The 57,509-nt window shown below is 63.8% G+C and carries 54 protein-coding genes and 1 tRNA gene (2 of these 55 cut by a window edge); 27 read left to right on the top strand and 28 right to left on the bottom strand.

The features are described from left to right. The 6 genes from CP556_RS16215 to CP556_RS16190 form a co-directional block, all read right to left on the bottom strand. Positions 1-861: the start of a pyrroloquinoline quinone-dependent dehydrogenase gene (locus CP556_RS16215; protein ID WP_098726562.1), read on the bottom strand. It extends 1,020 nt beyond the left edge of the window; the window shows 861 of its 1,881 coding nt (coding positions 1-861); the start codon lies at positions 859-861; its stop codon lies off the left edge, out of view. Next, positions 858-1,796, bottom strand: coding sequence for a twin-arginine translocation signal domain-containing protein (locus CP556_RS16210; protein WP_098726561.1), 939 nt, complete (start codon positions 1,794-1,796; stop codon positions 858-860). Before CP556_RS16210 ends, CP556_RS16215 begins: the two co-directional genes overlap by 4 nt. Before the next feature lie 305 nt (positions 1,797-2,101). Continuing rightward, the gene (lrp, locus tag CP556_RS16205; RefSeq protein ID WP_098726560.1) at positions 2,102-2,557 is read right to left on the bottom strand and encodes an HTH-type transcriptional regulator Lrp; all 456 of its coding nucleotides are present in this window, start codon (positions 2,555-2,557) and stop codon (positions 2,102-2,104) included. A gap of 497 nt (positions 2,558-3,054) precedes the next feature. Then, a tRNA-Glu gene (locus tag CP556_RS16200) sits at positions 3,055-3,129 on the bottom strand. A 165-nt stretch (positions 3,130-3,294) separates the two neighbouring features. Beyond that, on the bottom strand, positions 3,295-4,683 hold the full coding sequence (locus CP556_RS16195) for an alkaline phosphatase family protein (RefSeq protein WP_098726559.1): 1,389 nt from the start codon (positions 4,681-4,683) through the stop codon (positions 3,295-3,297). 53 nt (positions 4,684-4,736) lie between these two features. Beyond that, positions 4,737-5,957, bottom strand: a complete 1,221-nt coding sequence (locus CP556_RS16190) for an inositol-3-phosphate synthase (RefSeq protein ID WP_098726558.1) — start codon at positions 5,955-5,957, stop codon at positions 4,737-4,739. A gap of 302 nt (positions 5,958-6,259) precedes the next feature. On the opposite strand from CP556_RS16190, the gene CP556_RS16185 reads away from it, so the two are divergent. From CP556_RS16185 to CP556_RS16155, 6 genes are all read left to right on the top strand, one after another. Beyond that, entirely contained in the window at positions 6,260-7,060 is an 801-nt protein-coding gene (locus CP556_RS16185; RefSeq protein ID WP_098726557.1) for a TatD family hydrolase, read from the top strand. Between the two features lie 3 nt (positions 7,061-7,063). Then, the gene (locus CP556_RS16180; protein ID WP_098726556.1) at positions 7,064-7,894 is read left to right on the top strand and encodes a sugar phosphate isomerase/epimerase family protein; all 831 of its coding nucleotides are present in this window, start codon (positions 7,064-7,066) and stop codon (positions 7,892-7,894) included. Positions 7,895-8,072: 178 nt separating this feature from the next. Further along, positions 8,073-8,957, top strand: a complete 885-nt coding sequence (locus CP556_RS16175; RefSeq protein ID WP_098727436.1) for a UbiA family prenyltransferase — start codon at positions 8,073-8,075, stop codon at positions 8,955-8,957. Positions 8,958-9,791: 834 nt separating this feature from the next. Further along, positions 9,792-10,640: a sugar phosphate isomerase/epimerase family protein gene (locus tag CP556_RS16165; protein ID WP_098726554.1), complete on the top strand. Its 849-nt coding sequence runs from the start codon at positions 9,792-9,794 to the stop codon at positions 10,638-10,640. A gap of 91 nt (positions 10,641-10,731) precedes the next feature. Continuing rightward, positions 10,732-11,469, top strand: coding sequence for a fumarylacetoacetate hydrolase family protein (locus tag CP556_RS16160; protein ID WP_098726553.1), 738 nt, complete (start codon positions 10,732-10,734; stop codon positions 11,467-11,469). Positions 11,470-11,580: 111 nt separating this feature from the next. Further along, positions 11,581-12,285, top strand: coding sequence for an MBL fold metallo-hydrolase (locus CP556_RS16155; protein ID WP_098726552.1), 705 nt, complete (start codon positions 11,581-11,583; stop codon positions 12,283-12,285). A gap of 23 nt (positions 12,286-12,308) precedes the next feature. Here CP556_RS16155 and CP556_RS16150 read toward each other — a convergent pair whose 3' ends face one another. From CP556_RS16150 to CP556_RS16100, 11 genes are all read right to left on the bottom strand, one after another. Further along, complete coding sequence (locus CP556_RS16150; RefSeq protein WP_098726551.1) at positions 12,309-12,614, bottom strand: hypothetical protein; 306 nt, start codon at positions 12,612-12,614, stop codon at positions 12,309-12,311. A 155-nt stretch (positions 12,615-12,769) separates the two neighbouring features. Continuing rightward, positions 12,770-13,861, bottom strand: coding sequence for a DNA topoisomerase IV subunit A (locus tag CP556_RS16145; RefSeq protein ID WP_098726550.1), 1,092 nt, complete (start codon positions 13,859-13,861; stop codon positions 12,770-12,772). 49 nt (positions 13,862-13,910) lie between these two features. Further along, positions 13,911-16,388 (bottom strand): DNA topoisomerase VI subunit B, encoded by a 2,478-nt coding sequence (locus CP556_RS16140; protein WP_098726549.1) that lies wholly within the window; start codon positions 16,386-16,388, stop codon positions 13,911-13,913. Between the two features lie 184 nt (positions 16,389-16,572). Then, complete coding sequence (locus tag CP556_RS16135; protein WP_098726548.1) at positions 16,573-18,075, bottom strand: dihydrolipoyl dehydrogenase; 1,503 nt, start codon at positions 18,073-18,075, stop codon at positions 16,573-16,575. A gap of 125 nt (positions 18,076-18,200) precedes the next feature. Further along, positions 18,201-19,205: a hypothetical protein gene (locus CP556_RS16130; RefSeq protein WP_098726547.1), complete on the bottom strand. Its 1,005-nt coding sequence runs from the start codon at positions 19,203-19,205 to the stop codon at positions 18,201-18,203. Beyond that, positions 19,202-20,461, bottom strand: a complete 1,260-nt coding sequence (locus CP556_RS16125) for a hypothetical protein (RefSeq protein ID WP_098726546.1) — start codon at positions 20,459-20,461, stop codon at positions 19,202-19,204. The genes CP556_RS16130 and CP556_RS16125 overlap by 4 nt, the downstream gene beginning before the upstream one ends. Before the next feature lie 101 nt (positions 20,462-20,562). Continuing rightward, positions 20,563-21,084, bottom strand: a complete 522-nt coding sequence (locus CP556_RS16120) for an SPW repeat domain-containing protein (protein ID WP_098726545.1) — start codon at positions 21,082-21,084, stop codon at positions 20,563-20,565. Between the two features lie 108 nt (positions 21,085-21,192). Continuing rightward, positions 21,193-21,621 carry a universal stress protein gene (locus CP556_RS16115; RefSeq protein WP_098726544.1) on the bottom strand — a complete coding sequence of 143 codons (429 nt, stop codon included), beginning with the start codon at positions 21,619-21,621 and terminating at the stop codon, positions 21,193-21,195. A gap of 66 nt (positions 21,622-21,687) precedes the next feature. Beyond that, on the bottom strand, positions 21,688-22,467 hold the full coding sequence (locus CP556_RS16110) for a sulfite exporter TauE/SafE family protein (RefSeq protein WP_098726543.1): 780 nt from the start codon (positions 22,465-22,467) through the stop codon (positions 21,688-21,690). 265 nt (positions 22,468-22,732) lie between these two features. Beyond that, complete coding sequence (locus CP556_RS16105) at positions 22,733-23,989, bottom strand: divalent metal cation transporter (protein ID WP_098726542.1); 1,257 nt, start codon at positions 23,987-23,989, stop codon at positions 22,733-22,735. Beyond that, positions 23,986-24,252, bottom strand: coding sequence for a hypothetical protein (locus CP556_RS16100; RefSeq protein WP_098726541.1), 267 nt, complete (start codon positions 24,250-24,252; stop codon positions 23,986-23,988). The genes CP556_RS16105 and CP556_RS16100 overlap by 4 nt, the downstream gene beginning before the upstream one ends. A 495-nt stretch (positions 24,253-24,747) precedes the next feature. On the opposite strand from CP556_RS16100, the gene psmA reads away from it, so the two are divergent. The 4 genes from psmA (at position 24,748) to gyrA (ending at position 30,774) form a co-directional block, all read left to right on the top strand. After that, entirely contained in the window at positions 24,748-25,497 is a 750-nt protein-coding gene (gene psmA / locus CP556_RS16095; protein WP_098726540.1) for an archaeal proteasome endopeptidase complex subunit alpha, read from the top strand. Next, entirely contained in the window at positions 25,490-26,206 is a 717-nt protein-coding gene (psmB, locus tag CP556_RS16090) for an archaeal proteasome endopeptidase complex subunit beta (protein ID WP_098726539.1), read from the top strand. The genes psmA and psmB overlap by 8 nt, the downstream gene beginning before the upstream one ends. 110 nt (positions 26,207-26,316) lie before the next feature. Then, positions 26,317-28,248, top strand: coding sequence for a DNA topoisomerase (ATP-hydrolyzing) subunit B (gyrB, locus tag CP556_RS16085; RefSeq protein WP_098726538.1), 1,932 nt, complete (start codon positions 26,317-26,319; stop codon positions 28,246-28,248). Positions 28,249-28,266: 18 nt separating this feature from the next. After that, entirely contained in the window at positions 28,267-30,774 is a 2,508-nt protein-coding gene (gene gyrA / locus CP556_RS16080; protein ID WP_098726537.1) for a DNA gyrase subunit A, read from the top strand. 116 nt (positions 30,775-30,890) lie between these two features. On the opposite strand, the gene CP556_RS16075 is transcribed toward gyrA, so the two are convergent. Both CP556_RS16075 and CP556_RS16070 read right to left on the bottom strand, forming a co-directional pair. Beyond that, entirely contained in the window at positions 30,891-31,424 is a 534-nt protein-coding gene (locus tag CP556_RS16075) for an Rrf2 family transcriptional regulator (RefSeq protein WP_098726536.1), read from the bottom strand. Positions 31,425-31,603: 179 nt separating this feature from the next. Further along, positions 31,604-32,290, bottom strand: a complete 687-nt coding sequence (locus CP556_RS16070) for a metal-dependent transcriptional regulator (protein WP_098726535.1) — start codon at positions 32,288-32,290, stop codon at positions 31,604-31,606. A 157-nt stretch (positions 32,291-32,447) separates the two neighbouring features. Here CP556_RS16070 and rocF point away from each other — a divergent pair, with 157 nt between their 5' ends. Continuing rightward, positions 32,448-33,368: an arginase gene (gene rocF, locus CP556_RS16065; RefSeq protein ID WP_098726534.1), complete on the top strand. Its 921-nt coding sequence runs from the start codon at positions 32,448-32,450 to the stop codon at positions 33,366-33,368. Between the two features lie 117 nt (positions 33,369-33,485). Continuing rightward, positions 33,486-34,655, top strand: coding sequence for an NAD(P)/FAD-dependent oxidoreductase (locus CP556_RS16060; RefSeq protein ID WP_098726533.1), 1,170 nt, complete (start codon positions 33,486-33,488; stop codon positions 34,653-34,655). A gap of 150 nt (positions 34,656-34,805) precedes the next feature. On the opposite strand, the gene CP556_RS16055 is transcribed toward CP556_RS16060, so the two are convergent. Continuing rightward, positions 34,806-35,336 (bottom strand): acyltransferase, encoded by a 531-nt coding sequence (locus tag CP556_RS16055; RefSeq protein WP_098726532.1) that lies wholly within the window; start codon positions 35,334-35,336, stop codon positions 34,806-34,808. Between the two features lie 114 nt (positions 35,337-35,450). On the opposite strand from CP556_RS16055, the gene CP556_RS16050 reads away from it, so the two are divergent. After that, entirely contained in the window at positions 35,451-35,777 is a 327-nt protein-coding gene (locus CP556_RS16050) for a DUF7344 domain-containing protein (protein ID WP_176548217.1), read from the top strand. A gap of 75 nt (positions 35,778-35,852) precedes the next feature. Here the strand turns inward: CP556_RS16050 and CP556_RS16045 are convergent, their stop codons facing one another. Further along, complete coding sequence (locus CP556_RS16045) at positions 35,853-36,680, bottom strand: Nmad3 family putative nucleotide modification protein (RefSeq protein WP_098726530.1); 828 nt, start codon at positions 36,678-36,680, stop codon at positions 35,853-35,855. A gap of 107 nt (positions 36,681-36,787) precedes the next feature. Next, a complete protein-coding gene (locus CP556_RS16040) occupies positions 36,788-37,048 on the bottom strand; it encodes a hypothetical protein (RefSeq protein WP_098726529.1) in 261 nt (86 codons plus the stop codon). Positions 37,049-37,591: 543 nt separating this feature from the next. Here CP556_RS16040 and CP556_RS16035 point away from each other — a divergent pair. From CP556_RS16035 to CP556_RS16005, 8 genes are all read left to right on the top strand, one after another. Then, positions 37,592-39,028, top strand: a complete 1,437-nt coding sequence (locus CP556_RS16035) for an SLC13 family permease (RefSeq protein ID WP_098726528.1) — start codon at positions 37,592-37,594, stop codon at positions 39,026-39,028. A 100-nt stretch (positions 39,029-39,128) separates the two neighbouring features. Continuing rightward, on the top strand, positions 39,129-39,779 hold the full coding sequence (locus tag CP556_RS16030) for a helix-turn-helix domain-containing protein (RefSeq protein WP_098726527.1): 651 nt from the start codon (positions 39,129-39,131) through the stop codon (positions 39,777-39,779). Between the two features lie 123 nt (positions 39,780-39,902). Beyond that, on the top strand, positions 39,903-41,813 hold the full coding sequence (locus CP556_RS16025) for an ABC transporter substrate-binding protein (protein ID WP_098726526.1): 1,911 nt from the start codon (positions 39,903-39,905) through the stop codon (positions 41,811-41,813). Between the two features lie 14 nt (positions 41,814-41,827). Continuing rightward, on the top strand, positions 41,828-42,001 hold the full coding sequence (locus CP556_RS26050; RefSeq protein ID WP_176548216.1) for a hypothetical protein: 174 nt from the start codon (positions 41,828-41,830) through the stop codon (positions 41,999-42,001). Next, positions 42,001-42,996 (top strand): ABC transporter permease, encoded by a 996-nt coding sequence (locus CP556_RS16020; RefSeq protein WP_098726525.1) that lies wholly within the window; start codon positions 42,001-42,003, stop codon positions 42,994-42,996. The genes CP556_RS26050 and CP556_RS16020 overlap by 1 nt, the downstream gene beginning before the upstream one ends. Then, positions 42,993-43,913 (top strand): ABC transporter permease, encoded by a 921-nt coding sequence (locus CP556_RS16015; protein ID WP_098726524.1) that lies wholly within the window; start codon positions 42,993-42,995, stop codon positions 43,911-43,913. The genes CP556_RS16020 and CP556_RS16015 overlap by 4 nt, the downstream gene beginning before the upstream one ends. Further along, the gene (locus CP556_RS16010; RefSeq protein WP_098726523.1) at positions 43,910-46,012 is read left to right on the top strand and encodes a dipeptide ABC transporter ATP-binding protein; all 2,103 of its coding nucleotides are present in this window, start codon (positions 43,910-43,912) and stop codon (positions 46,010-46,012) included. The genes CP556_RS16015 and CP556_RS16010 overlap by 4 nt, the downstream gene beginning before the upstream one ends. Before the next feature lie 5 nt (positions 46,013-46,017). Continuing rightward, entirely contained in the window at positions 46,018-47,367 is a 1,350-nt protein-coding gene (locus CP556_RS16005) for a hemolysin family protein (RefSeq protein ID WP_098726522.1), read from the top strand. A gap of 10 nt (positions 47,368-47,377) precedes the next feature. Here the strand turns inward: CP556_RS16005 and CP556_RS16000 are convergent, their stop codons facing one another. Then, positions 47,378-47,830, bottom strand: a complete 453-nt coding sequence (locus tag CP556_RS16000; protein WP_098726521.1) for a universal stress protein — start codon at positions 47,828-47,830, stop codon at positions 47,378-47,380. Between the two features lie 146 nt (positions 47,831-47,976). Then, positions 47,977-48,171 (bottom strand): hypothetical protein, encoded by a 195-nt coding sequence (locus CP556_RS15995; protein ID WP_098726520.1) that lies wholly within the window; start codon positions 48,169-48,171, stop codon positions 47,977-47,979. Between the two features lie 106 nt (positions 48,172-48,277). Here CP556_RS15995 and CP556_RS15990 point away from each other — a divergent pair, with 106 nt between their 5' ends. The 3 genes from CP556_RS15990 (at position 48,278) to CP556_RS15980 (ending at position 52,969) form a co-directional block, all read left to right on the top strand. Next, positions 48,278-49,012, top strand: coding sequence for an MBL fold metallo-hydrolase (locus tag CP556_RS15990; protein WP_098726519.1), 735 nt, complete (start codon positions 48,278-48,280; stop codon positions 49,010-49,012). Between the two features lie 211 nt (positions 49,013-49,223). After that, the gene (locus CP556_RS15985) at positions 49,224-52,220 is read left to right on the top strand and encodes an MMPL family transporter (protein WP_098726518.1); all 2,997 of its coding nucleotides are present in this window, start codon (positions 49,224-49,226) and stop codon (positions 52,218-52,220) included. Further along, complete coding sequence (locus CP556_RS15980) at positions 52,217-52,969, top strand: TrmB family transcriptional regulator (protein ID WP_098726517.1); 753 nt, start codon at positions 52,217-52,219, stop codon at positions 52,967-52,969. The genes CP556_RS15985 and CP556_RS15980 overlap by 4 nt, the downstream gene beginning before the upstream one ends. A 23-nt stretch (positions 52,970-52,992) precedes the next feature. Here CP556_RS15980 and CP556_RS15975 read toward each other — a convergent pair whose 3' ends face one another. Continuing rightward, entirely contained in the window at positions 52,993-54,060 is a 1,068-nt protein-coding gene (locus tag CP556_RS15975) for an mRNA surveillance protein pelota (protein WP_098726516.1), read from the bottom strand. Positions 54,061-54,270: 210 nt separating this feature from the next. Between CP556_RS15975 and CP556_RS15970 the strand changes: the two genes are divergently transcribed. The 3 genes from CP556_RS15970 (at position 54,271) to CP556_RS15960 (ending at position 56,436) form a co-directional block, all read left to right on the top strand. After that, positions 54,271-54,690 (top strand): DUF4870 domain-containing protein, encoded by a 420-nt coding sequence (locus CP556_RS15970; protein ID WP_098726515.1) that lies wholly within the window; start codon positions 54,271-54,273, stop codon positions 54,688-54,690. Between the two features lie 186 nt (positions 54,691-54,876). Continuing rightward, complete coding sequence (locus CP556_RS15965) at positions 54,877-55,737, top strand: IS5 family transposase (protein WP_098726514.1); 861 nt, start codon at positions 54,877-54,879, stop codon at positions 55,735-55,737. Between the two features lie 81 nt (positions 55,738-55,818). Then, entirely contained in the window at positions 55,819-56,436 is a 618-nt protein-coding gene (locus tag CP556_RS15960; protein ID WP_098726513.1) for a hypothetical protein, read from the top strand. 36 nt (positions 56,437-56,472) lie between these two features. Here the strand turns inward: CP556_RS15960 and CP556_RS15955 are convergent, their stop codons facing one another. From CP556_RS15955 to rqcH, 3 genes are all read right to left on the bottom strand, one after another. Next, positions 56,473-56,766: a hypothetical protein gene (locus tag CP556_RS15955; RefSeq protein ID WP_098726512.1), complete on the bottom strand. Its 294-nt coding sequence runs from the start codon at positions 56,764-56,766 to the stop codon at positions 56,473-56,475. 105 nt (positions 56,767-56,871) lie between these two features. Then, a complete protein-coding gene (locus CP556_RS15950) occupies positions 56,872-57,120 on the bottom strand; it encodes a hypothetical protein (protein WP_098726511.1) in 249 nt (82 codons plus the stop codon). Positions 57,121-57,251: 131 nt separating this feature from the next. Next, on the bottom strand, positions 57,252-57,509 hold the end of the coding sequence (gene rqcH / locus CP556_RS15945; RefSeq protein WP_098726510.1) for a ribosome rescue protein RqcH. 1,941 nt of this gene lie beyond the right edge of the window; 258 of the gene's 2,199 nt are visible here — the last part of the coding sequence; the start codon falls outside the window, past its right edge; it ends in the stop codon at positions 57,252-57,254.

The following is a 57,509-nucleotide window of genomic DNA, read 5'->3' as shown; positions in this document are numbered from 1 at the left end:
GTTCGCGGACGGAATGACGACCGTCCCGCTGTCGGGTTCGATACACGACGCGGCCCACGCGGTCCCGCCGCCGTGTTGCCACGAATCGCCGACCCACTCGTGTTCGGGCGTCATATTCACTCGCCACTGCGGGTTCCCTTCGAGGTCGATCGCGTCGTAGAATCCGCTGACGCCGAATTCGCCGCCGAAACTGCCCTTCATCAGCATCCCGTCGTAGATCATCGGCGGGTGCGACGATGTCGTCCCGCGCGACCGCTCCCACTGCAATTCTTCGTGTCGCACGTCGTCCGCAACCTCCCCCCGATAGGCGGCAGCGCCGTTGTAGTACCACTGTTCCTCGCCGGTGTACCGATCGATCGCGAGCACGCCCAGATCGAGCGTGCTCTTGTAGACTGTGTCCCCGAGAACCGCAGGACCGCGCTCGGCAGGCGGCGTCTCGTCGGATGCACCGTCGGCGTTTTCGTAGAAGTGCGTCCACAGGATGTCACCGGTACGCCCGTGTATCGCGTACAGCATATCCGGCCCGATCGTCTGGTAAATGATCGGCGGATCGCCGCCCACGACGATCGGTGACCCCTGGAAGTCGTTTGGGGGTTCGCCGAGTTCGAGAACGTACTCGACCTCGAGGTCACCGACGTTCTCCGGCGCGATCACGTCCGCAGTGGTGTGTCGGTGCCCCTGATAGTTGTTCCCGAAGATGAGCCAGTTCGTCTCGTCTTCGCCCGACGCCGCGATGTCTTCCTCCGTGACGTCTACCTCCGGAATCGCGTCGGTATCGTGCTGTTCGATGACCGATTCACCCGGTTTTTCGTCCCACGGTGCATCCTCTGGTAGGTCTGCAAGATGTGATTCGTACGTCATTGGTCGATCACCCCCTTCGGTGCGCGCTTCTCATCTGTAATTCGGACGGTGTCGGTGAGCAGGAACTCCTGACCGATGATCTCGATCGCGGATCCCGCCGTGATCAGTGTCGAAAGCTCCTCGTCGGCGATTTGCCCGTTCGCAAGGTCACGTACAGCCGAACTCATCAGGTAGTACCCGCCGAGCATCGACTTGATGTCCCAGAGGCCGCGATCGATCATCTCCCCGGTAATGAGCGGCTCTCGCTGCCAGAGGAAGTGATCGAGCCCGTCGATCCACAGTAGCGAGCCTTCTGCGGCCCGCTGATGAAGCGGTGCGACGTACTCGTGGACGACACCGTCTTCGACGGCGTCCGCCGGCGGATAGTCAGGTGTCGCCAGCCACCACGATAGCTGCTCGCGCGTGTTCACGATATTGGTCACCAGCGCCGTCTGTTCCTGCTCCGAGAACCCGATCTCGGAAAGCGTGGCCGGCAGCGTGTCCATATGCAGCAACTGCCGTGTCGTTGCCTCGATGTGATCGGGCTCGAACGCCGGCAGGTTCTCCTCCGCGCTCGCGAAGAAGCCGACCTCCGCGAGGTGATCGTTGATCGCCCACGCCGCCGTCGTCAGCTCCTGGTACGCCGACGCACCCTGCTCGGGAACCCCCATCGACTCCAGTTCGGGCAACAGTTCGAAGCTCGCCTCGAGCCCCGCCAGTTGCTCGTTCAACAGCGCCGGGTCAAGCGTTCCCGTCAGTCCACCGCGAACGGCCTCGCCCATCTCTGCGAGCCCCTCCGCGGCACCGCTCGAGACCTCCGCGCGGAGATCGCGCAGCGTCGCACCGGCGATACCGCCGCCGGCGATGACGCCGAGGGCTTTGAGAAAGTCGCGACGATCCTCGTCGCTCACCTCCCCGTAGCTGTACCTCTTTTCAGGATTGGTACCATATGCCATGACTCTTCTCGAGAGACGCCGTCCGACTCAATAGAAGCTTCCACAGTTTCTGGTATAGAATATATTTCTTCAGGAGCGCCGATTCACTGTATTTGTCTCGTGAGAGAGCGGTAGTTAGCATCACAAAACAACCGGATGTTAGTATTCCAGTCCGACGGACAATCAGCTGTTTCCATCCTCGAAAACAGAGTAATTCGGGGTCCCGATCGGATAATCACACCCAAGCCGCCGCTACCGAACGCGCGGAGACGGGGCGTCCGCAGTTGCTGTCGAGATCGCTCACCAGCTCGAGGACCGAAACGCGGTTACTCCGTGTCGAGTTCGAACTGTTCGTTTTCGGAGACAGCGTTGAGCACGATACTCGTATTCGACTGGTTGATGTCGGGATCGGTGATCAGGGACTTGATCTCGTCGTTCATGTCGTCCGTATCTTTGAACTTCCCGATGGCGATTACGTCGTAGTCCCCCGTGACCTCGTAGACGGAGATCATCTGGCGGTGGTCCTTCAGTGTCTGCGTGATTTCCGGAAGCGCGCTCCCTTCGGCTTTCAGTTGCATGATGGCAGTGACATCGTACCCCACCGCATCGTAGTCGACTTTCGGCGTGTAGCCCTCGATGACGCCTTCCTCCTCGAGGTCGGAGAGGTGGTTCGAGACCGTCGTGACGGAGACATCGAGTTCTTCGGCGAGGCTGCGGAGGCTCGCTCGGCCATCGTCAAGCAGTTTGTTTACCAGATCTGAGTCCAAGTGTTCGTAGGTCATTAGCTGGTATGAAGTGCTCCATCTACTAGGAGTTTACGAATATCCAGTTCTATCCGTGGCTACTGAGCCGATGTTGTGAGATAAACGGACGAGCCTCGTATGGGCGTGGATTGGTGCAAATAGACGAATCGTCATCGCCGCTTCGGTGTCATGTGTATCCGCCAACCGAACGAACGTCACTACCCGACGGACCGATTGAAACCGACGCTATCGCTCGTCCTTTCTCGAGTCGGATTCTCGTGTGTAACGTTGACGACTCGAGAATTCGCTCGTCGCAAATCTGTCGTTTGGGATCCGTTCGGGGAGAGATGCACTCGTGACTCGAGAGAGGACTGCGCTCCGAGAGATGGAAACCAACCACGTCTCTCAAACTATCGCTCCGTCTGGGGTTTGAACCACGCCGAGGCGATCACCTCGCTACGCTCGGTGCTGCGACTCGTCTGATTCAAATCCCAGAACGTGCGCTTCCTTCTTCGTCACTTCGTTCCTCAGAAGAGTGCTCCGTCTGGGATTTGAACCCAGGTCATCGGCTCGAAAGGCCGAAATGATTGGCCGGACTACACCAACGGAGCATATCGCTTCGCTCTCTACTCCGAGCATCGACGGACTTCGTCCGTCTCAGCAACGGAGCCATCTACCACACGCGCTGTGTGCAACTGGTCGTTGCCGGGGGCTAGTAAAAAGGGTTCCGTTCCGGGCTGGGGGTGACACGCTATCACGCACGAGACCAGTTCCGGTCAGGGCCGTCGAAGCGACGACCCCTCGAGCGGCATCGAGAGCTCCCCCTCGAGCCCGAGTAAGTCCACGATAGTCGGCGTCACGTCCGTCGCGTCGACCGGCCCGTCACCCTCGAGTTCGGGCGCGGCCGGACCGCCGAGGCCGAAACAGCCGAACGCGGATTCGTCGACGCGACCGTGGGAGCCGCTCACTTGCGAGGCGTCCAGCGAGACGAGTCCCTCGTCGCCGAAGAACAACTCACAGGGGTCGAAGCCGGGTTTGGCGTGGATGTCCATCTCGGTCGCGTAGGGCGGCGCGTTCGCGCGGTCGTTCCACCAGTAGTACTGGAACCAGGTGTCCGGTTCGGCCACGAGGACGAGGTCGCCCGCGTTCGGGTGGTCGATCCCGCGCTCGGCCTTCCCCGAGTCAGCGAGGACCGCGTCGATTCCCTCGAGCCCCGCGAGCGCGTCTCGAGCGGCGTCGACCGCTCCCTCGTCGGCGTAGACGTGTGCGATCTGGTGGTCGACCATCGCGAACGCGTCCGAACCGGGGATGTCGGCGTCGCCCTCCGCGTCCGTCTCGAGCAACCCGGCCTCCCGGAGCGCGCGATTGGGGAACAGCGGTCGATCCACCTCGTGAAACCCGTACTCGCTGACGAGGGTGAGGACCGTCTCGTCCCAGCGGTCCGTTTCGGAGAGGTCCGCGAGGAACGTCTCGAGGAGGTCGTCGACGGTCTCGAGTGCCGTCGTGAAGGCGTCGCTGTCGGGACCGTCGCTCTGCCCGGCGTAATCCAGGTGGGGAACGTAGATCCACAGCAGGTCGGGATCGAACCGGTCGATCGCCTCGCTCGCGGCCGCGAGGATCCAGCGGCTCCCCTCCTCGTTCGCGCCGGGTCCCCAGTAGTTGTGCAGGGGGAAGTGCCCAAGTTCCTCCCGAAGGTCGTCGTAGAAGCCGTCGGGGTTCGTCCAGCAGTTCATCTCGAGGATGTCGTTGTTCTCGTCCTCGATCGGCGACGGTGTGACCGCCACGTCGGCGCTCGTCCCGATCAAGTGCTGGAAGTTCAGGACGCCGGTGGTCAGCCCGGCCTCGTCGCTCGCGGTCTCCCAGATCCGGTCGCGACCGTCGCGGTCGCGCTCCCAGAACTCGGCGGTTTTTCGCTCGCGGTCGTACTCGCCGCTCGAGACGTCGCCGTGCTCGCCGGGACCGCATCCGGTCGCGAGGGTGGTCTGAGCCGGAACCGTGACGGCTGGAAACGGTGGCCTGAGGTCGGTCACGCGTTCGCTCGGGAAGTACGACTCGAGCGTCGGCGTTCGGTCGGCGTCGATGTGCTGGGGCTGGAGGCCGACGACATCGAGGACGATCGTTCGGCCGGCCGTCTCGGTCGTTTCGGGAATCGTGAGTTCGGGCATGGGTCTCGGGAACGTGTCGGGCTGGAACGGCGGTCAGCGGGGAGTATTGCGTATCAGCGATGCTCCTCGGCGTAGTCGTACAGTCGATCCAACTGCCGGGAGAAGTCGTGCTCGTCGACGCCGAGCGGGGCCTTGAAGAACGACGCGAGCTGGGGCTGAAGCCCGCCGTCGCCGTGGTCGTCGGCGTGAGAGATCAACCGCACCAGATCGAGCACGAGCGGCGCGGCCAGCGCGGAGTCCGACCCCTCCCAGGTGAACTGCATTTTCATCTCCGTCTCGAGGAAGCCCTCGAAGTGAATGTAATCCCAGGCGGTCTTCCAGTCGGCCAGGGAGGGCGTGTAGTCGATCCGGACTCGGTTGTGACCGATATCGGGGAGGATCGAGTCGAGCACGTCGCCCTTGCTCGCGAGCTTACCGGCGGCGTTCGCCTCGTCCTCGAGGACGAGGCCGTCCGTGTTGCCGAGGATGTTGTGGCCCTCCCAGCTCATGACTCGCAGATTGCGGCCGGCGAACATGGGCGCGAGCGCGGACTTGACGAGCGTCTCGCCGGTCTTCGCGTCGCGTCCCACGTGCGGAACCTCGTTTTCGGCCGCGAGTTCGCGGACTCCCCCGAGCGCGTTGGCCGCACTCGGCGTGAAGTTGACGAACGGGTGTCCGTCGGATATCGCGGCGTAGGCGTAGAGGACGCTGGCAGGGAGGTCGCGGTCGTCCTCGTCGATCGCTTGCTCGAGCGCGTCGCGCGTGTCGTATCGCTCCGGCTCCGCCAGTTCGGGTTCCGTCGAGGCGACGTTGACGACGACGAGTCGCTCGAGGGCGTGGCTATCGCGGAACGTCTCGTAGTCGTCTCGGATCTGGTCGACGACATCGCGGATCGGCAGGGTCTCGTCTAGCTGTTCGCTGTCCTCGGAAACGGCGGCACCGCAGTTGACCGCCGTGCCGACCTCGATCCGCTCGTCGATCGCGGCCAGATCATCTCGAACCGTCTCGAGCGTGTCAGCGTCCGGGACGCCGTTTCGATCGCGCTGGCGCTCGGCCTGTCCGACGAGTGACTCCGGTTCGATGTCGTGGCCTCCGAAGACGAACCCCTCGACGGGCGGGAGCCCGAGGCTCGAGACCGGATCGCGCTCGGTTACCATCCCGGTGGTGTCGGTCGCTCCCCTGGCGATGGCGCGAGCGCCGACGATCGACATCGTTGCGACGTTCCCGCGTGCCCCGACGAGCCAGACGCCCGTTCGGTCCCCGTCGTCGACCGCTGGATCCTCCCCGTGACTCATCGGGTCTCATTCCCTCCCGGCGGCCGCTCGATCCGGATTTTCGACGCGCGATCACCCATCCTGTTCCCGGGATCGATCTGCAGCGGGTTCATCACTGCCGTCGATCGCTCGATCAGCGTCATTCCCACGAACGTGGGGGCCGAACGGGTTTCGTTATGACTCGCGTAGCGGGAGTAATACAGCTTTGCCAGCTCATAACACCGTATTCCGCCGGCCAGAGCTATCGATTCGCCGTCATCAACCTCGGGTTTGGCGATCGAACGACCAGTAGCACCAAACCGTTTCGTCGTTGGACTGCCCGTATGCGGATTATCGATCCTCACATGCACATGGTTTCGCGCTCGGCCGACGACTATCGACGAGCGCGGCGGGCGGGTATCGAGTGCTGTATCGAGCCCGCGTTCTGGAGCGGCCAGGACAAACACCACGCGGGTGCCTTTTTCGACTACTTCGAACAGATCATCGAGCACGAAACCGACCGCGCCGAGCGGGCCGCCGGGATGGACCACTACGTGACGATCGGCCTCGAGCCGAAGGAAGCGAACTACCGCGAGATGGCCGAGGAGGTCGTCGACCGGATTCCGGAGTACCTCGAGCGCGACCCCGTCGTCGGCGTCGGCGAGATCGGTTTCGATCAGGTGACCGACGATGAGGAGTGGGCGTTCCGTCGCCAGCTCGAGATCGCAGAAGAGCGCGAACTCCCCGTCATCGTCCACACGCCCCACACGGACAAGCCGTCGGGCACCGAGCGGATCGTCGAAATCATCGAGGAGATGGGCGTCACGCAAGAACGGATCATCATCGATCACAACACGGAGAATACGATCGATATCTCGACGCAGACGGACTGCTGGATCGGCTTCACGCTCTATCCGGGCAAGATCGAGACCGGGTCGGCGATCGATCTGCTCGAGGAGTACGGCACCGACAACATGATCTTCAATAGCGCCGCGGACTGGGACCCCTCGGATCCGCTCGCGGTGCCGAAGGCTCGCGACCGGATGCTCGACCGGGGCTGGGACCGCGAGGACGTTCGGACGGTCGTCTTCGAGAACCCCTACGAGTTCTTCGACCAGTCGCCGAACTTCGACTACGAGGCCTGACTCATGCAGTTTGGCTTCTCCACCAACGCCTTCCGCGAGTACCAACTCGAGGACGCGATCGAGGCCATCGCCGACGCGGGCTACGACGGCGTCGAACTGCTGCTCGACGAGCCCCATCTGTATCCGCCAAACGCCACCGACGAGGAGCGCGAGCGCGTCGAGGACGCCCTCGAGACGCACGGAATCGCCGTCAGCAACGCCAACGCGTTCATGCTGACCGCGATCGAGGGCTTTCACCACCCTTCCTACATCGAACCGGACGAAGAATATCGCCAGCAGCGGATCGACTACACCCTGGCAGCGCTCGAGACCGCGTCCGACCTCGGACTTCCCTGCATCTCGATCGAACCGGGCGGGCCGATTCCCGACGGCAAATCGCGCGAGTGGGCGATGGACACCTTCGTCGAGAGCCTCGAGGAAGTCATCCCGAAAGCCGAGGCAGTCGGCGTCGACCTCCTCGTCGAGCCCGAACCGGACCTCCTGATCGAGACCGGCGACGAGTTCCTCGCGCTCCTCGAGCGGGTCGACTCCGAGCGCGTGAAGTGCAACTTCGACGCGGGCCACTTCTACTGCGTCGGGGAGGATCCGGCCGAACTCGTCGAACCGCTCTGGGAGCACACGAGCCACTACCACCTCGAGGACATCCCGGCCGATCGGACCCACGAGCACACCCAGCTCGGCGACGGCGCGATGGACATCGACGCCTTCCTCGGCGAACTCGAGGACCGGGGCTACGACGGTTTCGTCACCGTCGAACTCTACCCCTACGAGGAGACGCCGATCGAGACCGCTCAGGGGGCGATGGCCTCCCTCGAGGAACGCGGGTGGGCGTAGGGTGGCCGGCGGTGTGTCGTCGGATCGAAACGAGAACACGGGGTCGGACGCGGAGGCGGAGTCGAACGCAGACGCGGGGTCGGACGCAGGCACGGAGTCGGACGCAGACACGGAGTCGGACACAATCGCCGGCGAGAGAGAAACCGAACCCGAACGCAGCCTCCGGACGACCCTCGGTATGGTCGGCGAACTGGTCCGCGCGCCGAACCTCTTCACCGCGCCGCCGGACGTTATCCTCGGGGCCGCGCTCGTGGTCGCTGCCGGCCACGATTTCGTCCCAGCTATCGTCGCCGGACTCGCGATCGGTTCCGTCTGCCTCTACGCCGGGGGAACGACCCTCAACGACGCGTTCGACGCGCCCGTCGACGCTCGAGACCGACCCGAACGCCCGATTCCTTCGGGTCGCATCTCTCGACGCACCGCGTTCGGACTTGGACTCGCGCTACTGCTCGTCGCCGTCGGGATCGCGTTCATCGTCGCCGGCGGTCCCGCTGCCGCGGCCGCCGGACTGGTCGCCACCGCCATCATCGCCTACGACGGCCTCATGAAGGGATCCGCCGCCGGTTTCCTCGCGATGGGTGCGACGCGCGGGCTGAACGTCGTATTGGGCACGACTGCGGCCGGGAGCGCAGTGCTCGAGTTCCCGCTCCGACTGCTCGCCGTTCCTGCGGTCGTCACCGGCTACATCGCCGCCGTCACGTTCATGGCGGCTCGAGAAACCGAGGGAGCCAATCGGGGTGCCGTCGCAATCGCCGCTACGGGTGCGGCTGCAGCGGTGCTCGCCGTCGGCTGGTTCCTCGTGAGTGGAAGTCCGACCGCGCTCGAGGCGATAGTCGCGACCGCGTTCGCCGTCGCCTTCTGCTGGTGGGTCGGGCGTCCCCTGCGAGCCGCGTCCGTCGACCCGGTACCGAGTACCGTCGGCCCGGCGGTCGGGGCGTGCGTCCTCGGACTCGTGTTGCTCGACGCGGCCTTCGCCACCGCAACCGGGGTTCGCTGGGGACTCGCTGCCGGCGTCTTTCTCGTTCCGGCGGTGGGTCTCTCGTACGTCTTCGACGTGACGTGACTACCACATGTGATGCGCTGTGACGTTGCGGTGGCGCGCGCTGTGACGCGGCGAACTGCGAGGTCTGAACGAAGTGACGGCCTCGGTATTGTGAACGGTGACCATAGGGAACCGCGACCCAACGGTGAGCCGCGGACCGAACGTGCGCGAGGTCTTCGCGAACATCGTGAGCGAACGGCTCGGAAGACGCGTACGCGTCTTCCGGTGGATGAGCGAGCGACCGTAGAGAGCGAGTGAATCGGCTGGGGAAAGCGTAGCCTTTCCGTGTTGCCAGCATGACCAGTCCTCCCAAGTAGATAGTAACACGGTTTCCTTATTCAGAATACTTCATATAACTCGCGGTAAGTGCAGCTGAAGGACTTACCGCTGTCAGCGTCCGCGAGCGAAGCGAGCGGTTCACCGCCGAAGCGGACGAAGTCCGCAGAGGCGGCCTTTTTAGCGTAGATTTTTGCAAGCGGTTCGAGCGACCGAAGGGAGCGAGGACCCGCAGCAAAAAGGTACGTATGCATCTGTAAATGCCGAATCGACTCTTCCAATTTTTCGCCGATATGGAGTGAAGATATCATACTATCAGTGATTTTTTCGTTACAGTTCTACTGCGAACACAGGTTTCCTGCTCACATGGCCACGAGGGATTGCCACGTCCTCCCCAACCGACTCGGTCGGTCGCGATGCTCCCTCCCTCGTCCCTCGCACGGCTTTGTGCCGCGGCTCACCATCGGTTCGCCGCGGCACAGCGTGCGCCACCGCACACGGTCCGGCCGGTCGCCGATCGCGCTTCGAGTGTGACGGGCCAACGAATTAGTGTACCTCCGGTGTACGAGCCCCAGATCGATGGTCGAACTCGCTTTCTCGACGAACGCGTACACGCGTCACTCGCTCCCCGAAGCCGTCCGCCGGATCGACGACCACGGCTACGCCGGCGTCGAACTGCTCGGCGACGATCCCCACGCCTACTTTCCAGCGTTTGACGACGCCGATCGGGACGCGCTGCTCGAGGCCCTCGCGAACACCGACCTTGCCGTCTCGAATATCAACGCGAACACGGCGATGGGCTACTACGACGACGCGCCGCCGTCGGCCTTTTTCGAGCCGAGCGTGATCCGCGCGGACGACGAGGCCCGCGAGTGGCGCGTCGAGTACACGAAGCGAGCGATCGATCTCGCCGAAACGGTCGACTCGCCGGCGGTCTGTCTGGCGACTGGTCGCCCGCTGCCGGGAACGACACCCGAAACGGCACGGGAGGACCTGATCGAGTCACTCCACGAGATCCTCGACTACGCCGAGGCCCGCGATATCGAGGTCGGCATCGAGTTCGAGCCCGAACTGCTGATCGAGAACACCGACGAGGTGCTCGAGGTGATGGACGAGGTGGGCCGGGACTCGCTGGGCGTCAACCTCGATGTCGGCCACGCGGCCGTCTACGGCGAGGACGTTGCCGAAAGCATCCGCGCCAGCGCCGGCTCCATCACGGGCGTCCACCTCGAGGACATCGTCGGCGGCCGTCGCGGAAAGCACTATCATCGAATCCCCGGCGAGGGAAACCTCGACTTCCGGGCGATATTCGACGCCCTCGAGGACATCGGCTACGACGGGTTCGCCACGCTCGAGCTTTACACCTATCCCGACGAACCCGACCGCGCAGCGCGGGAGGCGTTCGAGGCGCTCGAGGGGTACGTGTAGCGTCTCCACCGACTGGGCCACCCACCGCTCGAACACCCCTGAACGAGCCGCCTTCTCAATCCTTTTTATCCCCTGCGTCCATCCACCGACTATGAAATACGTCCGATTCCGCGACCCGGCCGGCGCGGTTCGCCGCGGCGAGTACGAGAACGGCACCGTTCACTTCGCGAACGAGAGCTACGCGCTCGAGAGTGACGAGATCGACGTCCTCCCGCCGTCGGAGCCCTCGAAAGTCGTCTGTATCGGGAAGAACTACGCCGACCACGCGGCGGAACTCGACTCCGAGGTGCCCGACCGGCCGATGTTGTTCCTGAAGCCGCCGAACGCGCTGGCGGCCCACGGCGACACCGTCACCCTCCCCGCGGGCAAGGAGCGGATCGACCACGAGGCCGAACTCGGCGTCGTCATCGGGGAACAGTGTCGCCACGTCCCCGAAGCCGACGCGATGGACGTCGTGGAGGGCTTTACCTGCGTCAACGATCTCTCGAACCGCGACGACCAGCGCCAGGAACAGAACTGGATCCGCGGCAAGGCCTTCGACGGTGCCGCGCCGATGGGGCCCGTGCTCGCGACCCCCGACGAAGTCCCCGCGGACGCCGCCGTCCGAACTCGCGTCAACGGCGAAACGAAGCAGGACGGCTCCCGCGAGCAACTCATCTTTTCGATCCCCGAACTGATCGCCGAGATCACGACCTATCTCACCCTCGAGCCCGGCGACGTGATCGCGACCGGCACGCCGGAGGGCGTCGGCCCGCTCGCCGACGGCGACGAAATCGAGATCGAAGTCGAGGGCGTCGGCACGCTCGAGCACTCGGTCCGCATTCCCTGATCAGCGCGCCGTTCTCGAGCCGTTTCTCGAGCCGCTCTCGATCCGCTGCTCGACCCGATTCGAGTCGACCGGAGTGGAACGCTTTTCGGCCCGCTCGAGAAACGGTCCCGTATGACCGTCCGATTCGACGCGGTAACTGTCGACTGGTTCGGCCTCGCGACCGTCCGACTCGAGGGCCAAACCGGTGCCGTCGTCTATCTCGATCCCGGTCCGGAGGAGTACGACGTGCTGGACGATCTCGAGCCTCGCGACGGCGACCTGATTCTCGTCTCCCACGACCACCACTACGATCCCGACTCGATTCGACGCGTCGCCCGCGAGGACGCGCTGGTCGTCGTTCACGAGTCGATCGACGCGAGCGAGATCGACCGCATCGACAAGCAACCGGAAGCGCTCCCGTTCGAGGTCGAACGCGTCGCCGCCGACGAGTCGTTCGTTCTCGGACCGCTTGACCTGTTCACCACGCCGGCGTACAACGATCCGGACGGTCCGCACACCGACGAAAACGGAACGCCGTACCATCCCGAAGGGCAGGGCTGTGGTTTCGGCGTCACCGTCGACGGCGTCACCGCGTTCTGGCCCGGTGACACCGACGTCCTCTCAGTCCACGAGGACGTTCCGGTCGATCTCCTGCTTCCGCCGATCGGCGGCACGTTCACGATGGATCGACGCGAGGCGGCGACGCTGGCCGACCGACTCGAGCCGAACCTCGTGCTCCCGGTTCACTACGATACCTTCGCGGCGATCGAAATCGACGCGGACGCCTTCGTCGTCGATATCGCACACCGCGGCGTTCCGGTCGTCCTCGACGAATGAGGGGAGTGGCTCGGCGCTGGCGCTCAGACGCCGACGCGTGACCAGGCGAACACCGCGATGACGACGAGTACCAGCACGCCGAACGCGATCCACTGCCCGAAATTGGTGTCGGCGATCGGTGCGAAGACGTCGACGAGGCCGGTTCCCTGGAGGAGCCCCAGTGCCAGGACGAGGACGGCCATGATCGAAATCAGACCGATCGTGACCCCCTCTTTCATCATCCACGCGGTCTCGTCGGCCTCCTGCGCACCGGAGGTCGTCGGTTCGTCTATCGCCTCCTCGTCCGGATCGCTGTGCGTCGGCCGTTTGCTGTCTTTGTCGTCCGCCATATCACTGATTCTAGATGGTGACAGGCCGTGCGGACGGGAACCGGTTGCACCTGCAGACACAGGGTGTCACCGAAAATTTGGTTCAGGGACCGTCGAAAACCAGCATCAGGATAACGTTTCGAGACGTATCTCGAGACATCTCGACTCGAAGCGCCCTAGAGGACGCCCATATCGCCCAATCGCTCGGGCAGATACGTATCCGTCACGAAGTCTAGCCCGTGAGACGCCAGCGATTGCTGTTCGGACTTCTTCCCGATATCGAGTTGCAGTTCGATCTGTTCCGTCCAGTAATCGGTCTGGAAGCGCGGGTCCTCGAGTTCGCTCTCGAGAGCGTTGATGTCCGAATCCGAGAGCGGGTCGGTCGGCAGTTCGTATTCGACGATGTCGCTGGGCTGGATGCCGATGAAGTCAGCCTCGGGGGTCGCGAGGTACTCCGAGAGGTGAGCGGACTTGATCGAGCCGTAGGCGACGGAGCCGTAGATCCGGTACGACCAGGGGTCACCGTCAGTGAACACCACGACGGGGAGGCCGAGTTCGTCGTGGAAGCGCTTCGTCAGTCGACGCGTAGCGCGCGCAGGCTGGCCCCCGAGGTGGACGACGATGGCATCGTGCTCCTCGTCGAAGCCGTTCTCGACGAGTCGGTCGCGCATGCCACCGGTCTCCACGCAGAGGACGAAATCGGCATCGTTGTCGAGGAACTCGATCGTGTCGGGGTTGTTCGGGACCTGATACCCGCCCTGGCCCACGTCGAGCTGACAGTGGATATCGCGGTCGCCGCGGTTCGTTTGCTCGCGGATGTGGAGCGGCCCCATTACCTTCGCCCCCGATTCCTCGGGGCGCATGTGGAAGTCCTCGCGGGTGACTCCCGAGACGATTTCGAGGTCCTCGATCATGCCGTTCGACTCGTCCTGGCTCGTGAACTGGGCCTCGTCGTTGTCCCAGCTCTCCGAGAGGTAGTAGAGTTCACGCAGGGTCGACGAGCGGTCTTCCTCGAGTTGCTCGGACAGGAACTCGATGGTGTAGATCGCCTTCAGGAGCTTGCGCGCGCCGCGGACGGAGTTCGCCGACCGGGTCGATTCGCGGTCGCCGTAGACCCAGACGGACATCTCCTCGTCGTACTCGATGTTGTTCTTCGTCCGCGTCGGCACGGACATGTGGGGGATCTCGCCCAGTTCGAACTGGTCGTAGAACTGCGCCGCGAGATCGATCAACTGTTCCCGCGCCTGCTGGTTGTCGTTCGTGCTCATGATTTCACCGTAATTTCGCTTCGCTCAGTACGAGCCATCATTCGCACGCTCATGATGACACCGTCAGCTTCTCGCTCTCGACGCCTTTGACGTCCAGATCGAACGTCGCGTCGTCCGGTACCTCGTACTCGAGTGCCGCCTCGTCGTCGCTCGAGACCTCGGGCTCCCACTTGACGAACCACTCGCCGTCCATCTCGACGACGGTCGCGCCGTCGGAGAGGTTCGTCGGCTCGGCCGAAACGATATCGGTGACCTCCAGCGACTCGTTCGTGCTCGAGTTGTTCTCGACGATGACGGAGACCGCCGTTCCGTCGCCGTTTTCCTCGGTCCGGCGCTCGACGAGGACGTTGTTCATGATGCGCGCGATGGCGTCGTCGATGTCCGGTTCGTCGCGGCCGGTGACCTCGGCGACTTTCGTGGCCATCTCCGGGAGGATCTTTCCGAGGACGTTCTGTTTCTTCCGCCGCTTTTCCATCGACCGGCGCTTGTTGAGGAAGCTCTTGAGCTCCCGGGACGCTTCCCGAATAGCGAGTTCGATCTCGTCCTCGATTTCGGGAACGTTCGCGACGGCGTCTTTCGATTCGCTGGTGAAGGGGACGTTCGTCGAGGCGACGTGGACCATTATCACGACCGGGCCGTTGGGCAGGCCGGAGCCGCCGGGCTGGTCGAGCCCGTAGTTGCGCCAGCCGATCGATTTGACGACATCCGTCGTCGCACAGGCACCGCGCTGGTAGACCAGCGGGACCCGGTTCGCAAAGCGCATGACTTGACCGGTCCCTTCGGCCTCAAGCTCGCCGCCGTAGGCGATTCCCGCCTCGACGATGAACGGATCCCCGCCGGAGACGCCGGCGTCGCGCGTCGCGGACGAATAAAACTCGGCGTCGAACTCCTTCTCGAGGCCGGCGGTGATGAGATCCTCTGAGATGGGAGCGAGACACCGCGTCGGCGGCGCCATGATGTCGGTCGCGCGCATCGCGTCGACGAGGTTGCTGGTGGCGTCGCGGTCGCCGTTCAGCTCGCGAACCAGCGGCGGCTCGTCCGGAACGGTCGCCATGACGCTCCAGACGGCCTCGATGACGTTCTCGCGCGCCGTCTCGCCGAAGGAGACGTCGTCGTACTCCTCGGTGAGATCCGCGGCTCGATCGACGTGCGCTCGGAGTCGCTTGTGAGTGAGCCGGTGGCGAGCGTTCTCGTCCGCGTATTCGTCCTCGAACTTGGCCGCGAGTCGGTCGGCGAAGGCGTGGATCACCTCGTCGTCCTTTCGGGTGCTCGTCGCGTCGTCCGCGAGGTCGTACAGATCGGCGACCAGCCGCGATTCGCCGTCGGCCCCGGTCCCGTCCTCGCCGTCTGCTGCCGTCTCACCGTCCGCCTCGACGGCGTCGATCAGCTCGAGCCAGACGGCCTCGACGGCGTTCTCGCGGACGGTGTCGCCGAACGTCGTTCCGTGATCGTCCTCGACCGCGTCGGCGGCCGATTCGACGGCCGCGACCAGTTCGGAGTGGGCGATCCGATCGGAATCGGAGACCGTCTCGACGATCGCATCGGCGAACGCGGCCGTCGCGTCGCGGCCCTTGTTCGCGGTCGCGTCCTCCACTGCGGCGCGGAGATCGATCCCCTCGTGGCTCGCCGGCGGCCGCCAGCGCATCTCGCGGCCGTAGTGGCGGTCCCGGAACTCGTCGATGACCGACTCCGCGGTCTTCTTTCCGACGCGGGTGAACTCCTCCTGGAGGAATCCTGAGACCGTCTGGGAGTCCGTCGCCGTCAGCATCTTCATCACGGTCCCGAGTTCGACGCCGTGGGGGTGCGGGCGGATCTCCTCGGTCTCCTCGGGAAGCTGGTCGGTCGCGCGCTCGAACTTGAAGTGTTCCTGCGGTTCGCGCAGCTCGAGGCGGGCGTGGGGGTTGACGACCGCCGTGTGCTTGATGTAGTCGTGGAGCTGCTGGCGGGCGCGCATGTTGGCCTCCATCTCGAGTTCGATGCGCGTCCCGTGGGGCCGGTCCCAGGTGGTCGTCCCCTCGACGCTGATCTCGGGCTCGTTCTCGTCGGTATCGATGATGAGCTCGAAGTACTCGGCCTCGCCCGAGCCCTGGGTTCGGCTGGTGATCTTCGCGGGTTTCCCGCTCGTCAGCTGGGCGTAGAGAACGGCGGCAGAGATACCGATCCCCTGCTGACCGCGGGACTGTTCGCGCGCGTGAAATCGAGAGCCGTAGAGGAGCTTCCCGAAGACCTTCGGCAGCGTTTCTTTCGTGAGTCCCGGTCCGTTGTCCTCGACGATCAGGCGGTAGTAGTCGCCGGCTTCCTGAATCTCGACGTAGATATCCGGGAGAATACCCGACTCCTCGGCGGCGTCCAGGGCGTTGTCGACGGCCTCCTTGACGGCCGTGACGAGGCCTCGAGCGCCGCTGTCGAAGCCGAGCATGTGCTTGTTCTTCTCGAAGAACTCGGCGATGGAGATCGACTGCTGGCTCTCGGCCAGCTCCTCGGCGATCCCCGGCTCGTCACCGAGTGTCGACTGTAGCGACGTCATCGTTGTCCCTTACTAACGGGGAGGCTAAAAGATGTGTGCTACCGGAGTGAAAGTGAATTCGTTGCAGCGCCGACAGTCGGTTCGACGCGTTCGAGGAGTCGATCGCGGAGCATAATCGGGGCCTCGGGGCCGAACGAATCCGGTTTCGTTGACCGGCGAACGGCGATGGCCGGGAGGCGACGATTCACTGATCGTGGTCGTGGTCATGGCCGTGGTCGTGATCGTGGACGTGGTCATGGCCGTGGTCGTGATCGTGGACGTGGTCATGGTCGACTCCCTCCCCGAGAGTGAACTGCCCGGTGAACGCGCGCTGAACGACTTCGGAGAGCGCGGGGTGAATGTGAACCGACTCCCGGATATCGTGGACCGTCCCGGAGCCGGCGGTCATCGCCACGACGACCTCCTGAATCAGGTTCGACGCCTCGGGACCGATGATGTGACAACCCAGAACCTCGCCCTCGAGGTCGATGATCGGCTTGACGAACCCTTCGGCCTTCATCGCGCTGCCGCGGGCCGTCTCCTCGTACCGGTAGGTTCGCTTCGCGTACTCGCGGTCAGTAGCGCGTAGCTCCTGTTCGGTCAGCCCGACACCGGCGACCTCGGGCGAGACGAAGACGGCGAAGGGCATGGCGGAGTAATCGACCGGCTCGAGTTCGTCGCCGAACAGATTGCGCGCGACTGCCTGCGCCTCGTGATTCGCGTTGTGTTTCAGCAGGTACTCGCCGACGATGTCGCCGAGCGCCCAGACGCCCTCGGCGGTCGTCCGGAGGTACTCGTCTGTCTGCACGAATCCGGCCTGATCGGTTTCGATACCGGCGGCTTCGACGTTCAGCGTATCGGTGTTCGGAACCCGACCGGCCGCGACGAGCAGTTCGTCGCCGGTGACTGAGACGGGGTCGTCCGGACTCGCGACACTGCCGCCCGCGTCGGCGAACGGACGTGCCTCGACGGTGATCGAACCGGCGTCTCCGGAGACGGCGGTCGCTTCGTAGCCGGTGTACACGTCGAACCGGTCGGCGTAGCGTTCGGTGAGGGCTTCGGCCACTTCCTCGTCGGCATCCGGAAGCAGGTTCGGTCGACGGCCGACGATCGACACGTCGCTCCCGAACGTGCCGAAGAACTGCGCCAATTCGGCGGCGATGTAGCCGCCGCCGACGATGACGAGGTGATCCGGCGCGGTTTCCAGCTGGAGTGCCTCGGTACTGGTGAGGTAGTCGACGGTCTCGATACCGTCGATCGGCGGAATCGCCGGGCGCGTACCCGCCGCCACGAGGACGGTGTCCGCGCGAACGCGTTCGCCGTCGGCCGCGCCGCCCGAGAGCTCGAGCGTTCGGTCGTCGACGAACCGCCCCTCCGCCTCGTACAGGTCGTGGCGGTCGGACGAACTGAGACCGCGCCGGATCGAGTCCGAACTGCCGCGAACGTCCTCGTTGACCTCGCGGACGATGTCGGCGAACCGGACGTCGGTCACCGTGGCATCGATCCCGAACTCGTCCGCGCGCTCGATCGTCTCCATGACGTCGGCGTGGTACAGCAGCATCTTCGACGGGATACAGCCGCGATTGAGACAGGTGCCGCCGAGTCGTCCCTTCTCGACGACCGCGACCGACTGTCCCTGGTTCGCCGCCGCGTTCGCCACGTCGAGGCCGGAGCCGGAGCCGATGACGAGAAAGTCGTACTCCTCCATACGGAGTGCGTGGATGCCGAGCGCAATGAATATCGAGCCTGCTCAGACGGATGACTATCCGTCGTTCCGGTGTACCCACGACCCGCCATGCGAGTGTGCCCGGTACACGGCTACGGCAGACCGCCTCACTCCTCGAGCGGCGGCCACTCCCAGGCGTCGGCTTCGACCACGGCGAGCAAGCGGCGGCGACGGTCGGTCAGCTCCGCGAGGGCCTCGGCGAACTCCTCGTCGGAGACGGTCGGAATGTCGTCCTCCCGGAGCCGGCCGAGATCCGGCGCGCGCGGGACCGCCGGCTCGGGTTCGATGAACGATTCGTCGAGCGTCTCGAGGTAACTCTGTGCGCTCGAGCGGCCGTTCGCGATGATCGCGGGATCGAGGCTCTGCTCGTCGGGAATCCCGTACCGAAAGAGCATGAGCGCTTCGTCGAGGATGGGGACGGCGACGGCGGAGGCCTGCTCGCCCTCTTCGCTGTGATAGTAGTGGAGGATCGGATAGGACTTGTGCTGTTCGGCGAGCAGGCTCAGTTCCGACGCGAGCGACTCGACGGTCAGCTCGAGGCCCTGAAAGTCCTCGCCGGTCCAGCCCGTTCGGACGAGCGCTTCGCTTCGGTCCCCCAGCCCCGTGACGGTGCTGGCGAAGGAGCGTTTGTCGGAGACGGCCCCGAGCACGGTGAGCACGTAGGAGACGCCGAGGGTGACGAACGCCATGCCCGAAGCCGTCGTGAACGCGCTGGCGACCTCCCAGACGTCACCGCCGTACACCGGGGTGTAGTCGCCGTTACCGTCGGTGAACATCGTGTAGGCGACGTAGTAGAACCGCCCCCACCAGTCGGCGGGGCCGCCGGTGCGAGAGTTCACCACGGCCATCGACTCGCTCGCGAAGATGAGCGTCCAGCCGATCCAGATGAGCCCGATCCACATCGCGAGCGTAAAGGTGAGGATGATCGGCCCGGCGAGGCTGAGGGCCCTGTTGTGATCCCGCGTTACGATCCGGAGACCGCGCCAGATAACCGTCGTCAGTCGGCCGGAGATCGGACCGGAGCCCCCGTCGACCCAGAGGGTCGTCCAGAGGATGTCCACGATCCCCCCGACGAGGATCACGATGCCGGCAACGAGATAGACGGGATTCATTCCACGACTGCTCGCTGCTCGACGACCTCGGCCAGCACGTTCGCGATTTCGGCGTTCGTTTCGGGACTGTAGTGACCCCCCTCCCCGCGCTCGACGTACAGCGACTCGACATCGCCGTCGTCGGGCGAGAGGTGGGTCGCCATGTCGATCGTCGTCAGTTCATCGTACTTCTCATCGAGTCGGTCCATCAAGTCGCCGTAGATCGGGCCGTGTTCGGACTCGTACTTCGCGTACCGGAGCTGCTGAACCATCACGAAGGTCGGCTCGAACTCCTGCTCGTCCGCGTAGTCGACGAACTCCTCGATGAGCGCGTCGAACAGGGCCTCGTGGGTATCGAACAGTCGCTCGTGATACCGCACTCGAGGCCGCTCCAACCGCAGCGCCGACTGGGTCTGGGCCAGGTCGAAGTCGATTCCCGGAACCGACCGGCCGAGACGGCGCTCGAGTTCCTTCCCGGCCGTGTAGCCGGCGTACCGGAGGTGCTCGTTCTTCTCGAGGAAGTCCGCGGTGTACGGCCGCGTCGCGAAGTGCGGTCGGAACCAGTGCTCGTAGTGGAAGTCGTACTCCCGGAGGAAGTCGGCCTTCGACTCGAGGTCGAGCAGCTCCTCCTTCTCGTCGACGGGGCTCTCGACGCGCTCGAGGTCGCCGTCCTCGAGGACGTATCGGGGTTTGACCGCGAGAATGTTGCCGAACTCCTGGTAGTGTTTCCAGACGCTGAGGATGCGGGCGATCGAGGAGGCGGTGACGACCATGAAGACGTGGTCGGTCGGGTCGTCGGGATACTGGCGCTTGAGCCGCATGAGCGCCTGATCGATCCCGTAGTTGCCGCCGCCGTAGTTGGCGACGTGGGTGTCGAGTTCCCGTGCGAGGTAGTTCTGAAAGGTCTCGTCGTTGTCGACCTCCCGGCAGAAACAGTAGGAGTCACCGTAGGTCGAGACCGTGTGGTCGGCGTCGGGATCGCGTTCCTTCGCCGGGCAGACCCGACTCGCGTACTCGTCGGTCGAGTACGTGACCGTGGTCCGGACCTCCTCGCCCGGGAGGTGATCCCCCGTGTCCTTCTGTTTCTCCCGGTTAGGCTGGGGCACCCATCCGAGTTCGGGGTCGAAACTACTGAACTTCCCCAGTAACTCTCGATCGATCTCGGGGAACTCCTCGGTGGCCACCGAGGGGATCCGTTCGAGCGCTCGGTACGACACGACCTCGAGTACCACCACGCCACCGATGACAGCGAGTGCTATCGCGACGAGCGGAAACATCGGATCACCGTACCAGAACGGGGGATAAGTGGATTTTGCCGGAATGTGCCACAGTCACCGAAACCGACGGTTACGCGACCGTGGCGTCGGGTCGCGAGAGATCACGTCGCCGTTCTCCGCACGTCCGCGTGGCGACGCCGATCGCGGATCGCATAGGCGCTGTACGACCCGATCCCGAACGCGAGCAATCCGACGATGACGTCGGTCCAGAAGCCGAGGTCGCTCGCGGTCTCGGCGATGCCCGACCCGGCCCCCAACAGGAACGGCGAGGCGACGAGCCACAGGCCGAGGAGGGCGACGAGGGACGCGACGCCGATGCTCCCGAACTCCTCGTTCGATCGGCGATAGTAGTTGTACGCACCGGCGACGAGCAGCGTCGCACCGACGAAGACATCGTTCCAGAACTGGCTCGCGGCGAGCTCGAGGACGAGGGCCTGAACGAGTACCGCGAGCCCGAGCAGACCCACGGCCGCCGCGAGCCGCGTCCCGCGTTCGCCCGGGTTCGGTTCGAACGGCGTTCGGTCGCTCCCGGTCAGTTCGTCGTCGCCGCGGCCGTCGTCTTCGGACGCGCCGTCGTCCCGCCAGGGCGTCTCGGGGTTTTCCGTGCCGTCGTACTCGCTCATGGTTCTCTCGAGTCGATCTCGGTCGCTCGTCGCAAAGAGTCCGTGGCCCGTGTGTGCAGGGCCTCGAGGCGGACGATGCGACGGAGCAGTTACGGCACGACAGCGCCGTCATCGAGCGACCGTCACCGGCACCGGCGAGTGTCTGACGACCACCTCGGCGACGCTGCCCAGCAGGATCCGTTCGATACCGGATCGGCCGTGGCTGCCGATAACGACGTGATCGACGGGGTCGCGTTCGGCGTACTCGAGGATCTCCTGGGCCGGTGTTCCCATTCGCGTCCCCGTTTCGACGGCGACGCCGCGCTCGTCGGCGATGGCCTCGGCCGCGGCCAACTGGTCGGCGGCGTCGTCCAGCAGCGCTCGCGCGTCGTCGCTCATCTCGGCGTCGTCCGCGACGTTCGGAATGTACGGCAACGAGGTGGTGTCGATGACGGCCAGCGCGACGAACTCGCCGTCGGGAAACAGATCGAACGCGTACTCGAGGGCGTCGCGAGCGGGCTCGGAGTCGTCGAACGGGACGAGGATCCGCGGTGACATGGGGATGTGTCGACGTCCACGCGCGTCGCCTTCAGTCTGGTTCACTGCGACGTGACGGGCCGACGCTCACAGGGCGAGATAGGGGCCGACGCCCAGCAGGACGACACCCAGCGCGACCTTCAGCCGCTCGGGATCGATGGCGTGGGCGACTCGCCACCCGACGACGACGCCGAACAGGAGCGGCACGCCGATGACGACCGCGAGCGGAACGAGGACATTTCCCTGCAGGAAATAGCCCGACGCCGCGAACGTCGCGATGAAGATCGACTGGACCTGTGCGACCGCGACCGCGAGCAACATCGGAACGCCGATCAGTACCAGCGCCGGCACGGCCAGCACCGGCCCGCCGATCCCCAGCAGGCCGCTGCAGACGCCGAGGGCGAATCCGAGTCCCGCCAGGACGATCCGGCCGCCTCGAGTCAGGGGCTCGAGATCGTAGATCGGGCTGAACCCGCGGCGCTCGCGATACAGGATGATCCCGCCGACGGCCGTCGCGACGCCGCCGAGCAGGAGCCCGAAGACGGAGCGCGGAACGAAGGTGTTGACGTACGCGCCAACGAGCGCGCCGAGGATACTCGCGCCGCTGAGGACGATCGCGATCGCTCGACTCTCGCCGGTGTTCATCTCCCCGGAGTGGAGGTAGGCGGCGCTCCCGACGAGTCCGGTGACGACGAACGTGGCGTGGGCGGTGCCGGCGACTTGGCTCGAGGGCAGCGACGTCAGCGAGTAGAGCGCGATCGTCACGAAGATTCCGCCCGGACCGATGGTGGTGATGCCGATCCCCGAGAAGAAAGCGATCGAGACGAGCAACAGGACCAGGGAGAGTTCGAAGGGCAATCCGAGCATTAAACCAGAGGAGTTATCCAGTGGTCTATGCCGATCGAACTAACTCTTCTGATTTCGAGTTCTTTCGGTCAGCTACCGAGCAAATCGCGGAGTATTGTCTTCGGGTCCGAACGTCCGAACCCAGAATACTCGCGTTTTCGCACCGGATCGAGAGACGGTCGAAGCCGTAACCGCGAGGATAGCGTCCGGTCGACCCGATCGGTACCGGTTCGGGTCGACCGAAACGTAGCGTCGCGCGTCCGCCGGATCGGAACAGTCGCCCCGGTTAGAGGATGTTGATGATCGTCTCGTAGAGCGACTGGACCGTCATGAGGCTCCCGATCAGCAGGACGATCCCCGCGGCCAGGAACCCGGCGTTCTCGTACCACTCGATGTCGTAGTACCTGTTCACGGCACCGATGAGGGCGAAGACGGTCAGGGGAAGCCCGATCGCGCCGTTGACGGCCGGCATGATGATCGCCATTTCGACGGGGCCGAACCCCGTGTAGAGCAGCATCGGCAGGGCAGTCGCAGCCGAGAGGACGACCAGTGCGATGACCGTTCGTCGGAACGCGGTATCACCGAAGACCGTGTGTCGCCCGAGCGACTGCGGAATGATGAATCCGGCACCGAACAGCGTCCCGGTCGCCGACGTGATGGTCGCACAGAGGACTGCGACCATGAACAGGACGAGCGCGCCTTGGCCGATAATTTCCGCGAGCGGGACGCCTGGTCCTGTCAGGGTCATGGCCCCCTCGGAGAGGGTGACCGCCGAGACGATCATCACGAAGCTGCCGATGGTGAGCGTCGTCGCGATTCCGGCGGCGTTGTCTCGGCGGTAATCCCAGATGTTCGACCACTCCTTCGTCGGCTGGATGCTCGACTGGATGAAGAAGTTCGGCCAGTAGACCGTCGTCCCCAGCAGGGCGATGACGGCAGTGAGGTAGCCGATGTCGGTCGCAAGCACCGGCTGGAGCCCCGCCGCTACGGATTGCCACGGAACGTCGAGCCCCGCGAGGAGCAGGCCGTACGAACCGAAGACGGCGAACACCATCACGGCGATCACCGCTTCGATCCGATCGTAGACCTTCATCTGCACGATGGCGATGCCGAACCCGGCCGCGAGCACGATGCCGACAAGCACGTTGTCGAAGAACGGAACGAGCCAGGCGAGTACCGCTCCGGCGACGGCGTAGTTAGACACGGCCCACAGCGCGGACATCAGCGAGATCCCGACGAGGAGCGGTCGACCCCCGATCGGAACGGCGTCGAGGATATAATCGGCGAGTGGTTCGTCGGCGACGGCGAGTCGGGCGCTCATGTCGTGCAGTGCGATATCGATGAAGAACGCGAGCGGGAGTACCCACAACAGGGAGTACGCGAAGTTCGCACCCGTGTCGGCGAGGATATAGACCGACCCCGCTCCGAACACGTTCGCAGCGAACATGATTCCCAGCCCGTATCTGTAGAGCGCCCCGTGTATCGTTTCACCGCCGGGGATGGCCTTGACGACGTCCGACGCCGAGGCCGACTCGCCGCTCATGCGTGATCACCCCGAGGCTCGAGCGCGACTCCGGCGGTCGCTGCGCCTCGAGCGGACGGCTCGGACGCCGTCGACCGACTGCCGATCGACAGCGGGAGGGACTTCGACGAGCGAAATCCGGACTGCCAGTCGGGTCCTCTCAGCGCGGAAGCGGACCCGGCACCGAAAAACGTCGCCGGGAGGTGGAGCCCGAGCCCGCGTTGGAGAATGGTTTCGCTCACCGATTCGACGGGGACATCGACCGCGGTACAGTGGTCTTCCATGTGTGGTAGTTGTCCGAAAAGTCGCAGGTGTCTGGGCCCCTCGAGGCCACGCGCGGTCGCGGGCCTCGAGTCGGCGCAGCCGGGCGGGTTTCACCTGTGTACTGTGGTACGGAATTCTGTACCTAAAGCAAGGACTGTGATCCGTTTGAGCGGAAAGCTTGAGATAGCAGACGACCTCTCGAATAGCCGGCTCGAGTAATTCGGTATTTACCTGAGTGCGACACGTGAGTCCAGCGGACACTCTCGGACGACGGAACGGCCACGGAGCGATAACGAGTGCCTATATGGTCAGATTCGCGCCGAAAGGACCGCAAACTCCCGTCTCGACGGTCGACGGGGCACATCGCTCCGCCGAACACGGCCCGCCGAGTCACCGCTCACGCACGAGTGGCGGCATCACCTTCTTGCGAATCCGGGACGAAGGGAAGAGTACACACGAAGTTGCCTTCAGAAGAAGGCCTATAAATGTCTATCCCTTACCCAAGGTGAAGACTAATGCAAGGACAATCCAATCAGCAGGCGTACGATCGGGGGATCACCATCTTCTCCCCGGACGGACGTCTCTACCAGGTCGAGTACGCCCGCGAGGCCGTCAAACGCGGAACCGCGAGCGTCGGTCTCCGCACGCCCGACGGCGTGGTCCTCGCCGCGAATCGACAGGTCAGCTCGCCGCTCATGGAGCGCGAGAGCGTCGAAAAGATCCACAAAGCCGACGATCACATCGGTGTCGCGAGCGCCGGCCACGTCGCCGACGCGCGCCAACTCGTCGATCTCGCACGTCGCCGTGCACAGGGCGAACAGCTCCGCTACGGGCAGCAGATCGGCGTCGAGACGCTGACGCGAGCGGTCACCGACCACATTCAGGAGTACACCCAGACGGGCGGTGCTCGCCCGTTCGGCGTCGCGCTCCTCGTCGGCGGAATCGACGCCGGCGAGCCGAAACTGTTCGAGACTGACCCCTCGGGGACGGACTACGAGTGGAAGGCGGCGGCCATCGGCGGCGATCGCGATACCATTCAGGGCTACCTCGAGGAGCACTACCGCGAGGATCTCGACGTCGACGGCGGCATCGAACTCGCCGTGAGCGCGCTCAGCGAACCCGAAGACGGGGTCGTCAACGCCGAAGACGTTGACGTCGCGACGATCACGACCGAGGACGAGTCGTTCCACTCGGTCGAAACCGACCACCTCGAGTCGATCATCGCGGAGATTGACCACCCGGAGGAGGAGGAGAGCGATGAATAACTGGAACCAACCGTCGACGCCGCAGGGGAACGGCGATCCGTCGCCGTACGAACCCGAACTGGGTTCGCTTCCCGACGGCAATCGGGGAGACGACCACGGCGATACCGTCAACAAGACCGGGACGACGACCATCGGTATCACAACCGACGACGGCGTCGTCATCGCGACGGACATGCGCGCCAGCCTCGGCGGGCGGTTCGTCTCGAACAAGGACGTCCAGAAGGTCGAGAAGATCCACCCCACCGGCGCGCTGACGCTGGTCGGGTCGGTCGGTGGCGCACAGTCGTTCATCCGAACGCTGCGCGCCGAGGTCAACCTCTACGAATCCCGCCGCGGCGAGCCGATGCCGATCGAAGCACTGGCAACGCTCGCGGGCAACTTCGCCCGCGGCGGCCCGTTCCGAGCGATCAACCCCATCCTCGGCGGCGTCGATAGCGAGGGCAGTCACGTCTACAGCATCGACCCCGCAGGCGGCGTGATGGCCGACGACTACACGGTCACCGGCAGCGGGATGCAACTGGCCTACGGCCTCCTCGAGAACGAGTATGCCGACGACCTCTCGCTCGACGAGGCAGGGACGGTCGCTGCTCGAGCCATCAAGAGCGCCGTCGAGCGCGACACCGGCTCCGGCAACGGCGTCTTCCTCGCCGAGGTCACGGACGAGGGCGTCGACATCCAGGGCCACAACGACTTCGACGCGGTCATCTAGACCGTTTCGGTGGGTATTGGATCGCCCTCTCGGTCGCTCGACTGCTCGCGCTCGCGCGCGTACACGTGACTTTTATTAGGGCAGGGGCGCTACCCGAAAGCAGGTTTTACATGTCCCAGGAAAGCGAGTACGGCGCCGGACAGATTCAGGTCCTCGAGGGCCTGGAGGCTGTGCGAAAGCGACCGGCGATGTACATCGGCTCTACCGATTCTCGAGGCCTCCACCATCTCGTCTACGAAGTGGTGGACAACTCGATCGACGAGGCACTGGCCGGCCACTGCGACGACATCACCGTCTCCATCCACGAGGACGGCTCGGTGAGCGTCGCCGACGACGGCCGCGGCATCCCCGTCGACACACACGAGGAGTACGACCGCCCCGCACTCGAGGTCATTCTGACCGTCCTCCATGCCGGCGGCAAGTTCGACAACAAGTCCTATCAGGTCTCCGGCGGCCTCCACGGGGTCGGCGTGAGCGTCGTCAACGCCCTCTCCCAACGCCTCGAGGCCGAGGTCAAGCGCGACGGCGGCGTCTTCCGCCACGCCTTCGAAGGCGGCGAACCCGTCGGCGACATGGAGCGCGTCCGCGACATGGAGCCCGACGAGGAGACGGGCACGCAGATCCAGTTCTGGCCCGACACGGACATCTTCGAGACGGGCGAGATCTCGTTCTCGACGCTCTCGAACCGGCTTCGGGAACTGGCCTTCCTCAACTCGGGCGTCCGCATCACGCTCCGCGACGAGCGCGAGGACGATGACCAGGGCGAACCCGTTTCCGAGACCTACGAGTACGACGGCGGCATCCGCGAGTTCGTCGAGTATCTGAACGAGACGCGCTCGGCGATGCACGACGACATCATCTACTTCGAAGACGAGGACCAGAACATCCAGATCGAAGTGGCGATGCAGGCCACCCAGGAACTACAGGGGTCGATCCACGCCTTCGCGAACAACATCAACACCCGCGAGGGCGGAACCCACCTTACCGGGTTCAAGACCGCGCTCACGCGGACGGTCAACGACTACGCCAACGAGAACGACCTGCTCTCCGATCTCGAGGAGAACCTCACTGGCGAGGACATCCGGGAGGGACTCACCGCGGTTATTTCGATCAAACACCCCGATCCCCAGTTCGAGGGCCAGACGAAGACGAAACTCGGCAACAGCGAAGTTCGCGGGATCGTCGAGAGCGCCATGCACGAGGGGCTCGGCACCTACTTCGAGGAACATCCCGACACCGCCCAGGCGATCGTGATGAAGGCCGTCGAGGCAGCCAAGGCCCGGATGGCCGCCCAGAAGGCCGAGGAACTGACGCGCCGGAAGTCGGCGCTCGATTCGACCTCCCTCCCCGGCAAACTGGCCGACTGTCAGACCAAAGATCCGGACGAAGCGGAACTGTTCATCGCGGAGGGTGACTCCGCGGGCGGCAGCGCAAAGCAGGCCCGAAATCCAGATTTCCAGGCCATCCTCCCCATCAAGGGGAAGATTCTCAACGTCGAAAAACACCGTCTGGACCGGATCCTCGAGAACGACGAGATCCGGAACATGATCACCGCGATCGGCGCGGGGATCGGCGACGAGTTCGACGTCGAGAACATCCGCTACAAGAAGATCATCATGGCGACGGACGCCGACGTCGACGGCGCGCACATCCGGACGCTGCTGTTGACGTTCTTCTACCGGCACATGCGCCCGCTGCTCGAGGGCGGCTACGTCTACGCGACTCAGCCCCCGCTGTACCGCATTCGGTACCGCGGCGAGACCTACGACGCGATGACGGAGGCCGAACGCGACGAGATCGTCGCGGAGAAGTGCGACGGCAACCCCTCGCAGGTCCAGCGGTTCAAGGGCCTCGGCGAGATGAACCCCGAACAGCTCTGGGAGACGACGATGAATCCCGACAACCGCATCCTCAAACAGATCACGATCGAGGATGCCGCCGCGGCGGACAAGATGTTCTCCGTCCTGATGGGCGACGCCGTCGAACCCCGCAAGCAGTTCATCAAGGATCACGCGCCGGAAGCGGAATGGATCGACATATAGGGATTTTACTATAACCACATGAGTTCAGACGTACCCGATCCGACGGACGTCGAGGCACGGTCAGTCGAAAACGTCCGTATCGAAAACGAGATGGAGCAGAGTTACATCGACTACGCGATGAGCGTCATCGCCGGTCGCGCCCTCCCCGACGTCCGCGACGGGCTCAAGCCCGTCCACCGGCGCATCCTCTATGCGATGCACGAGATGGGCGTCTCCTCCGGGAGCAGCCACCGCAAGTCCTCCTCGATCGTCGGAGAGACGATGGGTGACTACCACCCCCACGGAGACAGCGCGATCTACGACACCTTGGTCCGGTTGGCCCAGGACTTCTCGATGCGCTATCCGCTGGTCGACGGCCAGGGGAACTTCGGCTCGATGGACGGCGACCCCGCCGCCGCGCCGCGATACACCGAGGCGCGGATGGCCCCGCTCGCCGAGGAACTGCTCGAGGACATCGACAAGGACACGGTCGACTTCTCATCGAACTACGACGACCGCCTGCAGGAACCCGACGTGTTGCCCGCGGCGTTCCCGAACCTCCTCGTGAACGGCTCCTCCGGGATCGCGGTCGGGATGTCGACGAACATCCCGCCGCACAATCTGGGGGAGGTCATCGACGCGACGATCGAGTTGATCGACGACCCCGACGCGACCGTCGACGACCTGATGGCACACGTCAAGGGACCTGACTTCCCGACGGGCGCGAACATCGTCGGCCGGGACGCCATCTACTCGGCCTACAAGACCGGTCGCGGTCGACTCCGGGTCCGCGCCGAGTTCGAAGTCGAGGAGTGGAAGTCGGACCGCGAGCGGATCGTCATCACCGAACTCCCCTTCCAGGCCAACAAGGCCCGCCTCGTCGAGCGGATCGCCGAGGACGTCAACGAGGGCGAGATCGAGGGCATCTCCGACCTGCGCGACGAGTCCGACCGCAACGGCGTCCGCGTCGTCGTCGAACTCAAACGCGGCGCGAACGCGGAGGTCGTCGAGAACAAACTGCTCGAGAACCACCTCGAGCGGACCTTCGGCGTCATCAACCTCGCGCTGGTCGACGGCCAGCCCCGCGTGCTCTCGCTCAAGGAGACCTTGGCGGAGTACATCTCTCACCGACGCGAGGTCGTCCGGCGGCGCAGCGAGTACGACCTCCAGGAGGCCGAGGACCGAGCGCACATCCTCGAGGGCCGGATGACGGCCGTCGAAAACGCCGAGGACGTCGTCGAACTGATCCGGAACAGCGAGGACCGGTCGGCCGCGAAAGCGGCGCTGCGGGATGCCTACGACTTCTCCGAGGAGCAGGCCACCCACATCGTCCGGATGCAACTCGGCAGTCTCACCTCGATGGAGGCCGCCGAGATCGAAGCCGAGTACGAGGACGTGCAGGTCGAAATCGAGCGCCTGACTGCGATCCTCGAGAGCGAACCGGAGTTGCTCGCCGTCATCAAAGACGAGCTCCGTGAGATCAAAGACGAGTACGCCGACGACCGCCGAACCTCGATCGTCGAGGATCAGGGGACGGTGACCCACGAGGACCTCATCCCCGAGGAGGAGGTCTTCGTCGTGATGACGGAGGACGACTACGTCAAGCGGATGCCGATCGACGGCTTCGACCCCCAGGGTCGGGGCGGCAAAGGGATCATCGGCGCGGACGTCAAGGAGGACGACCGCGTCACGACGGTCTTCCGGGCCAACACCCACGACTACCTGCTCTGCTTTACGAATCAGGGCGAAGTCTACCGGCTCAAGACCTACGAGATTCCGGAGATGGGCCGGACCGCGCGCGGGAAGTCGGCGATCAACATCCTCGATCTCGATCCCGGCGAGGATATCACGGCTATCGTCGACACCGACGCCTTCGGCGACGACGAGTTCGTGACGATGGTTACCCGACACGGCTACGTCAAGCGCACCGCCGGCGAGGAGTTCGACAACATCCTCTCGACGGGGATCATCGCGGCCGACCTCGAGGAGGGCGACGAACTGGTCGACGTCGACGTGACGGACGGCTCCCGGGACCTCGTCATCGCGACCGAGGGCGGCATGACGATCCGCTTCGACGAGAACGAGGTCCGCGCGATGGGGCGGAACGCCCGCGGCGTCAACGGCATCAAACTCCAGGACGGCGACGCCGTAGCGGGACTGGTCGCGACGGACGAGGACGACGGACAGGCATTGCTGACGGTCACGGAGAACGGCTACGGCAAACGAACGCTGCTCTCCGAGTACCGCACCCAGTCACGGTACGGCAAGGGGTTAATCGACATCAAGACGGGCGAACGCAACGGGCCCGTCACGGCCGTGAAGGCGGTCGACACGGACGATCAGCTCGTGATGATGAGCGAGCGCGGCCAGATCGTCCGGACGCGAGTCGACGAAATCTCGACCGTCGGTCGGAACACGATGGGCGTGATCGTGATGGAAGTCGAGGATGGCGACGCGGTCGCGAGCGTCGACGTGATTCCGGCGTCAGCGGTCGCCGACTCGGACGACGCAGTCGACAACTCGGACGACGCGGACGACCAGAACTGACCGCTCGAGGTCCCGTTGCGATACCGACGTACTCCCGATCGTTTTCGCGTCACAACTGTCGAACGCCAGCGCAGGCGCTCGGCGGAGAAGCGTGGTGAACGCGGTCGACAGCCCGTTCAGTGTGCCGGTTCTTCGGCGGGCGCGACCATGTCGTCGATGCGCAGGATGAGAATGTTGTTCGTATCGTCTTTCCCGTCGACGGTGCCTTCGATGACCAGTTTCGAAAGCGGCGTCGGGCCGACCGTGACGGCGTCGTTCTCGTGAATGTCGCTGAGGGTACCCTGGATGTGAATCTCCGCGCGGCAAAGTTCCGGATGGTGGACGCTCGAGAGATCGATTTCCTCGATGATGGTGTCATCGACGGGTTCGCCCTCGTGTTGCATCGGGACCGCTGCGGGCTCGTCCATCTGCTGGATCTCGAGGGCTTCGTAGGCGGCGGCCGTCGGTTTGTAGCCGCCTTTCGGCCCCGGTACGCCCTCTACAAGTTGCAGGGCTTTGAGACTCTGCATCTGGTTACGGATCGTCCCCGGATTGCGGTCGACCTGTTCGGCGATGTCCTCCCCTTTGATGGCGTCTTCGGTCTCCTTGTGGAGGTTCGTCAGCGCGCGGAGGATTTTCTTCTGGCTGGGGGTGAGTTCGATGGATGACATAGTGATATATTCGTATTTGGATTCCTTAAACCCGGCGGGTGAGCCGAGCGCTTTGGCAGTATTGTGACGGTTGAGCCGGCGCTGCGAAGAAGTTTCGGTTCGTTCGCTCCACAGCAATTGGCATCCGTTCGATTGGAACCAGCTCACACTGACCGAACCGCTCGAGTGATTCCCGTCACCTACGACGACGGTGTGGGTTCTGCGGGCGTCGCAACTCGAACGTGATGGGCGACGGACTCGGGGAGCGAGACCGGCTCGTCCGCGTCGCTCGAGCGAGCCGTCACCATCCCGAACGGAGCGATTTCGAGAATCTCGAGTTCGACACCCGGTCGAACGCCGTGATCGGAGAGATACGACAACACGTCGGGATCCTGGTCGGCGACTTCGGCGACGGTCACGACGGCCCCCGCCTCGAACTCGGTGATGGCTTCACCGTCGGGTCGTTCCGGCGGCTCGAGGTCCGCGCCGGGGATCGGCGATCCGTGGGGGTCGACCGTCGGCTCGCCGAGGGCGTCGGCGACGCGGGCCTCGAAGTTCTCGCTGATGTGATGTTCGAGCCGATCGGCTTCCGCGTGGACTTCCGACCAGTCGTAATCGAGGTGTTCCGTGAGGTAGGCCTCGAGCAGCCGGTGGTGGCGGACGACCTCGAGGGCGACGGTTTCGCCCTCGTCGGTCAGGGTCACCCCGCGGTACTTCTCGCGGTCGACGAGTTCGCGCTCCTCGAGTTTGTCGAGCATGCTCGTGACCGTCGGCGACGTGACGTCCAGCTCCGCCGCGATCTCGGAGGTCTTGATCCGATCGTCCGTCTCGCGCTGGAGCTGGTAGATCGCTTTGAGATAGTCTTCCATCACGTCGCTCAGCATCATGCTGTCCCGGGATTAGACGCGTCTAACCCTAAAGCTATCGCCAGCGGCGGGCCGGATCGTCGCTCCCGGCGAATCGCCACGAAACCCCTCACTGCATCGGCACGACAGTCACCGTCGACACCGCCACGACCAAACCGGTCGACGGCGTAGCGCACGTATGGGACGAACCGTCAGAATCATCGGCGCACCGATGGACTACGGGGCGAACCGCCGCGGTGTCGATATGGGGCCCTCGGCGATCCGATACGCGGACCTGGCCGACGGCCTCGAGCGAGCGGGCGTCAAAGCGATCGACGACGGCGATATTTCGATGCCGCGCGCGGAGGTACGCGATCCGGACGCCGGCCAACCCACTCGGGGAAACGCGAAATTCCTCCGGGAAATCGAGGACGTCTGTTCGCGCGTGGGCGATCGAGTCGCGGCGACGCTCGCGGACGGCGCGTTCCCCCTCGTTCTGGGCGGTGATCACTCGGTCGCGATCGGGTCGCTCAACGGCTCGGCGCGGGATACCGATCTCGGCGCGATCTGGTTCGACGCCCACGCGGACCTCAATACGCCCGAAACGTCTCCCAGCGGGAACGTCCACGGGATGCCACTGGCCGCTGCCCTCGGCCGCGGCGCGTTCGAGGAAACCGAGTGGGCGCCCGCGGCCCGACTTCGGGAGTCGTCGATCGCCTACGTCGGCCTTCGGAGCATCGACGAGCGCGAGCGCGAACTGATTCGAGAGAGCGAGATGACGGCCTTCACCATGTCCGACATCGATCAGCGGGGGGTCTCCGCGGTCGTCGAAGACGCGCTCGCGGTCGCGACCGACGGGACCGACGGCGTCCACGTCAGCCTCGACCTCGACTGGCTCGACCCCAAGGCGGCCCCCGGCGTCGGCACCCCCGTCCGCGGCGGCGTCACCTACCGGGAAGCCCACGCCGCGCTCGAGGCGATCTCGCGACGCGACGAGACCGACGGGATACTCAGATCGATGGACGTCGTCGAGGTCAATCCGATTTTAGACGAGGCAAACGAGACGGCAACACTCGCCGCCGAACTGACCGCGAGCACGTTCGGAAAACGAATTCTTTGATCGGCTCCGGTGAGAGGGTTCGAACCGACTCCACGAGCGACGCTCCGCCATGAGAACCGAAGACACACTGATTCCCGTTTCAACACCTTTGTATCATAGTGTTTCGCAGTGTTGCATATGACTGAGAACGTCGTCGTGCTCGGTGCTGGCTACGCCGGTACCGGTGCGGTCAACAAGCTCCAATCGGAGCTCGAAGGCAATGCTCGGCTGACCTGGATCGCTGACGTCGACTATCACCTCGTTCTGCACGAATCTCACCGCGTGATCCGGGATCCGGACGTCCGCTCGGACATCACGTTCCCGGTCAACCAGATCGCGGATCCGTCGACCCGGTTCATTCAGGACGAAGTTACCGGTCTCGATGTCGACGAACAGACCGTCAAACTCGCCGACGGCGACGACGTTGATTACGACTACGTTCTTGTCGGTCTCGGTAGCCAGACCGCCTACTACGGCATTCCCGGTCTCGAGGAGCACTCCCTGACGCTAAAGAGCCTCGACGACGCCCTCGAAATCAACGAGGCCGTCACCGAAGCGAGCCAGGAGGCGACGCGCGGCGATCCCGCACAGGTCGTCATCGGCGGTGCGGGTCTCTCGGGCATCCAGACCGCCGGCGAGATCGCGGAGTTCCGCGACAATCACCGCGCGCCGATCGAGATCCACCTCGTCGAAGCGCTCGAGGAGATCTTCCCCGGCAACGATCCGGAAGTCCAGCAGGCGCTGCGCGACCTGCTCGAGGAGTCCGGCGTCCAGATCCACACGGACGATCCGATCACCGAGGCCACCGCGGACCACATCGAGTTCGACGAGGGCGAACCACTCGATCACGACGTGCTCGTCTGGACCGGCGGGATCACGGGTCGCGACGCGATGGACGATGTCGACCTCGAGAACGAACACAACCGAGTGACCACCGGGGCGAACTTCCAGACCTCGGACGAGCGCGTGTTCGCCATCGGCGACTCGGCGATCATCGATCAGGGCGACCAGCCCGCGCCGCCGACGGCGCAGGCCGCCTGGCAGGCCGCGGACGTCGCCGGCGAGAACATCGCCCGCGCGATCGAGAACCGTCCCCTCAAAACCTGGGAGTTCGAGGACAAGGGGACCGTCATCTCCGTCGGCGAGAAGGCCGTCGCCCACGGCGTCAAGCCCGCCTTCGGCATCTCGCTGCCCGTCGACACCTTTGGGGGGTACCCGGCGAAGAACCTGAAGAAGATGATCGCCGCCCGCTGGATCGCGGACATCACCTCCTGGAACGTCGCCCGCAAGTCCTGGTCGTCGCTGTAGGCCCCGGTTCTGGGGCCACGTTTGAGTTTCGGGCCAGTTTTTCCGCTTCGTCACACCCACCAGCGACCGGTGAATCGCCGATCTGAGGATCGATACTCGCGCGCCAGTAGCCACTCGCGCGCGACCCGTGTGCTCGCTCGAGGCCGAACGTCACTCCCGTCCGCCGGAGCTCGGTTCGCCCATCGGCTCGGCCGGCACGCCCGCCACCGTCGTCTCGGGGGGGACGTCGCGGGTCACGAGCGAGTTCGCCGCGATCCGGGCTCCCTCGCCGATCTCGACCCCGGGTAAGATGATCGCGCCGGCCCCGATCATCGCTCGTTCACCGACGACGACCTCGCCGGTCCGGTACTCGTCCTGAAGAAACTCGTGACAGAGGATCGTCGCGTCGTAGCCGACGATCGCGTCCGCTTCGACGGTGATTAACTCCGGCCAGAAGACGTCGGGTGTGGCCTCGAGGCCCCACGAGACCCCCTCGCCGACCGTGACGCCGATACGCCGCAGTAGCCAGCGTTTGAGCCGGAGGCTGGGGGAGATTCGAACGAGCCAGACGACGATGTAGTTGATCGCGACTCGAAGGGGGCCGCGGGCGGTGGTCCAGTGGGCCAGCGAGTTGCGCGGCCCGGGCGTCGCGTGGCGCTCGACGCGCTCGTGTCGCCGCGTCGTGTCGTCGGAAGTCGTCACTGCCCCGTCCTTTGACGTATCGCTACATGAAACCGATCGATGCGGAACCGATATCGAATCGACCCTAACTGGGTAGGGAATATCGCTGTTGCGGTTCGCGAGAACGGATACTGTATGTCCCAGTCACAACCGAAGACCCTCGAGGCGGAGACGATCTGGACGCTCTGTTCGCACCCGACGCGCCGGTCCGTTCTCGACGTGCTTCGGACGGCCGATCAGGTGACGCCTCGAGAACTGGCCCGCTGCATCGTCTCGTCGGATCGGGGTCTCGAACGTGACGGTTCCGGACCGGGCGCTCGACGAACGATCACCGTCGCACTGGTCCACAATCACCTCCCGAAACTCGAGGCGCACGACGTCGTCGACTACCGTGGTCCTGCAACGGCGGTAACGCCGGGAGAAAACTTCGACGAGCTCGTCTCGGTTCTCGACCGACCGTGACGGTGGCGAGTGGGAGTGAAACTCGGCGCTTGCCCCCGGTCGGCCGAGAGCGACAATGCGCGTCTTCCGCTGCCCTCACTCACGATTGGAGTCATCATCGCTCGTGCTCCCGGAATGCCGACCAGCTCCCGGAATCCCCACTAGTTCCCGAAACGCCGACCCCGAGAGGGCACAGCGATAGGCCGGCTTGAACATCATGTTCGACCCGCCGGCGCGGACGTTCCACTCGGACGCGATTTGCTCGCGCAGGTAGTACTGCGGCCGTTCGTTGCCCGCCGCGACGTAGTAGTCGCTGAGCCGGATCGGTTCCCGCTCGAAGAGGCCGCCGGGCGTGCGGCCGTCGACGATGACGACCGGCTTCTCGAGGTAGAGATCGCTGCCCCGGGCGCGTTTCGCGTGCGCGTTCTCCGAATGTGCGTCGAGGATTGCCTCGCGCTCGTCGGAAGGCATTTCGGGACCGACGACGGCCACCTCCTCAACGGTGAAATACCCGATCAAGTACCGATGGGCGCGCTCCCCGTCCGGTCGACGCAGTCCGGCGTAGAAGCCGACGACGTCTCCCGGCTCGAGTGCGCGGAGCCGCGAGACGTAGCCGCTGGTCCGGTGTTCGCCGTAGGTCAGCGCCTCGAAGTTCGGATCGCGGTGGAGGGGCCAGTCCGCGAGCGCGTCGCCGGTGACGGATTCGGTCCCGTCGTGGACCGGCTGGGGCGTGATACGGGTCGTCAGGTCCGCTGCGGTCCCGTCACCGGCGCGGAGAGTCCACGAGCCGAGGGTTTCCGTTTCGGTCGTCTCACGGGTCTTCTCCGGGATCGGAACGTATTCGAAGCGGCCGTCATCGTAGAGGGGAGCCAACGCGCCGACGTTCGTGCTGTCGGCGCCGACGCCGGCGAGAACGACTGTCATGGAGGTGTTCGTACTCGTCGGTCGGATCGACGCGGCGATAAATCCGCCGAAAGCTCGGTGCGACCGGGAGTCCGAGCACCGAGGACGCAGTCGACGACCGATTCGGGTCAGCGATCGGTCGCTCGGGCCACGTAATAGAGGGGAACGAGAAGGATGAGGAAGAGGACGCCGGTCGCGGCGACGCCGAGCCACACCGTCGACAGCCAGCGCCCGGGAAGCATGCCGGCGACCTCGAGGACCCACAGGAGACTGTAGACGCCGACGATCAGCAGGCTGGCGACGTACACCCGCAGGACCCAGCCGACGATCCGGTACAGCGTCGTCTTCGTGACCGCCGGCGGAAAGGAGTCCTCGAGGTGGCCGATCATCGTCTCACCTGCCGGTCGGTAGCGTGAGCGATACCGTCGGTAGCGGTGAAACGCTCACTGCGCGAGCGCTGGCGGCCGCAGGTCGTCGATAGCGATACCATCGAACCGTTACTCCACAGTGGTTAGTCAAATCGCTTGAATCTTTGTGCTGTTCGCTGGGAGGTGTTCGGATATGACCACCGCTCCCGAAGACGGCTTCCACCGACTCCGAGAACAGAGCGGTAACCCCGTATCGATACCCGTCGGCGGGTTTGAGGAAACGACGGTGACTGTCTCGTTGAATCTCACATCGAAGGCTATCCTGGGTCGTCTCTATCGTGTCTGTTGATTGTCACTAGAGAAACCAGACCGTCCACAGACGAACGATTCGGCTGTGCCAGGTTCGGTCTTCCCACTCGCCTGACTCGACTACCGTCGTCTCGTCCGTGATGCGGTGTTTCAGTTCGAGAAGTGCCTCGAGATAGCTGTGTCCTGATCGCGGTCTGGGTGGCGGCGGCGGTGTCATCAGATTCTTCTTAAACGAGAGCGGCGACGATGCCGATAATGGGAGATCGGTTCGGTATGCGGACAAGATTGGTGACGGCGCTATCGTCGCGGCAATCCCTCGGGTTACTCACGGCCACCATCGTACTCGTGGTCGGTACGACGGTCGCTCCACCGGCGGCTCTCACCGTCGAGGGGCAACGCACACTGGCAGTGTTCCTGTCTGCGCTCGTGTTGTGGCTGACTCGGCCCGTTCCATATGTCGTCTCGAGTGTTCTCAGCGTCACTTTGCTGTTCGTACTGGGGACCGTCAGTTCGTTCAGTGCGGCGGCGACGGGTTTCACGTCGACGCTCGTGTTCTTTTTGCTACTCCTCTTGTTGCTGGGTGACGCGACGACGAGTGTCGGTCTCGATCGACAGCTAGCGAGACGCGTACTGACTGCGGACAGCACGCCGCGCCGCGCGTTGCGCTCAGTTGCTGGGAGCGTCCTCGCGCTGGCACTGGTTATGCCCTCCGCGATGGCCCGCGCGGTAACGTTTATCCCGATCGTGAAGCGGCTCACGGCTGCGTTCGAACTGGACGATAACAGCGGGTTCGAGAACGCAGCGTTTCTCATCCTCGGCCACGTCAACCCGATCGCATCGATGGCGCTGATGACCGGGGGCGGAATGGCGTTGGTCACCTCCGAAATCGTCGCGACGTCGGTACAGCCGATAACCTGGGTCGACTGGGCCGTGTTGATGCTTCCACCGACGATTCTCCTCTACACGTTGGCAGCGCTCTGTGCGGGCCTGTTTGCGATGGACGACGAAGAGATGACCGCCGGTACGAAAAACGCCGCGCAACTGGAGTCGGACGGCAACGGGACGACCTCACTGACTCGTGAACAGCGTCTCGTCGGAATTGTCCTCGCTGGGGCCGTCGTAACCTGGATCGGCGGCTCGTTCGTCGGGCTTCCGACGGTGCTGCCGGCCGTCGCGGCAGTCGTAGTGCTCTCGCTTCCGTCCGTGGGCGTCATCACGGCCGAGGACATCGCGGATGTGAGCTGGGGGATCATCTTCCTCATCGGCGCGATGTTATCGATTCTGGATGTCATGGAAGCGACTGGGACGATCACGGCGGTCATCGACGTCCTCGCGCGATGGATCCCGTTCGCGGCGCTCGCCCACTGGCAGATCGTCGCAGTGCTGATCGCCATCGCCGTCGGCATCCGCATCATGTTTTCGACCGGCTCGGCGGCAATCGTCGTTGCCCTCCCGATCGTCCTCGAGTTCGCGAGCGTCTTCGGTATCGACCGACTGTCTCTCGCACTCGCCGTCTTGCTAGTCGTCGGCTCAACGACGGTCCTTCCGTTCAATACGACGGCGGTGCTGGTGTCGATGGATCGCGGACCGCTCTCACACCGCGATATCGCCTCGTTCGGCCTCGTGACGATGGGACTCTCGATCGGTGTCGCTGCCGTCTCGTGGCTCGTCTACTGGCCGCTGGTAACCTGACCGCGATAAGCGTGAGCTATATATGACCGGATCGGACTCTTCTCTGTAGGAGGGTCCCCCAATTCTACGCGTCGAGTTCACGACTATGCCAACGGGTGTGATGGCAACGCTCCATCGAGAGCTGGATGACGTCCGAAGTATCGAACTCGACAACGCGTTCTACGTCGAAGACGGGACGTGGATCGAGTCGCTGACCGTCGCGTCGAACACCGATTTCGACCCCGAAACCGTCCTCGAGGGGATCTCCGGCGTCTCGCTGTTCAACAGTAGCGAGATTCCGACCGCGTCCGACGATCTCGAGATCCGTCGGCTCACCATTCTCGCGAACGAGTCGTACCCCTACATTCTGAGTTTGGTCCTGCGTCAGGAAGCGATTCCGAACCGTATCGTCCTCCAGAACGGCGTTTTCGAAGTCGTGGCGACCACCCGGGACTGGGATCAGTTCCGTTCGATGGCCGACGAGATCCAAGAGACCCTCGGCGAGTTCGAGCTAGTGTCGGTTACGCAGAACGAAGATCCCGGCGAACCACTGGATAGCGGGCGATTGACGGAAGTCCTGGTCTCGAAACTCACCGACGACCAGTTGATGGTCCTCGAGACGGCGTACACTCACGGCTACTTCGACGTTCCACGGGGAGCCTCGGAGACCGACCTCGCCGACGAACTCGATATCACTCAATCGACGGTTAACGAGCGACTCCGGACCGCCGAGCGAACCTTACTCGAACTGATATACGGCCCTCGCGAGTGACAGCAGTCAGCGGAGATTTCGAAGGTGGCCAACCCCATTTTATCTGCCCTGTTTTAAAGTCCGATAGATATCGGCCGCTATTGGGAGTAGAACGAACCTAGTTACTCCGTAACGTGGGAGTGGATGACGCCGAAAGAAAATAATGACAGTTCAGTCGCCGGGGTTGGCGACCGACTCACACGACGCGGCTACATCGCCACGGCTGTCGCGGCGCTCGGAACGAGCGCACTCGCGGGCTGTAGCGGCAGCCGTGGCGAGAGTCTCGAGCCGGACGTGCCCGATGGCGTCCCGGAGACCGTCGAAACACAGTACTGGCGGGAGTGGGAGACCATCAACGCCGAGTCACCGCCGTTGGACTACAGTGCGACGGCCGGTTCGGTGCTCGACCAGTTGCCCGTCGAGTTCTCGAGCGAGGACGACCCGTGGATGCGCGAGCACGCGTTGATGATCCAGCGCGGCCTCTCCGATCTGGGCATCGTCGCCAGGCTCAACGATCGCCCGCTGAACCAGCTCTACGCCCAGAGCTGGGCGACAAAAGGGCTCGAGGCGGTCATTTCGATGAGTACGCACGGTCCCGACCCGCAGCGAGGACTCGATCCGAACCCGCTGTTGATGCGCCGGGCCGAGGGATCGCTCTCGAACTACGACAACTACTATCACCCGGAGCTGCAGGAACTCCTCACCGAGCAGGCCCAGACGACCGACCGAGCCGAACGCGAGGAACTCGTCGATCAGGCACAGGAGATCTTCGCCGAGGATGTCGGGGCGCTCATCACGCTCTTCCCGAACATTATCACGGCAGTGAACACGAACCGGTGGAGCGGCTACGTGAAGACGCCAGGGAACGGCCCGACGATGGACTCGTTCGTCTGGACCGAAGTCAACCTCCAACCTGAGACGGACAGCCGAACCTACGTCAAGGGAGTCTCGACGTCGATGAATTCGCTGAACCTCCCGTGGGCCGCCGGCGGGGCGGAGGCCAAGCGCCTGACGTTCATCTACGACGGACTGTTCGACGCGACGCCCGACCTCGACGTGGTTCCCGCGCTCGCGACCGGTGGCGGATTCGTCGACGACACGACCGTCGAACTTACTCTGCGCGAGGGCGTCGAGTGGCATGACGGCGAGCCGTTCACCGCTGAGGACGTGAAGTTCACCGTCGAACTGTACGACGAATACGCCTCCACGAGCCAGGTGCCGTTCTACGAACCGATCGAGTCCGTTGAGATCCTCGGCGACCACGAGGTGCGATTCAACCTGACGAATCCCGACGCGTCGTTCATGACTCAGCGGGTCGTCCGAAGCGTCATCCTCCCGAAACACCGGTGGGAAGACGTCGACAATCCGTCTCAACATAACCCGGACGCCCCGGTCGGAACCGGCCCGTTCCGGTTCGAAGACTGGGAGCAAGGGACCAGATTCGAGGCCTCGCGTAACGACGGTCACTGGATGTTCGACGACGACTGGCGGGCCGACGCGCTGGGCGATCAGGCCGAGCGCGGTCCCGGCATCGACACCGTCATTTGGGTCAACGTGAGCAACGTCGACGCGCTGATCGGCTCGCTCCAGAGCGGTTCGATCGACGCCATCGGGACAAACCTCTCTACCCTGCAGGCCGACCGCGCAGCAAACACCAGCGGTATCGAGAGGATGTCGGCCGGGAGCTATGCACCGCTGGACGGGAAGCTCATGTTCTCCTGTCCGCTAATTCGGGACAAGGAGTTCCGCGTCGCGTTGGCGAAAGCAATCGACTCGCAGGGGTTCGTCGAGGACTTCTTGCAAGGCCAAGGAACGGTGCCGGCCGGCGAGAACCCGATCTCGTCGCTCACCCAGTGGCACAACTCCGAGACGACTGACTACAGCTACGACGTCGAAGCGGCACGGACTATCCTCGAGCGAGCGGGCTACACCTGGGACGGTGACGACAACCTTCGATTCCCCAATGGCGACGCCTGGGGTGCGTTCGTCGAGCGTCTCCAGCCCGAAAACACCTACAAGCGGCGCTCGGAGCTCGACCAGCCCGACTTCTCATGAGCAGCCAGAAACCAATGCACCACACCACAGACCGTTTCCCGCGAACGTCGCGGGAGCGAAACCGATTCGAGCCGAACCGACACTCCGACCGCACTACCGCTCGAACCGAGCGCACGTCCCTCGAGCGCGGCGACGCCGGCGCGTCGAAGCGGTCGGCGACCGAGCGCGATACCGCGGGTGAGAGCTGATGACGAAGTTCCAGCGGTTCCTGCTCAAGCGGCTCGCGATCTCCGTCTTGCTGACGCTGATCGCGGTTTCGGTCATCTTCGTTGTCCTGCGGCTCCTCCCGGGGAGTCCCTTCGAGACGCTCGTCACCTCGGGAAACCTCAACCAGGAGCAGATCGACGAGATCCGGGCGATGTACGGGCTCGACCAGTCGATATGGGGACAGTACGTCAACTACCTGTGGAGCCTGCTGAGCTTCCAGTTCGGCTACTCCATCCTGCGGAGCCAACCGGTCTGGGAGGTCCTCGAGCCCCGGCTGATCAACTCGTTGATCCTGCTGGTTCCAGCGCTGGTGACGACGGCGATCCTGAGCTCGCTCCTGGGGATGTACGCCGGCTGGAACCGCGGGAGCCGCCTCGAGAAGTTCAGTATCGTCTCGACGACGCTGCTCCGCTCCACACCGGTGTTCATCACGGCGATTTTCTTCATCATCGTCTTCGCGTACAACTTGGAGATCGTCCCCTCACTCGGGATGCGATCGATCAGGGCAACGCCGGACGGCTACCTCGAGACCTTCCTCTCCCTGGACTTCCTCCATCACTACCTCTTGCCGTTCACCGTCGCCGTCCTCTACTACAGCGGCGACTTCCTGCTGCTCGCTCGCAACGGCGTCATCGAGAAGCGGGGCTCGGAGTTCCTCAAGCTCCATCGAGCGAAGGGGCTTTCGGAGATGCAACAGCTGGCTCGCGCGGGCCGGAACTCGATGTTGCCCATTCTGACGTACTTCACCCTTCGTCTCGGTATGATTTTCCAGGGACTCATCCTGCTCGAGGTCGTCTTCAGTTGGCCGGGCATCGGCCGTGAACTCGTGTTGGCCATCCAGCAACAGGACTATCCGCTGGTGCAAGCCGCCGTCTTCATCATGGCGCTGGCGGTCATCCTCGCGAACCTCGCTGCGGACGTCCTCTACGCGTACTTCGATCCGACTGTTTCGACGAACGGAGGTGGCTCCGCATGAGTACCGAAACGAAACCCAAGGCAGAGTTGTACAAGCGCGTCGATGCACTGTGGACGCTCGTCCGCGACCAGTTCGCGTTCCTGCGACGGGATCCGCTGGCGTACGCCGGCATGCTCGTCGTCGCGGCGTTCGTGTTTCTCGGACTGTTCGGGCCGTTTCTGGCCCCACACGATCCGATCGAGCACACCGTTCGCGGCGACACCGGCTCCGTGCTCCGGCTCTCGGCCCCGAGCGTGGACGCGTACTTCGGGACGACGGCCTACGGCAAGGACGTGCTGAGTCAGTTCCTCGCCGGCGCACGGCCGACGCTCATCGTCGGCCTGTTCGGCGGCCTGGGGACGGGCGCGCTCGGCTTCACCGTCGGCGTCGTCAGCGGCTACTACGGTGGCTGGGTCGACGAGCTCCTGATGCGGCTGACCGACCTGACGTTCTCGCTGCCGTTCATGCCGATGGCGCTGCTGTTGCTGACGTTTATGACGCCGAACATCTGGCTGATCACGGCGATCATCGCCGGCTTCCTCTGGAAGATGCCGGCGCGGGTCGTCCGCTCTGAGGTGCTATCGGTCCGCGAGCGAACGTTCGTCAAGTCCGCTCGAGCCAGCGGCGCGAGCGACCTGCGGACGATGCTGTACCACGTCGCGCCGAACGTGTTGCCGATCGGCTTCCTCTACACCGCCTACGGCGTCGCCTGGGCGATCGCAGCGCAGGCGAGCCTGGCGTTCCTCGGCTTCGGCGATCCGACGATGACCAGCTGGGGCCGAATGCTCCGGCAAGTGTTCGCATCGGGGAACATGCGCGTTGCGTGGTGGTGGGTGCTCCCGCCGGCCATCGGTATCGCCGCGATAACTACCTCGGTGTTCCTCATCGGACGGGCCTACGAGGAAGTCATTAACCCCGAAATTCAGACCAACCAATGACGCTACTCAACGTCGAAGATCTCAAAGTCACGTACGCGACCGACGACGAACCAGTCCACGCCGTTAACGACGTCTCGTTCAGTATCGACGAGGGCGTCAATTACGGCCTCGCCGGGGAGTCCGGCTCCGGGAAGTCCACCGTCGCGGAGGCGCTGCTCGGCCTGCTCCCGAACAACGGGACCGTCGAGAGCGGTACCATCGAGTTCAACGGAACGGACCTCACGTCTCTTTCCGAGGCTGAGCGCCGGGATATCCTCTGGGAGGATATCGCCTATATTCCCCAGAGCGCGATGGACTCGCTTGATCCCGTGATGACGACCGGCGACCAGATTGCACAGGCGATCCACACCCACCGTAACGTCACGGAGACGAAGGCGTACGACCGCGTCCGCGAACTGTTCGAGATCGTCGGCCTCGACCCGGGCCGAATCGACGACTACCCCCACGAGTTCTCCGGCGGGATGCGCCAGCGGGTCACCATCGCGATGGCGCTGGCCCTCGAGCCGGACCTCATCATCGCCGACGAGCCGACGACCGGACTGGACGTTATCGTTCAAGACAAGATCATCGACAAGATCTTGGAGATCCAAGAGCGGATGGACAGCTCCCTGCTGTTGATCACCCACGAGATCGGCGTCATCGCAGAGACCTGCGACGAGCTATCGATCCTCTACGGCGGGAAGGTGATGGAGCAGGGGAGCGTCGACAACGTACTGGTCAATCCGACCAACCCCTATACGATGGGACTGAAGAACTCCTTCCCGGAAATCGACGAGGACGAGGACCCCGTTGCGATCCCCGGCTCGCCGCCGAATGTGAATCGGGAGCCGACGGCTTGCGTCTTCGAGGACCGGTGTCCGTTCGCCACGGACGAGTGCGGAGAGTCCCATCCGGAGCTGGTCGATCTCCCCAACCGAAACCACCGGTCGGCTTGCCACCGCGTCAAGGAGGCGGCCCAGCTCCGACGGGACGCGGACGAGCCGGAGACGTGGAACATCCCCGACGACGGGGACGCCGAGTCCGACCGCGGTGAAGTCATCCTCGAGACGGGTGGCCTCGAAAAACACTACGAGCAGAGCCAACCGCTGCTGAGCAAGTTCCGCGGCGAAGACCCGGATCGCGTGAAGGCGGTCGACGGCGTCTCGCTGTCCGTCCGCCGCTCGGAGGTGCTCGGCGTCGCCGGGGAGAGCGGCTGCGGGAAATCGACGCTCGGCGAGACGATAGCGCTCCTCGAGGATCCGACGGGCGGTGAGATGACGTTCGACGGGGAGCCCTACGAGTACTATCAGGACGGCAACCTCCAGGAGTTTCGGCGAAAGGTCCAGATCGTCTTCCAGGATCCGTTCGACTCGCTCAACCCCCGCCAGACCGTCCGTAAACTCGTCGGCGAACCGCTGACGATCCACGATTACCGCACCGACGAGAAGGAGCAGGCCATCATCGAGACGCTCGAGAAGGTCGGGCTGACCCCCGCCGAGAAGATTCTCGATAACTACCCTCACGAACTCTCGGGGGGGCAACGCCAGCGCGTGGCGGTTGCCAAAGCGCTCGTACTGGACCCCGACTTCCTGATCTGTGACGAACCGGCATCGATGCTGGACGTTTCGCTGAAGGTCAACCTGCTGAACCTGCTGCGGGGGCTCGCCGACACCGAGGACATCGGGATCGTCTACATCTCTCACGACCTCGCAAGCCTGATGCAGGTCTCGGACCGGCTGGCCATCATGTACCTCGGCCGGATCATCGAAGAGGGTGACGTCGATCGCATCGCGACCCGGCCCAAGCATCCCTACACCTCGTCGCTGCTCTCGGCTGCGCCGGAGAAGGACCCGACTGCCGACCGAACTCGCGTCCTCCTCGAGGGCGAGCCGCCGGACCCGGTCGATCTCCCCTCGGGCTGTACGTTCGCTCCGCGATGTCCGAAGGCCCAGGAATCGTGCTGGGAGGCCGAACCTGCCATCGGCGAGACTGGGGACGAGAGCCATCAAGCGGCGTGTTACTTCCCGGACGGCGAAAACGAGCAGTCCGTGTCGGACGCGTCGGCGATGGACGAAACCGAGTTCCCCGGGTCCGCGAACACCGACTCAGTAGGTGACTGAATTCCATGTCCGGCCTCGAGATAATCGCCGCGCTGAACGCCGTCGGCGTCGATCTCCCGACGGATCTCGTGGCTGTCGCCGGCATCGGGACGCTTCTCGTGTTGCTGATATTATCGGCGTTCTTCTCCTCGGCGGAGATCGCGATGTTCTCGCTGGCCCAGCACCGAATCGAGTCGCTCGTCGAGGACGGTTCGCCCGGTGCCGACATCGTACAGACGCTGAAAGCGGACCCTCATCGATTGCTGATAACGATCCTCGTCGGGAACAACCTGGTCAACATCGCGATGTCGTCGATCGCGACCGGGCTGCTCGCGATGTACATCGGACAGGGCCAGGCGGTACTGGCGGCCACGTTCGGCGTGACGGCCGTTGTCCTGCTGTTCGGTGAGAGCGCTCCGAAGTCCTACGCCATCGAGAACACGGAATCGTGGGCGCTCACCGTCGCTCGGCCGCTGCGCGTCTCGAAATACGTGCTCTATCCGCTGGTGGTCACGTTCGACAGGCTGACCCGCATCGTCAACAGGCTGAGTGGCGGCGGCACCACCGTCGAGTCCTCATACGTGACCCGCGAGGAGATACGGAACCTGATACGGACCGGCGAGAACGAGGGGATCATCGAGGCCGACGAACGCGAAATGCTCCAGCGGGTGCTCCGGTTCAACGACACGATCGCGAAAGAGGTGATGACGCCGCGGTTAGACGTCACCGGCGTCCCTCGAACGTCGACGGTCGACGACGCCGTCGAGAAGTGCGTCGAGAGCGGCCACACCCGCTTACCGGTGTACGAGGGAGGGCTCGACACCGTCGTCGGCGTCGTCACACTCGGTGATCTCGTCCGTGACCACCAGTACGGCGAGACGGTGGACGACACGCTCGAGGCCCGTATCGAGGAGACGCTGCACGTCCCGGAGAGCAAACAAATCGACGACCTGTTCCGCGAAATGCGTCGCGAGCGCGTCGAACAGGTCGTCATTATCGACGAGTTCGGGACGACCGAAGGGATCGTCACGACCGAAGATATCGTCGAAGCGGTCGTCGGCGAGATACTCGATACACAGGAAGCAGAACCCATTGAGACCGTCGATGATCTGACGACCCATGTCGACGGTGAGGTAAACATCGAAGCCGTCAACGACGTGATCGGCGTCGAGTTCCCGGAGGGAGAAGAGTTCGAGACGATCGCCGGATTCCTCTTCAATCGCGCTGGACGGCTGGTCGAACCCGGCGAGACGTTCACCTACGACGGCGTCGATCTCACCATCGAACGCGTTGACAACACACGCATCAAGCGCGTGCGTATCACCGAACCCGACCCGCCAACGGCCGACGATTCCAGTGTGACTGCCTCGAGTTAGTGTTCCGCGACTACTCTTCGTCCGATATAACCGTCACGACCGGCCGATCAGCCTCGAGAAGGACGGACTGGGTCGTACTCCCGAACAGGGCCTTTCCGGTGGGTGACCGCTTTCTGCCGCCGATAACGATGTATTCGGCATCGAGATCGCCGGCAACGTCCAGAATCGAGGGGACCGGCTCACCGACGCGCCCGAGCGTCGATATCGTCTCGAGGTCGACGTCCTCGAGCGTCCCAACGACGACCTCATTCGCGACGTTTGCCGCGGCTTCGGCGCGCTGGGACTTACTATATCCGCGAACGTCAGAGACGCGCTCGACGGTCTCTTTGCGGGACTCGAACGCTTCCTGTGAGACGACGTGGAGGACGGAGAGCGTCGTCTCGTAGGCAGAAGCCAAATCGTGTCCGGTCTCGACGACAGTATCGTGTTCATTTGTCGCATCGACAGCTGCGAGTATAGACATGCGAAAACTATAACGACCGAATGTTGTAAAAGTACGTCATCATTACCACAGTATTAGCGAGAAACATAGATTGTATGGGATAATAATGCGAATGCGAACTAATACTGGCATTATCATTTTCTTGAAACGTAGACGGATCCGGACACTCAAGCTTGTGACTCCTCGAGTACGCTCTTAGACGTCACGACCTCGACTCCGTTCGTCTCGCAGCCGGTCATCGCTTGGAGACGCTCGGAATTGTCGACGTGTCGCGTCACCGGTCGTTCGGACTCGAGCGCTGGCGGATCCACCGTTTCGATCGAGAGCGGCCCGCCGTAGGCCTCGAGTACTGCAGCGCGCACGGGTCTGCGTCGAACAGCAGCGAGGTACCCGTTCCCCCACGACGGACGAGAACGGGAGACAACAGCGAAAGGTACCCTTATCGGCTCGGGCGTTCCACACCTTCGTATGCGTGTCACCTTTCTCGGTACTGGAAGCGCCATGCCTACGGGGGATCGGTTTCAGGCGGGGATTCTCGTGCAGGAGGACGGCCGGACGCTGCTGATCGACTGCGGTGCCGGCTCGCTCCAGCGGCTCCAGCAGTCCGGTGTCGGCTACGAGAACGTCTCGTCCGTTCTCCTGACGCACCACCACCTCGATCACGTGGCCGACCTGCTCCCCCTGATGAAAGCTCGCTGGCTCGCCGGCGAGGAGCACCTCGAGGTCGTCGGCCCGCAGGGGACCAAGGCGCTGGTCGACGACCTGCTCGACGTTTACGAGTACATGCAGGACAAACTCGAGATACAGGTTCGCGAGGTCGTCGCCGGCGAGTTTTCCGTCGCCGGATTCGACGTCTCCGCCTACGAGACGCGCCACTCGCTTCCATGTCTGGCCTACCGCTTTGGCGATCTCTTTACGTTCAGCGGCGACAGCGAGGCCTTCGCGGGACTGACGAACTTCGCCGAGGGCTCGGCGATCCTCGCCCACGATTGTTCTTTCCCCGACGACGTCGATGTCTCGAACCACCCGACGCCCGACGCGCTCGGTCGGGAACTGGCCGACCGGGAGATCGGCCGAGTCTATCTGACCCATCTCTATCCCCACACCGAGGGCCGCCACGACGAGATGCTCGAGTCGATCGGCAGCCACTACGACGGCGACGTTCGGTTCGCCGAGGACCTCCAGACGATCTCGATCACGTAATCGTCGTCGAGCAATCGTCGCAGTTACGACCGCGTCGACGACTCAGTTTTTCGCTCCGGATCACCCTCGTTCTCCGAGCCTGTCGTGAGGCACCCGGATATCCAGCGCTGTTGACGTAAGTTCCAAACACGTATATACAGTCGAGTTTGTAGGATCGTAACAACAGCATGGTCCCCACCCAATTCGCTCACACGAACAGCGAGGTGCTCGAATGAGCGTTCCCGAACGGATCGCGGACGCCATCACCGGGCACACGCGGATCGTTCTCGTGGTCCTCGTGCTCCTGACGGCGCTCGTCGGAGCCGGGATGCCGATGGTCGACGACGACTCCTCGCTCTCCCAGTTCGAGAGCGAATCCGACGAGGCGAAGGCCCTCGAGCGGATCGACGAGAACTTCACGAGCGAACAGCGAGAGAACACGACCAGCGTCCAGTTGATCGTCCGCGGCGACAACGTTCTCGAGAAGGAATCCCTGATTTCGTCGCTCGAGTTCCAACAGGAGATACGAGCCGACGAGTCGATCAACTCGACGCTCGTCGAGAACCAGTCGATTACCGGCGTCGAGAACATCGTCGCAATCAGCGCGATCAGGGGAGAGCAGTCCGCTGAGCTGAACGAAACGCGTTCACAGCTCCAGGACGGTCTCAATCAGACGGTCGGGATTCAGCGCCAGTACGAGGCGTTAAACGAGTCCTATGCGAACGACTCGATCAACCAGTCGACATATCAAGCGCGGTCGGCCGAGCTCGAAGGCCAGTTCGACGCAGTCGTCGAGAACGCCACAGCCAACCTCACCGAAACCCAGACCGCACAGTACGAAGCCAGCGTCGAGCGCGTTCGAGAGATCGAGTCGGAACAGTACGAGATCCGCTCCCAATCCGAGAACCCGAACGAAGACCCGGAGTACCAGCGGCTCACTGCCGAGCGTAACGAGGCGTACCAAAACGGAACGGCCGGCGTCCTCGAGGCGGAGTACGCTGCGCTGCAAAGCGATGAGAGCCCGCCGCTCGGAGAACAGATCGAGACCCTCGAGAACATGGACGACGAGGAGTACGAGCGACTTCTCGATCGGACACTATCGGGAGAGAGTACGGATGACAACGTCGCAATCGCGTTCATGCCGTCGTCCTACGAGCCGGGCAGTACGCAGGCCGACACCCGAATGACGTCGATCACCCAGTCGACCGCCGGCGACGGTGCAAACGGCATGGGTGGCGGCGCGATCAGCGACGAGATCATCGACAGTCAACTCGAGATTCGCGAGTTGGCCGAGACGCACGAACAGGACTACCTCGTCTTCGGCGGCGGCGTCATCACCGACGAGATCAACCGATCGATGGGTGACAGTCTGGCCATCGTCGGCCCGCTCGCAATGTTGTTCGTCGTCGTCGCGCTGTTGGTCGCGTACCGCGACCCGCTGGACATCGTCCTCGGGGTCGCCGGCATCGTCGCCGTCCTCGTCTGGACGTTCGGCTTCATGGGCTGGGCGGACATCGCGTTCAACCAGATGTTCGTCGCGGTGCCGGTCCTCCTGATCGGCCTGTCGATCGACTACGCGATCCACGTGTTCATGCGCCATCGGGAACAACGCGAGGCCGACGGTACTCAGGGGTCCGTCCGCGGCTCGATGACGATCGCGCTGGGCGGCGTCGGTGCCGCCCTCGTTTGGGTGACGGCCACGACCGTCATCGGTTTCCTCTCGAATCTCGTCAGCCCGATCGGTCCGATCCGCGAGTTCGGGATCGTCAGCTCGGTGGGCATCGTCGCCGCGCTGATCGTCTTCGGCGCGCTGATTCCGGCCGCCAAGATCGAGATCGACGAGTTCCTCGAGTCCCGCGGTTTCGACCGCCGAAAGCGGGCATTCGGGACCGGCGGCGGCCGTTTCAGTGACGTTCTGACAGTCGGCTCGACCGCCGCTCGTCGGATTCCCCTCGCCGTCCTCCTCGTCGTCGTCCTGCTCACCGCGGGCGGCGCGTACGGGGCGACGCAGGTCGACACCAGTTTCCAGCAAGAAGACTTCCTCGCTGAGAGCCCCCCGGCGTGGACCGAAACCCTCCCCGGCGGAATGGCCCCCGGCGAGTACCATGCCAAGGACGACCTCGAGTTCGTCAACCAGCACTTCCAGCGCGAGGACAGCCAGGCACAGATACTCGTCGAGGGTGGTGTCGACGACGACGAGTTCCTCACAAAGATCAACGAGACGCGGACAGACGCCGCGGGTGACGACGGCATCGCGTACACGTTAGCGACCGGCGAAGCCAACATCCAGGACCCGCTCTCGACGATGGAGCGGGCCGCCAGACAGAACGAGTCGTTCAACGAGTCGTTCACCGCTGCCGACACCGATGACGATGGCGTCCCCGACCAGAACGTCTCGGCGCTGTACGATCAGCTCTTCGAGGTCGACGGGGAAGCCGCGAGTCAGGTACTCCACCGGACCGACGGGGGAGAATACCAGTCTGCTCGGATGATCGTTGCCGTCAAGGGGAACGCGACCGCCAGCGAGACGACCAGCGAGATGCGGACGATCGCCGGCGATTTCGAGGACGGGAGCGACGGGCGCTGGAGCGCGATCGCAACCGGCGATCCGATCGTCAGCCACATCGTCGAACAGGACCTGTTAGACACCGTCCTCGAGAGTCTCGTGATCACGCTCGTCGCGGTGTTCCTGTTCCTCACCGCGGCCTACTGGCTGACCGGTGCCAGCGCCTCGCTGGGTGCCATCACCCTGCTTCCGGTCGCGTTCTCCGTCAGCTGGATCCTGGGAACGATGTACCTCATCGGAATGCCCTTCAACGTGTTGACGGGGATGATCACGAGCCTCACCGTCGGGCTCGGGGTCGCCTACAGCATCCACATCAGCGAACGCTACAGGCTCGAACTCGAGCGGCAGGGGAACGTCTGGTCGGCGCTACAAACGACCGTCACCGGCACCGGCGGGGCGCTGCTCGGCAGTGCCGCGACCACCGTCGGCGGCTTCGGGACGCTCGCCTTCGCGATCCTCCCCGCGCTCCGGCAGTTCGGGATCATTACCGGACTGACGATAACCTACGCGTTCCTGGCCAGCGTCGTCGTTCTCCCGACGCTACTGGTGGTGTGGACGCGATACTTCGGACCGGACGTCTCGTTCGACACGTCGGGTGTGCGGTCGGAAACGGCGACTGCGAGCGATGGCGGGACAGTCTCTGAGCAGGGTGACAGCGAGTGAGCGGCGATCAGAACGAGGCCGTCGACGCCTTCGAACAGTTGGGGCTTACCAGCTACGAGGCCAAAGTGTTCATCGCGCTCCACCGGCTCGGCGCGGGGACAGCGAGAGACGTCGCCGAGATCACGGACGTCCCGCGCTCGCAGGTCTACAGCGTCGCGGAGAGCCTGGAGAATAGAGGCCTGCTCGAGGTCCAGCAGTCGAACCCGATCCGGTACCGGCCGGTCAGCGTCGACGAGGCGCGGGACACCCTCCGGACCCAGTTCGAGCGTGAACAGGATCGGGCCTTCGAGTACGTCGAAACCGTCAAGAACGAGCCGGCTGGCGAGGAGACCCAAGAGGACATCTGGACGGTTCGCGGTCGCGACCGGGTCGACGATCGAACCGCCGCTATCCTCTCGCAGGCGGAAGATCGGATCGTCTTCGGGACCCGTCTCCCGGAACTCGTCACCGACTCGATCGAACGGACCATCGCGGAGCGCGCGGCGGCCGGCGTCGCGGTACTCGTCGTCAGTCGAACGAAAGCGGTTCATGACCGTTTCGCCGACATCGAAAACGTCGTCGTGGAACGTCCGCCACCACACCGATCGGACGACGAGCGGTCGGGACGAATCGTTATCGTCGACGACGACAGCATCCTCCTGAGCGTGATCGGCGACGGCAACGAGACCGCGTTCTGGAGTTCAGGCTCGCTGTTCGCCTCCGTACTGATCCAGCTGATCGAGGCCAGCGACGAAGTGCACGTGGAATAACGGCGACGCCCCATCGTCGCACGCTACTCGAGGCGGTACCGAAGCAATGCCGCGATCCCGCCGAGATTGGAGAGCTGCTGACCGGGCGGGAACTCGCTCGAGAAGACCGTTACGTCGCCGCCTTTCTGTTCCGTCGTCCGGACGATGTCGTCGACACTGATCGCCCACTCACCGTCGGGACCGCGTTCTTTCTGTAATCGATCGTCGAGGACGAGCAGCCGTTCGATCGCACCGAACTCGGCGGCCTGCTGGACCTGCCCGGGACCGTACGCCGCCTTCGCGCCCTCGGCCATCCGCCGAGTGAGTTCGTCGATATATTCCGCCTCGCTCTCGATACGGGTCTCCTCCTGAACGTCCGCGACGGCCCCGCGTTTGAGCACCTCGTGGACGCCCCGGTCGCCGACGGCCGCCGTGTCGACCATCGTGATTAGCTCGGCTACCTCGGGCTCGTTCTCCTCGAGGTACTTGTACGCGTCTTGCTTCGTAAAGCCCGGACCGGCGAGGATGATCGCGTCGACCTCGAGGCGCTTAAGGACCGTCGCGAGCTCTTCGAACAGCTCCGAGCGGCCGCGGGCGTACTCGCCCTTGCCGGTCGTTCCGGTGATCGTCGCTCGCTCTTCGGTGCCGTACTGGGCGACCGAGTGGACGTGGGCCTGACCCTCCTCGACGGTGGCGATGGCGACGTCCGGGTTCTCGGTGGCTTCTTCGGCCTCCTCGAGGCGGGCCTTCTGATCCGGTTTGAACCGCTTCTCGATCGAGAGCTCGTCGCGCGCCTCGACGTTGAGCGTGTGGTGAAAGCCGAGTTGATCCTCGCGCGAGCAGGCGACGATCTCCCCGCCGACCCGCAACCGGTTGGCGAACTTGTGAAACTCGACGGTCTCGACGGCGATGGCGACCCACATGTGCTCGCGCTCGCCGCCCGTATCCCGCATCTGGTCGTCGTTGCGCTGAATGCGCCGGGTCGTGTCGCCCGCGACGCGATCGCCGGGCTCGAGGACGTACTGCAGGTGCCAGAGATCGTCCACGCTCTCCGGCACGACGGTGACCCGCTCGCGGCCACCCTCGACCTGCTCCCGGTCTTTGATCTGCATGGCCGTTCGTTCTCGGGATGTCGGTAAGTGCCCTGCGATCCGCGTGTGTAGTTGTCGTGCCCGACGCCGGAGTTGATCGTCGGTCACTTCGTTGCACGAGGATCGTCTCGATTTGGCGGCTGTTTCTTTCATACAGTACTCCAACTCACTCATATGAAATATAAACGATACAGTAAAATACGCTGTCAGCGTCTCTCCGGTAGCGTACTAATGTCAACAACTACCAAACCAGCGGCCGGAGCGGAACCCGTCGAACCGACAGCGACCAGTCTCGGTCCCGACGAGAACGTGCTCGGTGCGATATCATACCTGTTTGTGCCCCTGACAGGCATCCTCGTCTACCTCCTCGAGGACGACAACGAGTTCGCTCGCTCCCACGCCGCCCAGAGCATCGTCTTCGGGGTCGCGTCGATACTGGTATACGCCGTGCTCAACGTCGCGACGACTGTCATGGCGATGCTCGTCGGCGATCTGCTCGGCTTCCTGATCGCGGCGCTCTCGTTCCTGTCGCAGATGGGACTCGGATTCGCCCTCCTGCTCGTCTGGCTCTCCCTCCTGATCACGGCCTTTCAGGGGAAGCGGACGAGCCTCCCCGTCCTCGGACCCGTCGCCGAAACGTACCTGCTCTGAGCTGAACCTCGTCGAAATCGGGTATCCGAGCGAGCCGTGTCGAAGGTACCGAACCGAACTCGCCGACGTTCCCGGACCGTCGCGTCCGCCGAAATCCGGTCATCGCAACCGACATTCCCGGATTCTGTTACCATTGGCCGTGTTTAGACGCTAGTAAGAGCGGCTAAATGTCTAACTTACTAGGAAGTGAAGCGGGAAGAGGAGTTTGTGTCCAGCAAACTCGCCCGCTTCACTGATCGGGTTGTGTCGCTTGCTCAAAAAGCCGTCGTCGGCGAGCCGGATCCAGCGTTCGAAGAAGGTGAAAATGGCTACGCAGACTGGGTGATCGTGGCAATTCACGGCCTCCGCGAGTACCTTGATCACACGTATCGGCGGCTGCTGGACGTGCTTCACGAGATGCATGGAATTGTTGAGAAACTCGGTCTAGCGGTGGCTGAACTGCCTGATTTCACGACCGTGTGTACGCGCAAGCAGGATCTTAAAATGCGAATCTGGCGCGTCCTGCTGCGGTTGTCGGCGGAGTTGCACGATCTCGGCGATGTCCAGGCGATTGACGCAACCGGCATGGACCGGATAGCTGCCAGCCAACACTACGCAAAACGCACGAATTACACGTTCGAGGCGGTGAAAACGACGCTCCTCAGTGATTGCAAGACTGGTGTGATCCTCGATATACATTGTTCGATGAAACAACCGCATGATTCGAAAATCGGTTGGCAGATGGTCAAACGGAACCTCGACAAACTGAACATTCTTACAGCCGACAAAGGCTACGACTGGTGGCTGCTTCGCCAAAGATTACGAGCTGAAGGCGTCAAACCGGTGATCAAGCACCGCGAATTTGGCTGGCACGGCATCGCTAACAACCTTCTGCAAGATGATACGATCTACCATCAACGCTCGAACGCAGAATCCATATTTTTCGCGTTACGCCGAAAATACGGCGAGATCGTTCGCGCTCGAACGTGGTTTGGTCAGTTCCGCGAACTCGTGCTGAAATGCGCTGTCAGAAACATCGAACTCAGCGTCAGCCACTCACAACCGTGAATTTACGCGTCTAAACAAGGCCGTTACCATTTGACATAGGTAGGGGTTGACGCTATTCTCGCTGCACACCTCCGTTCGAGTATGAACCTGAAATACACGGCTCGGTTAGAAGACTTCGGCGTCCGCTCGCTTCTGACCCACGTGATCATGGCGATGACGTTTGCGAGTGCGGTCGTGACGGGGCTGTTCGTCGACGGACAACTCGGGCTCGTCTCGTTCGTCGCGTTTCTCAACTTCACGGCCGGCGTGTGGGTCGCACAATCGATTCACTCGCTCGGGAACGCCCGAACCGACGATTCGTACGACGGAATCCTGTCGGTGTTATCCGATACGACCGGCGAGAAGACCTATCACGGCCTCGATACCGGTCGCCTTGCCAGATTGATTGCTTTGATCGCGGCCGTAACGGCAGTCTCACTGCTGGTCTCGGGAGAGGTCCTCACCGGTGCCGTGGCCTCGATCGGGGCCATCGCGATCGGCGTCGTCGCGCTCGTGACCGCGATGGTCGGCTTCCTGATCGCGATGGGATCGGCGTACGATGCGTCCGATCGCCGTGCGGTCCGTCGCGCCGAACACGAACGCGAACGTGGCGGGATCGACGGATCGGCCCGCCCGACGACCGAGTTCGACGACGCCTCCGACATTCGAATCTCGATTCACGAGATGCACATGGACGATTCGTCCGTCGAACAACGGTAACACCGACTGACGGACGCGGATCGATCGCCGATGCGGTCAGTCCCTGAGCTCCTCGAGTTTTCCTTTCGCCTTCTCGAGGCCGGATTCGAACGTTTCCTCGATCTCCTCGACAGAGCGTTCGACGTAGTGGACGCTCTCCTTGGGGACTCGGCGGACGACATCGTTGCCGTCGTCGTCGGTCCCGTACGCGAACAGCCAGTGATCCTGAAAGTAGGCGATGCGGTCGTTGTCGACGGTGACGCGCTCGACGTCCTCACCTGGCGTCTGGTAAACGATGGTCGCGGTGCCCAGCTCCGGCTCCGTGTCGGTGTTCGTTTCGATATCAACCATGGGCGGTGCATTCACGGTCGACAGTGTAGTCCTGAACCCGGCAGGTGCAGCCTGCATTCAAACGCCGGAGAAACGAACGCATCACAGCGAATTGCGCCGACACAGTCAATCGGATCCAGACTCGGTCGAGGAGTTCGATTGCTCCTCCGCGTTCGCGTCGCGAACACCGCTGTCGTCCGTCGACGTCGGTTCGGCGTGCTCCGCCTGATACGGTTGGGTGCCGGGACCGAGCGCCAGGAACACCACGAATCCGATCGCAACCACCATCGCTGCGACGATAACCCACCCGATGACGACCGGCCCATCGAGTCCGCCGAGCACCGCGGGGACGAGTGCCTCGAGTAGTGGCGTCATCGACTGCGCTAGTTCGGACCCACCGATCAATGTTGAGCCGTCTATATCGGGGTCGCGGTCCGATCTCGAGTATGCGGCATGAGACAATCACGCAGCCATCGCTGATTCGGACAGATCGCCGCGACTGTGACTTACTCCTCGCTAATCCGACTGCCGCCCGGCGGCATGAAGTGCTGGATCCGGTCGGGGCTCGCGATTTTGCGGACGAACGTCTCGTCCTCGAACCGTTCCCGGAACGTGCGGTAGAGCCGCTTTGCCGTGTCGGCCTGTGCGTACCGGCCGGGCTCGAGTTCGATCGTCGTCACCGCCCGGTCCTCGATGGCCGACGACGGCCCGCCGATCACTCGCGTGTACGGCTCGCACTGAATGCCGACCGCCACGTCGACCGG

Source organism: Natrinema sp. CBA1119 (assembly GCF_002572525.1).
GTDB lineage: Archaea > Halobacteriota > Halobacteria > Halobacteriales > Natrialbaceae > Natrinema.
The sequence above is the reverse complement of the archived record's forward strand: the minus strand, read 5'-3'. Positions and strand labels throughout refer to the sequence as shown.

Bases quoted from the DNA above. Each gene is read 5' to 3' on its own strand.
- CP556_RS16210 (WP_098726561.1), bottom strand. From the start codon at position 1,796: ATGGCATATGGTACCAATCCTGAAAAGAGGTACAGCTACGGGGAGGTG.
- lrp (WP_098726560.1), bottom strand. From the start codon at position 2,557: ATGACCTACGAACACTTGGACTCAGATCTGGTAAACAAACTGCTTGAC.
- CP556_RS16195 (WP_098726559.1), bottom strand. From the start codon at position 4,683: ATGCCCGAACTCACGATTCCCGAAACGACCGAGACGGCCGGCCGAACG.
- CP556_RS16190 (WP_098726558.1), bottom strand. From the start codon at position 5,957: ATGAGTCACGGGGAGGATCCAGCGGTCGACGACGGGGACCGAACGGGC.
- CP556_RS16185 (WP_098726557.1), top strand. From the start codon at position 6,260: ATGCGGATTATCGATCCTCACATGCACATGGTTTCGCGCTCGGCCGAC.
- CP556_RS16180 (WP_098726556.1), top strand. From the start codon at position 7,064: ATGCAGTTTGGCTTCTCCACCAACGCCTTCCGCGAGTACCAACTCGAG.
- CP556_RS16175 (WP_098727436.1), top strand. From the start codon at position 8,073: ATGGTCGGCGAACTGGTCCGCGCGCCGAACCTCTTCACCGCGCCGCCG.
- CP556_RS16165 (WP_098726554.1), top strand. From the start codon at position 9,792: ATGGTCGAACTCGCTTTCTCGACGAACGCGTACACGCGTCACTCGCTC.
- CP556_RS16160 (WP_098726553.1), top strand. From the start codon at position 10,732: ATGAAATACGTCCGATTCCGCGACCCGGCCGGCGCGGTTCGCCGCGGC.
- CP556_RS16155 (WP_098726552.1), top strand. From the start codon at position 11,581: ATGACCGTCCGATTCGACGCGGTAACTGTCGACTGGTTCGGCCTCGCG.
- CP556_RS16150 (WP_098726551.1), bottom strand. From the start codon at position 12,614: ATGGCGGACGACAAAGACAGCAAACGGCCGACGCACAGCGATCCGGAC.
- CP556_RS16145 (WP_098726550.1), bottom strand. From the start codon at position 13,861: ATGAGCACGAACGACAACCAGCAGGCGCGGGAACAGTTGATCGATCTC.
- CP556_RS16140 (WP_098726549.1), bottom strand. From the start codon at position 16,388: ATGACGTCGCTACAGTCGACACTCGGTGACGAGCCGGGGATCGCCGAG.
- CP556_RS16135 (WP_098726548.1), bottom strand. From the start codon at position 18,075: ATGGAGGAGTACGACTTTCTCGTCATCGGCTCCGGCTCCGGCCTCGAC.
- CP556_RS16130 (WP_098726547.1), bottom strand. From the start codon at position 19,205: ATGAATCCCGTCTATCTCGTTGCCGGCATCGTGATCCTCGTCGGGGGG.
- CP556_RS16125 (WP_098726546.1), bottom strand. From the start codon at position 20,461: ATGTTTCCGCTCGTCGCGATAGCACTCGCTGTCATCGGTGGCGTGGTG.
- CP556_RS16120 (WP_098726545.1), bottom strand. From the start codon at position 21,084: ATGAGCGAGTACGACGGCACGGAAAACCCCGAGACGCCCTGGCGGGAC.
- CP556_RS16115 (WP_098726544.1), bottom strand. From the start codon at position 21,621: ATGTCACCGCGGATCCTCGTCCCGTTCGACGACTCCGAGCCCGCTCGC.
- CP556_RS16110 (WP_098726543.1), bottom strand. From the start codon at position 22,467: ATGCTCGGATTGCCCTTCGAACTCTCCCTGGTCCTGTTGCTCGTCTCG.
- CP556_RS16105 (WP_098726542.1), bottom strand. From the start codon at position 23,989: ATGAGCGGCGAGTCGGCCTCGGCGTCGGACGTCGTCAAGGCCATCCCC.
- CP556_RS16100 (WP_098726541.1), bottom strand. From the start codon at position 24,252: ATGGAAGACCACTGTACCGCGGTCGATGTCCCCGTCGAATCGGTGAGC.
- psmA (WP_098726540.1), top strand. From the start codon at position 24,748: ATGCAAGGACAATCCAATCAGCAGGCGTACGATCGGGGGATCACCATC.
- psmB (WP_098726539.1), top strand. From the start codon at position 25,490: ATGAATAACTGGAACCAACCGTCGACGCCGCAGGGGAACGGCGATCCG.
- gyrB (WP_098726538.1), top strand. From the start codon at position 26,317: ATGTCCCAGGAAAGCGAGTACGGCGCCGGACAGATTCAGGTCCTCGAG.
- gyrA (WP_098726537.1), top strand. From the start codon at position 28,267: ATGAGTTCAGACGTACCCGATCCGACGGACGTCGAGGCACGGTCAGTC.
- CP556_RS16075 (WP_098726536.1), bottom strand. From the start codon at position 31,424: ATGTCATCCATCGAACTCACCCCCAGCCAGAAGAAAATCCTCCGCGCG.
- CP556_RS16070 (WP_098726535.1), bottom strand. From the start codon at position 32,290: ATGATGCTGAGCGACGTGATGGAAGACTATCTCAAAGCGATCTACCAG.
- rocF (WP_098726534.1), top strand. From the start codon at position 32,448: ATGGGACGAACCGTCAGAATCATCGGCGCACCGATGGACTACGGGGCG.
- CP556_RS16060 (WP_098726533.1), top strand. From the start codon at position 33,486: ATGACTGAGAACGTCGTCGTGCTCGGTGCTGGCTACGCCGGTACCGGT.
- CP556_RS16050 (WP_176548217.1), top strand. From the start codon at position 35,451: ATGTCCCAGTCACAACCGAAGACCCTCGAGGCGGAGACGATCTGGACG.
- CP556_RS16045 (WP_098726530.1), bottom strand. From the start codon at position 36,680: ATGACAGTCGTTCTCGCCGGCGTCGGCGCCGACAGCACGAACGTCGGC.
- CP556_RS16040 (WP_098726529.1), bottom strand. From the start codon at position 37,048: ATGATCGGCCACCTCGAGGACTCCTTTCCGCCGGCGGTCACGAAGACG.
- CP556_RS16035 (WP_098726528.1), top strand. From the start codon at position 37,592: ATGGGAGATCGGTTCGGTATGCGGACAAGATTGGTGACGGCGCTATCG.
- CP556_RS16030 (WP_098726527.1), top strand. From the start codon at position 39,129: ATGGCAACGCTCCATCGAGAGCTGGATGACGTCCGAAGTATCGAACTC.
- CP556_RS16025 (WP_098726526.1), top strand. From the start codon at position 39,903: ATGACGCCGAAAGAAAATAATGACAGTTCAGTCGCCGGGGTTGGCGAC.
- CP556_RS26050 (WP_176548216.1), top strand. From the start codon at position 41,828: ATGCACCACACCACAGACCGTTTCCCGCGAACGTCGCGGGAGCGAAAC.
- CP556_RS16020 (WP_098726525.1), top strand. From the start codon at position 42,001: ATGACGAAGTTCCAGCGGTTCCTGCTCAAGCGGCTCGCGATCTCCGTC.
- CP556_RS16015 (WP_098726524.1), top strand. From the start codon at position 42,993: ATGAGTACCGAAACGAAACCCAAGGCAGAGTTGTACAAGCGCGTCGAT.
- CP556_RS16010 (WP_098726523.1), top strand. From the start codon at position 43,910: ATGACGCTACTCAACGTCGAAGATCTCAAAGTCACGTACGCGACCGAC.
- CP556_RS16005 (WP_098726522.1), top strand. From the start codon at position 46,018: ATGTCCGGCCTCGAGATAATCGCCGCGCTGAACGCCGTCGGCGTCGAT.
- CP556_RS16000 (WP_098726521.1), bottom strand. From the start codon at position 47,830: ATGTCTATACTCGCAGCTGTCGATGCGACAAATGAACACGATACTGTC.
- CP556_RS15990 (WP_098726519.1), top strand. From the start codon at position 48,278: ATGCGTGTCACCTTTCTCGGTACTGGAAGCGCCATGCCTACGGGGGAT.
- CP556_RS15985 (WP_098726518.1), top strand. From the start codon at position 49,224: ATGAGCGTTCCCGAACGGATCGCGGACGCCATCACCGGGCACACGCGG.
- CP556_RS15975 (WP_098726516.1), bottom strand. From the start codon at position 54,060: ATGCAGATCAAAGACCGGGAGCAGGTCGAGGGTGGCCGCGAGCGGGTC.
- CP556_RS15970 (WP_098726515.1), top strand. From the start codon at position 54,271: ATGTCAACAACTACCAAACCAGCGGCCGGAGCGGAACCCGTCGAACCG.
- CP556_RS15960 (WP_098726513.1), top strand. From the start codon at position 55,819: ATGAACCTGAAATACACGGCTCGGTTAGAAGACTTCGGCGTCCGCTCG.
- CP556_RS15955 (WP_098726512.1), bottom strand. From the start codon at position 56,766: ATGGTTGATATCGAAACGAACACCGACACGGAGCCGGAGCTGGGCACC.
- CP556_RS15950 (WP_098726511.1), bottom strand. From the start codon at position 57,120: ATGACGCCACTACTCGAGGCACTCGTCCCCGCGGTGCTCGGCGGACTC.